Source organism: Streptomyces sp. NPDC003034, assembly GCF_053591375.1.
The window spans coordinates 1-57,162 of the sequence record NZ_JBSFTS010000012.1 but is presented as its reverse complement, the minus strand read 5'-3'; the positions used below and the strand labels follow the sequence as shown (position 1 = coordinate 57,162).

Annotated in this window: 49 protein-coding genes and 2 pseudogenes (1 of these 51 only partly in view); 24 read left to right on the top strand and 27 right to left on the bottom strand. The window is 71.7% G+C overall.

Annotation, left to right across the window (positions count from 1 at the left end; all coding sequences use genetic code 11):
• A protein-coding gene (locus ACWDX7_RS14950) for an LLM class F420-dependent oxidoreductase (RefSeq protein ID WP_451489816.1) crosses the window boundary here: on the bottom strand, window positions 1-350 show its 5' end (the start). 574 nt of this gene lie to the left of the window's left edge; 350 of the gene's 924 nt are visible here — the first part of the coding sequence; its start codon is at window positions 348-350; its stop codon lies beyond the left edge, outside the window.
• A gap of 202 nt (window positions 351-552) precedes the next feature.
• Between ACWDX7_RS14950 and ACWDX7_RS14945 the strand changes: the two are divergent.
• Window positions 553-747: pseudogene (locus ACWDX7_RS14945) on the top strand (hypothetical protein); the annotation flags it as partial.
• A 175-nt stretch (window positions 748-922) separates the two neighbouring features.
• Here ACWDX7_RS14945 and ACWDX7_RS14940 read toward each other — a convergent pair.
• The 4 genes and pseudogenes from ACWDX7_RS14940 to ACWDX7_RS14925 form a co-directional block, all read right to left on the bottom strand.
• Window positions 923-1,408, bottom strand: a complete 486-nt coding sequence (locus tag ACWDX7_RS14940; protein WP_451489817.1) for a DUF6099 family protein — start codon at window positions 1,406-1,408, stop codon at window positions 923-925.
• A gap of 121 nt (window positions 1,409-1,529) precedes the next feature.
• A pseudogene (locus tag ACWDX7_RS14935) lies at window positions 1,530-1,873 on the bottom strand (nucleotide pyrophosphohydrolase).
• A 152-nt stretch (window positions 1,874-2,025) separates the two neighbouring features.
• On the bottom strand, window positions 2,026-3,393 hold the full coding sequence (locus tag ACWDX7_RS14930; RefSeq protein ID WP_451489818.1) for an ATP-binding protein: 1,368 nt from the start codon (window positions 3,391-3,393) through the stop codon (window positions 2,026-2,028).
• Window positions 3,394-3,460: 67 nt separating this feature from the next.
• Window positions 3,461-3,856 (bottom strand): cell division protein SepF, encoded by a 396-nt coding sequence (locus tag ACWDX7_RS14925; protein ID WP_189739116.1) that lies wholly within the window; start codon window positions 3,854-3,856, stop codon window positions 3,461-3,463.
• 170 nt (window positions 3,857-4,026) lie between these two features.
• Here ACWDX7_RS14925 and ACWDX7_RS14920 point away from each other — a divergent pair, with 170 nt between their 5' ends.
• From ACWDX7_RS14920 to meaB, 4 genes are all read left to right on the top strand, one after another.
• Window positions 4,027-4,764 (top strand): DUF2470 domain-containing protein, encoded by a 738-nt coding sequence (locus tag ACWDX7_RS14920; RefSeq protein ID WP_451489819.1) that lies wholly within the window; start codon window positions 4,027-4,029, stop codon window positions 4,762-4,764.
• 134 nt (window positions 4,765-4,898) lie between these two features.
• Entirely contained in the window at window positions 4,899-6,758 is a 1,860-nt protein-coding gene (locus ACWDX7_RS14915; protein ID WP_451489820.1) for a methylmalonyl-CoA mutase family protein, read from the top strand.
• Complete coding sequence (gene scpA, locus ACWDX7_RS14910) at window positions 6,755-8,965, top strand: methylmalonyl-CoA mutase (RefSeq protein ID WP_451489821.1); 2,211 nt, start codon at window positions 6,755-6,757, stop codon at window positions 8,963-8,965. Before ACWDX7_RS14915 ends, scpA begins: the two co-directional genes overlap by 4 nt.
• Window positions 8,966-8,980: 15 nt before the next feature.
• Window positions 8,981-9,964, top strand: coding sequence for a methylmalonyl Co-A mutase-associated GTPase MeaB (gene meaB / locus ACWDX7_RS14905; RefSeq protein WP_451489822.1), 984 nt, complete (start codon window positions 8,981-8,983; stop codon window positions 9,962-9,964).
• A 106-nt stretch (window positions 9,965-10,070) separates the two neighbouring features.
• Here meaB and ACWDX7_RS14900 read toward each other — a convergent pair whose 3' ends face one another.
• Entirely contained in the window at window positions 10,071-11,072 is a 1,002-nt protein-coding gene (locus ACWDX7_RS14900) for an asparaginase (protein WP_451489823.1), read from the bottom strand.
• A 133-nt stretch (window positions 11,073-11,205) separates the two neighbouring features.
• Between ACWDX7_RS14900 and ACWDX7_RS14895 the strand changes: the two genes are divergently transcribed.
• Window positions 11,206-11,661, top strand: coding sequence for an Lrp/AsnC family transcriptional regulator (locus ACWDX7_RS14895; protein ID WP_451489824.1), 456 nt, complete (start codon window positions 11,206-11,208; stop codon window positions 11,659-11,661).
• A gap of 179 nt (window positions 11,662-11,840) precedes the next feature.
• Here the strand turns inward: ACWDX7_RS14895 and ACWDX7_RS14890 are convergent, their stop codons facing one another.
• Window positions 11,841-12,035 (bottom strand): DUF2795 domain-containing protein, encoded by a 195-nt coding sequence (locus ACWDX7_RS14890; RefSeq protein WP_451489825.1) that lies wholly within the window; start codon window positions 12,033-12,035, stop codon window positions 11,841-11,843.
• Window positions 12,036-12,263: 228 nt separating this feature from the next.
• Here ACWDX7_RS14890 and ACWDX7_RS14885 point away from each other — a divergent pair, with 228 nt between their 5' ends.
• Both ACWDX7_RS14885 and ACWDX7_RS14880 read left to right on the top strand, forming a co-directional pair.
• The gene (locus tag ACWDX7_RS14885; RefSeq protein WP_451489826.1) at window positions 12,264-12,560 is read left to right on the top strand and encodes a DUF1490 family protein; all 297 of its coding nucleotides are present in this window, start codon (window positions 12,264-12,266) and stop codon (window positions 12,558-12,560) included.
• A 2-nt stretch (window positions 12,561-12,562) separates the two neighbouring features.
• Window positions 12,563-14,746, top strand: a complete 2,184-nt coding sequence (locus ACWDX7_RS14880; RefSeq protein ID WP_451489827.1) for a heavy metal translocating P-type ATPase — start codon at window positions 12,563-12,565, stop codon at window positions 14,744-14,746.
• Between the two features lie 155 nt (window positions 14,747-14,901).
• On the opposite strand, the gene ctaC is transcribed toward ACWDX7_RS14880, so the two are convergent.
• The 4 genes from ctaC to ACWDX7_RS14860 all read right to left on the bottom strand — a co-directional run bounded on the left by ctaC (window position 14,902) and on the right by ACWDX7_RS14860 (window position 19,077).
• Window positions 14,902-15,876, bottom strand: a complete 975-nt coding sequence (gene ctaC / locus ACWDX7_RS14875; RefSeq protein ID WP_451489828.1) for an aa3-type cytochrome oxidase subunit II — start codon at window positions 15,874-15,876, stop codon at window positions 14,902-14,904.
• A 357-nt stretch (window positions 15,877-16,233) separates the two neighbouring features.
• Complete coding sequence (locus tag ACWDX7_RS14870) at window positions 16,234-17,019, bottom strand: succinate dehydrogenase iron-sulfur subunit (RefSeq protein ID WP_451489829.1); 786 nt, start codon at window positions 17,017-17,019, stop codon at window positions 16,234-16,236.
• 241 nt (window positions 17,020-17,260) lie between these two features.
• Window positions 17,261-18,205 carry a glycosyltransferase family 2 protein gene (locus ACWDX7_RS14865; RefSeq protein WP_451489830.1) on the bottom strand — a complete coding sequence of 315 codons (945 nt, stop codon included), beginning with the start codon at window positions 18,203-18,205 and terminating at the stop codon, window positions 17,261-17,263.
• Window positions 18,202-19,077, bottom strand: a complete 876-nt coding sequence (locus ACWDX7_RS14860) for a glycosyltransferase family 2 protein (protein ID WP_451489831.1) — start codon at window positions 19,075-19,077, stop codon at window positions 18,202-18,204. Before ACWDX7_RS14860 ends, ACWDX7_RS14865 begins: the two co-directional genes overlap by 4 nt.
• A 312-nt stretch (window positions 19,078-19,389) precedes the next feature.
• Between ACWDX7_RS14860 and ACWDX7_RS14855 the strand changes: the two genes are divergently transcribed.
• The 4 genes from ACWDX7_RS14855 to ACWDX7_RS14840 all read left to right on the top strand — a co-directional run bounded on the left by ACWDX7_RS14855 (window position 19,390) and on the right by ACWDX7_RS14840 (window position 23,699).
• Window positions 19,390-21,888: a family 1 glycosylhydrolase gene (locus tag ACWDX7_RS14855; protein WP_451489832.1), complete on the top strand. Its 2,499-nt coding sequence runs from the start codon at window positions 19,390-19,392 to the stop codon at window positions 21,886-21,888.
• A complete protein-coding gene (locus tag ACWDX7_RS14850) occupies window positions 21,885-22,187 on the top strand; it encodes a hypothetical protein (RefSeq protein WP_451489833.1) in 303 nt (100 codons plus the stop codon). Before ACWDX7_RS14855 ends, ACWDX7_RS14850 begins: the two co-directional genes overlap by 4 nt.
• A gap of 67 nt (window positions 22,188-22,254) precedes the next feature.
• On the top strand, window positions 22,255-23,412 hold the full coding sequence (glf, locus tag ACWDX7_RS14845) for a UDP-galactopyranose mutase (RefSeq protein ID WP_451489834.1): 1,158 nt from the start codon (window positions 22,255-22,257) through the stop codon (window positions 23,410-23,412).
• 80 nt (window positions 23,413-23,492) lie between these two features.
• Window positions 23,493-23,699 carry a hypothetical protein gene (locus ACWDX7_RS14840; protein ID WP_451489835.1) on the top strand — a complete coding sequence of 69 codons (207 nt, stop codon included), beginning with the start codon at window positions 23,493-23,495 and terminating at the stop codon, window positions 23,697-23,699.
• A gap of 122 nt (window positions 23,700-23,821) precedes the next feature.
• Here the strand turns inward: ACWDX7_RS14840 and ACWDX7_RS14835 are convergent, their stop codons facing one another.
• The 5 genes from ACWDX7_RS14835 to ACWDX7_RS14815 form a co-directional block, all read right to left on the bottom strand.
• A complete protein-coding gene (locus tag ACWDX7_RS14835; protein WP_451489836.1) occupies window positions 23,822-24,157 on the bottom strand; it encodes a hypothetical protein in 336 nt (111 codons plus the stop codon).
• A gap of 12 nt (window positions 24,158-24,169) precedes the next feature.
• Entirely contained in the window at window positions 24,170-25,906 is a 1,737-nt protein-coding gene (ctaD, locus tag ACWDX7_RS14830; RefSeq protein ID WP_451489837.1) for an aa3-type cytochrome oxidase subunit I, read from the bottom strand.
• Between the two features lie 250 nt (window positions 25,907-26,156).
• Window positions 26,157-27,863, bottom strand: coding sequence for a RecQ family ATP-dependent DNA helicase (locus tag ACWDX7_RS14825; protein ID WP_451489838.1), 1,707 nt, complete (start codon window positions 27,861-27,863; stop codon window positions 26,157-26,159).
• A 184-nt stretch (window positions 27,864-28,047) separates the two neighbouring features.
• On the bottom strand, window positions 28,048-28,266 hold the full coding sequence (locus ACWDX7_RS14820; RefSeq protein ID WP_451489871.1) for a ferredoxin: 219 nt from the start codon (window positions 28,264-28,266) through the stop codon (window positions 28,048-28,050).
• 10 nt (window positions 28,267-28,276) lie between these two features.
• Window positions 28,277-29,497 carry a cytochrome P450 gene (locus ACWDX7_RS14815; protein ID WP_451489839.1) on the bottom strand — a complete coding sequence of 407 codons (1,221 nt, stop codon included), beginning with the start codon at window positions 29,495-29,497 and terminating at the stop codon, window positions 28,277-28,279.
• 768 nt (window positions 29,498-30,265) lie between these two features.
• Between ACWDX7_RS14815 and ACWDX7_RS14810 the strand changes: the two genes are divergently transcribed.
• Window positions 30,266-30,685 (top strand): effector-associated constant component EACC1, encoded by a 420-nt coding sequence (locus tag ACWDX7_RS14810; RefSeq protein WP_451489840.1) that lies wholly within the window; start codon window positions 30,266-30,268, stop codon window positions 30,683-30,685.
• Window positions 30,682-34,578, top strand: a complete 3,897-nt coding sequence (locus ACWDX7_RS14805) for a caspase, EACC1-associated type (protein ID WP_451489841.1) — start codon at window positions 30,682-30,684, stop codon at window positions 34,576-34,578. Before ACWDX7_RS14810 ends, ACWDX7_RS14805 begins: the two co-directional genes overlap by 4 nt.
• A 36-nt stretch (window positions 34,579-34,614) precedes the next feature.
• Here the strand turns inward: ACWDX7_RS14805 and ACWDX7_RS14800 are convergent, their stop codons facing one another.
• From ACWDX7_RS14800 to ACWDX7_RS14780, 5 genes are all read right to left on the bottom strand, one after another.
• Complete coding sequence (locus ACWDX7_RS14800) at window positions 34,615-35,115, bottom strand: beta family protein (RefSeq protein WP_451750642.1); 501 nt, start codon at window positions 35,113-35,115, stop codon at window positions 34,615-34,617.
• A gap of 570 nt (window positions 35,116-35,685) precedes the next feature.
• Window positions 35,686-37,239: an ABC transporter ATP-binding protein gene (locus ACWDX7_RS14795; RefSeq protein ID WP_451489843.1), complete on the bottom strand. Its 1,554-nt coding sequence runs from the start codon at window positions 37,237-37,239 to the stop codon at window positions 35,686-35,688.
• Window positions 37,236-38,090 (bottom strand): ABC transporter permease, encoded by an 855-nt coding sequence (locus ACWDX7_RS14790; protein ID WP_451489844.1) that lies wholly within the window; start codon window positions 38,088-38,090, stop codon window positions 37,236-37,238. Before ACWDX7_RS14790 ends, ACWDX7_RS14795 begins: the two co-directional genes overlap by 4 nt.
• Entirely contained in the window at window positions 38,087-39,007 is a 921-nt protein-coding gene (locus ACWDX7_RS14785; protein ID WP_451489872.1) for an ABC transporter permease, read from the bottom strand. The genes ACWDX7_RS14790 and ACWDX7_RS14785 overlap by 4 nt, the downstream gene beginning before the upstream one ends.
• Window positions 39,008-39,096: 89 nt before the next feature.
• A complete protein-coding gene (locus tag ACWDX7_RS14780) occupies window positions 39,097-40,644 on the bottom strand; it encodes an ABC transporter substrate-binding protein (protein WP_451489845.1) in 1,548 nt (515 codons plus the stop codon).
• Window positions 40,645-40,961: 317 nt separating this feature from the next.
• Between ACWDX7_RS14780 and ACWDX7_RS14775 the strand changes: the two genes are divergently transcribed.
• The 5 genes from ACWDX7_RS14775 to ACWDX7_RS14755 are packed head-to-tail and all read left to right on the top strand — an operon-like array spanning window position 40,962 to window position 46,893.
• A complete protein-coding gene (locus tag ACWDX7_RS14775; RefSeq protein ID WP_451489846.1) occupies window positions 40,962-41,957 on the top strand; it encodes a TauD/TfdA family dioxygenase in 996 nt (331 codons plus the stop codon).
• Between the two features lie 31 nt (window positions 41,958-41,988).
• Entirely contained in the window at window positions 41,989-43,014 is a 1,026-nt protein-coding gene (locus ACWDX7_RS14770) for an ornithine cyclodeaminase family protein (protein WP_451489847.1), read from the top strand.
• On the top strand, window positions 43,005-44,399 hold the full coding sequence (locus ACWDX7_RS14765; RefSeq protein ID WP_451489848.1) for a Y4yA family PLP-dependent enzyme: 1,395 nt from the start codon (window positions 43,005-43,007) through the stop codon (window positions 44,397-44,399). The genes ACWDX7_RS14770 and ACWDX7_RS14765 overlap by 10 nt, the downstream gene beginning before the upstream one ends.
• Window positions 44,400-44,443: 44 nt before the next feature.
• Window positions 44,444-45,472 carry a cysteine synthase family protein gene (locus ACWDX7_RS14760; RefSeq protein ID WP_451489849.1) on the top strand — a complete coding sequence of 343 codons (1,029 nt, stop codon included), beginning with the start codon at window positions 44,444-44,446 and terminating at the stop codon, window positions 45,470-45,472.
• Window positions 45,473-45,477: 5 nt separating this feature from the next.
• Window positions 45,478-46,893 (top strand): MATE family efflux transporter, encoded by a 1,416-nt coding sequence (locus ACWDX7_RS14755; RefSeq protein ID WP_451489850.1) that lies wholly within the window; start codon window positions 45,478-45,480, stop codon window positions 46,891-46,893.
• A 164-nt stretch (window positions 46,894-47,057) separates the two neighbouring features.
• On the opposite strand, the gene ACWDX7_RS14750 is transcribed toward ACWDX7_RS14755, so the two are convergent.
• The gene (locus tag ACWDX7_RS14750) at window positions 47,058-47,303 is read right to left on the bottom strand and encodes a hypothetical protein (RefSeq protein ID WP_451489851.1); all 246 of its coding nucleotides are present in this window, start codon (window positions 47,301-47,303) and stop codon (window positions 47,058-47,060) included.
• Between the two features lie 128 nt (window positions 47,304-47,431).
• On the opposite strand from ACWDX7_RS14750, the gene ACWDX7_RS14745 reads away from it, so the two are divergent.
• Complete coding sequence (locus tag ACWDX7_RS14745) at window positions 47,432-47,962, top strand: DUF6584 family protein (RefSeq protein ID WP_451489852.1); 531 nt, start codon at window positions 47,432-47,434, stop codon at window positions 47,960-47,962.
• Between the two features lie 162 nt (window positions 47,963-48,124).
• Here ACWDX7_RS14745 and ACWDX7_RS14740 read toward each other — a convergent pair whose 3' ends face one another.
• Together ACWDX7_RS14740 and ACWDX7_RS14735 are read right to left on the bottom strand one after the other, a co-directional pair.
• Window positions 48,125-49,234: an aryl-sulfate sulfotransferase gene (locus tag ACWDX7_RS14740; RefSeq protein WP_451489853.1), complete on the bottom strand. Its 1,110-nt coding sequence runs from the start codon at window positions 49,232-49,234 to the stop codon at window positions 48,125-48,127.
• A 25-nt stretch (window positions 49,235-49,259) separates the two neighbouring features.
• Complete coding sequence (locus ACWDX7_RS14735; protein ID WP_451489854.1) at window positions 49,260-49,454, bottom strand: hypothetical protein; 195 nt, start codon at window positions 49,452-49,454, stop codon at window positions 49,260-49,262.
• Between the two features lie 706 nt (window positions 49,455-50,160).
• Here ACWDX7_RS14735 and ACWDX7_RS14730 point away from each other — a divergent pair.
• On the top strand, window positions 50,161-50,730 hold the full coding sequence (locus ACWDX7_RS14730; protein WP_451489855.1) for a helix-turn-helix domain-containing protein: 570 nt from the start codon (window positions 50,161-50,163) through the stop codon (window positions 50,728-50,730).
• Window positions 50,731-50,841: 111 nt separating this feature from the next.
• Window positions 50,842-51,417 (top strand): rhodanese-like domain-containing protein, encoded by a 576-nt coding sequence (locus tag ACWDX7_RS14725; protein WP_451489856.1) that lies wholly within the window; start codon window positions 50,842-50,844, stop codon window positions 51,415-51,417.
• A 136-nt stretch (window positions 51,418-51,553) separates the two neighbouring features.
• Here the strand turns inward: ACWDX7_RS14725 and ACWDX7_RS14720 are convergent, their stop codons facing one another.
• The 3 genes from ACWDX7_RS14720 to ACWDX7_RS14710 form a co-directional block, all read right to left on the bottom strand.
• Window positions 51,554-51,796 (bottom strand): helix-turn-helix domain-containing protein, encoded by a 243-nt coding sequence (locus ACWDX7_RS14720; RefSeq protein ID WP_451489857.1) that lies wholly within the window; start codon window positions 51,794-51,796, stop codon window positions 51,554-51,556.
• 122 nt (window positions 51,797-51,918) lie between these two features.
• Window positions 51,919-53,250 carry a class I SAM-dependent RNA methyltransferase gene (locus tag ACWDX7_RS14715; protein WP_451489858.1) on the bottom strand — a complete coding sequence of 444 codons (1,332 nt, stop codon included), beginning with the start codon at window positions 53,248-53,250 and terminating at the stop codon, window positions 51,919-51,921.
• A 149-nt stretch (window positions 53,251-53,399) separates the two neighbouring features.
• Entirely contained in the window at window positions 53,400-55,454 is a 2,055-nt protein-coding gene (locus ACWDX7_RS14710) for an APC family permease (RefSeq protein ID WP_451489859.1), read from the bottom strand.
• A 208-nt stretch (window positions 55,455-55,662) separates the two neighbouring features.
• On the opposite strand from ACWDX7_RS14710, the gene ACWDX7_RS14705 reads away from it, so the two are divergent.
• Together ACWDX7_RS14705 and ACWDX7_RS14700 are read left to right on the top strand one after the other, a co-directional pair.
• Window positions 55,663-56,331, top strand: a complete 669-nt coding sequence (locus tag ACWDX7_RS14705; RefSeq protein WP_451489873.1) for a potassium channel family protein — start codon at window positions 55,663-55,665, stop codon at window positions 56,329-56,331.
• Window positions 56,328-56,990, top strand: a complete 663-nt coding sequence (locus ACWDX7_RS14700; protein WP_451489860.1) for a potassium channel family protein — start codon at window positions 56,328-56,330, stop codon at window positions 56,988-56,990. The genes ACWDX7_RS14705 and ACWDX7_RS14700 overlap by 4 nt, the downstream gene beginning before the upstream one ends.
• Window positions 56,991-57,162 lie beyond the last annotated feature (172 nt).

Below are 57,162 nucleotides of genomic sequence, written 5' to 3'. Positions count from 1 at the left end.
CCGCAGGCCTTGTGCTCCTCCTCGAACCAGCCTGCTCCCAGGCCCAGTTCCACGCGGCCGCCGGACATCTGGTCGACCTGCGCCACCTGGATGGCGAGCACGCCGGGCAGCCGGAAGGTACCGGCCGTCATGAGCGTGCCCAGCCGGATCCGCCGGGTCTCGCGGGCCAGGCCCGCGAGAGTGATCCAGGCGTCGGTGGGTCCGGGCAGGCCGTCGGCGGAGCCCATGGGCAGGTAGTGGTCGGAGCGGAAGAAGGCGTCGAAGCCCAGGTCCTCGGTGGCCTTGGCGACGGTCAGGAGGGTGTCGTAGCTCGCGCCCTGCTGGGGCTCGGTGAAGATGCGGAGGTCCATGGACCCATCCTGCCCTTCCTTCCCCGGCAGGGTGAATCTGTGTCAGCCGGGCGGCCCACCCGCGGGCCCGCCAGTGACCGGCACGGACGGGGATCGTTGGCTCGGACGGAGCCGGACCGCCCGGCCCGCGCGCCGGCGGCCTGACGCCGGTGCGTCCACCGCACCCTTCCGCACGGGAAGGGCCAGGGCCGAGGAGGCCGCCATGTCCCACGAGTCCGTGCCAGAACATCCCGGACAGGACGGACAGGCAGCACACGACCGTGCCCGCCCGCAGTCCGCGGCGCCCGCCCCGGGCGGCGCACCGAAGGGCCTGCTACAGCAGATGGAAGAACTGATGGCGGCGCTGAACGCCGACCTCTCCCAGCTCGACGCCGACCTCCAGTCCTCCGCGGACCGCACGCCCTCCGCGCCTGGTACCGCCGGTACCGCCGGCGCCCTCGGCGCCCCGGCCGCCCCCGGCCCGTCCGTGACGTCGGGCAGCGGCGCGCTGGAGAGCGAGCGCCCCTCCTCCCGGTCGCTCTGACCGTGCGGGTCCCGTCGCGCGCGACGGGACCCCGCCTGCGCACACCCGCTCAGGCGACTCCCGAGGCGGATCCCCGCTCCCGGACCGTCAGACGGCGCAGGATCGCCCGTACCCGGTCGCTCGACTCGTCAGCCGCGTCGATGGACTCTATGCACTGCCAGTACAGGCCTTCCTCGTCCGTCCCGCAGGCGACCCCGACGAGCGCTATCCCCACCTCACCCAGCAGCGCCTGGAGCCCGAGGAGCGCCTGTCTGACATCTGCCACCCCGGTCAACTGCGCCGCCCGCGGCGGCTGGTCGGGCGTGATGCCCTCTCCGTGCAGGGCCGCCCGGTCGAGCACCCCGCAGCCTCTGCCCCCCGCTTCCCCCAGTCCCCGTGCCTCCGCTCTCAGCTCCGGCGGCCCGGTGACCGCCAGCCAGCTCCCTATGCCCTGGGCGAGCGCCTGGACCTGCCAGGCCTCGCCCACGATCTCCCACGCCTCCCCGCTCTGTGCCAGCGCGTGCCGGCCGGCCGCGATGAGCCTTACCGCATCCATATGCCGTCCCCCGTCCGCACGACATCCCGCCGTTCTCCACTACCCAGAGTGAGGGCAACGGGCCGGTAAAGCCAGGGGTATGCGGAAATCTATGGACACAACAGGGTTGCGGACGACGCTATCACTCCGAAGAGTGACGATTCGGAGTCGAACCACCCGGCACCGGGAAGCGGAGCTCATTCCTCTCGATCTTCGCAGCGAGCGCGTCCAGCACATCCACCCCGAGGACCTCGCAGAATTGCAGCAGGTACGCCAGCACGTCGGCCACCTCATCGGCCACCCGGTGCGCGGTCCCCGGATCCTCCATCACCCTGGCGGACTGTTCCGGCGTCAGCCACTGGAAGATCTCCACGAGTTCGGCCGCCTCCACGCTCAGCGCCACCGCGCCAGGTTCTTGGGCGTGTGGTACGGCTCCCACCCGCGGGCCGCGGCGAAGTCGGCGAGGCGGCGCTGCAACCGGTCCAGCCGCTCGTCGGGACGCCCCTCGCCGTGCGGCTCGCCCGTACGCGCTGGGCCCGCGACGCCGCTCGCTTCGCCCGGGCCCTTCGGATCGTGCGGGTCGTGCGTGCCGTTCCGATCGTGCGGGTCATTCGTGCTGTTCATGCCGCTCCTGCCGCTCATGCCGACAGGTCTACCACCGTGACGCCGGGGAGCCCACGGGCGGCGGCCCCGCATTCCTCTCCGACCGCCGCCACCAGCCGGACGTGTCCGCGACCGCAGGACAGCAGGGCCAGGCGCAGCAGTTCGGCGATCTGGCGCCGGTCCAGGCCGCGGTCGAAGCCGTCGGCGAGCACGGTCAGCGCCTGCTGCGCGGAGAGCAGTTCGGCGGCCGGGTCCATGGCCAGGACGCCGGGCCCGGTCAGCAGTACCAGGGCCAGGGCGAGAAAGCGGAGTTCACCCGCGCCGAGCCGCCCGAGTTCGGTGGCGGGCCGCGCGGGTCCCCGGTCCAGCAGCGCGGTGACGCAGCCGTCCGCGCGACCCCGTACGTCCAGCGCCGCGACTGGGCCCGCGCAGCCGGTACGGGCCGCCTGGGTCAGCAGCGCGTGGCGGGTGCCGCATTCGTGGCGGGTCCGGCGCAGTACGTCCGCCAGGTTGGCGCAGTCGCCCAGCAGCCGACCCTCCCCCGGCGGGACGGGCGCCCGCATCCGCCCGGGGCGGGGGTCGCAGGGGAACACCGCCCGCAGGGCGACCACCATCTGCTCGGCGGCGGCCAGGACCTTCCGCTGGCCGGCCGTGGCGCCCGCCACGCGGAGGGGGAGCAGGGCGGTACCGAGCCGGTCGTCGGGCAGCGGGGCCTTGGTGACGCCGACGGCGCCGCCGGTCAGCCAGGCCGCCTGCACGGAGCGCCGGCCGGGGTCGCGCAGGGCGGTGCTGAGCAGGATCTGCCCGCCGTGCGAGAGCCGTTCGCCGACGATCCGCAGCGCGGGTTCGGCCTGCACGGCGAGGTCGAGCCGGACCGGCCCGGCGGGGCCGTCGACCGTGCAGCCGATCCGGAATCCGCGCCGGCGCTGGGCGTCGGGGACCGCCAGGTCCGGGATGCGGGAGCCCGGGTCCGGGAAGGCCTCGTCGAGGGTGGCGCCGGAGGCCAGGGCCGCCAGGGCCGCGTAGGCGGCCAGGGCTTGGGACTTGCCGCTGCCGCTCGGCCCGGCGAAGAGGGTGACGGGCCCGAGCGGGAAGGCCGCGGCGCGGTGCGGGCCGAAGGCGGAGAGCAGCAGTTCGGTGATCGCGGGCCGGGGGTGCGCGGCCCCGGCGGGCCCGGCGACGAGCGGCTGGGCAGCGAGCGGCTGGGCGACGAGCGGCTGGGCGACGAGCGGCTGGGCCGCGGGTGGCTCAGCGCCGACGGGCCTGACCTGGGCGGGTACGACGGCGGCATCGGCTAACGCGACGGCGGCGGCGGAGACTGCGTGGAGTGCGGGCAGGGCGGGGAGTGCGGCGGCGGGAGCGGCGGCAGCGGGGCGGCCCGTCGTGTCCTGGGAGGCGTCCATCCGCCGGACGGTACGGGCCGCCGGGCCCCGCACAGGCCCGCCGAACCGTTCCGCCGCCGCGACCTTCCTACGATCGGGGGACGGCCGCCGCCGCGATGCCCTCGACCTCGGTGCCGACGGGCGCGAGCAGGAAGACGTTCCGGTCGACGCGGTGCATCCCGCTGCCCAGCCCGAAGACCACGCCACTGCTGAAGTCCAGGATGCGCTTGGCCACTTCGCTGTCCGCGCCGGTGAGGTCGAGCAGCACCGGGATCTGCGCGATCAGGTATTCGGCCACCTCCCGCGCGTCCGCGAAGATCTGAACCCGTATCACCACGAAGCGCCGCTGTTCCGCCGCGGACGCTCCGGGCGCCTTGGGGATGGTGCGGTGGTCCACCCGGGAGGGCCATTCATTGCGACTGCGCAGGGGTACCACCTGCGCGAGCCCCTCCCACTGTTCGTCGGTGACGTCGTACCTGCTCACCGGGCCGCCTCGGCCGCTCGCTTCATGTACATCCACCCATCCTCTCGCGTTTCACCCGTTCAGCCCAACACCGACACGGGGCCACCCGTGCTCCCCCAGAGACGAATGGGTTAGGTTAGGCTTACCTAAGTGACAACCTGAATACCCCGGATGATGGAGAAGAGATCCGCATGCGCATGTCCGGTGCCCCCGACGTACCCGCCGACCGCCCCACCGACGCCGAGCGGGTCCGGTCCATCCTCGCCGCCGCCCACTCGATGACCGTGATCGCCGACGGAGTGCGCACCGAGGTCCGCCACCTCGACGGCACGGACGTCCTGAACCGCCTGCACTTGCATCCCGCCGCGCCCGCCGCCGGGAACCAGGCCCCGTCCGACGACCGGCCCGCGATCCGGCTGGAGTTCACCGATGTCGCGCCCACGCCCGTACGCGACCGGGTGCGCGCCCGCGTCACCGTCCTCGGCCGCCTGCTCAGCCCGTACGTGGACGGGGCGGACGGGAGCGAGGACTCGGCCGACACCACCTGCGTGGAGTTCGGGCAGGCCTTCCTGGAGACCGGCGACGGCCTCTCGTCCCTCGGCCTCGAAGAACTGGACGCGGCCCGCCCCGATCCGCTCGCCCCGTACGAGGCGGGCATGCTCACCCATCTCCTCGACGACCACCCCGACCTCGTCACCCTGCTGCTGCGCCTGGTCGATCCGCAGCCCGCGGCCGCCGTCCTGCGCGCGCTCCCGGTCGCCATGGACCGGTACGGGATCACCCTGCGGCTGGAGGAGCGGCGCGGCCACCGTGACGTACGCCTGCCGTTCCCCTCGCCGCTGGACGACGTCGAGCAATCCGGGGCGCAGATCCAGGCGCTCTTCAGCGCGGCCCGGCGCCGCTCGCACCGCAACACCCTGCCGGCCTGAGCCCCTCGGAAGAGTGACCCCGTCCGCCACGAGAGTGCCCCGCTCTTTCGTGACCCCTCCCGTCTCACATGAGAGGGCGAGATCACATCCGGTGGTTATGGTCGTTCCCCAGGCACCGCCCTAGCATTCGAGCCATGACGGTCCTGCCTGATGACGGGCTCTCCTTGGCCGCCGAGTTCCCTGACGCGACGCATGAGCAGTGGCAGCGCCTGGTAGAGGGCGTGCTGCGCAAGTCGGGCAAGGAAGCATCCGGCGAGGCAGCGGAAGACGCGTTGTCCACCACGCTTCAGGACGGGCTCACCACCCGTCCGCTGTACACCGCGCCCGAGACGGCCGCCGACACCGGCTTCCCGGGGTTCGCTCCCTTCGTCCGGGGAGGCAGGGCGCAAGGGAGCGCCGCGAACGGCTGGGACGTGCGCCAGCGGCACCCGGGCGCCGATCCCGTACGGGTCAACGAGGGCGTGCTCGCCGACCTGGAGAACGGGGTGACCTCGGTCTGGCTCACCCTCGGCTCCGGCGGGATCCCCGTCGATGGGCTGGCCCGGGCCCTGGACGGGGTGTACCTCGACCTCGCGCCGGTCTGCCTGGACACGGGCGCCGAATACGCCGACGCCGGCCGCGCCCTGCTGCGCCTGTACGCCGAGCGCGGTGTGGCCCCTGAGGCCGCCCGCGCCTGTCTCGGCGCCGACCCGCTGGGCCACGAGGCCCGTACGGGCGAGGCGCTGGAGCTCGACGCGGCCGCCGCACTCGCCCGCGAGAGCGCCGATGCCTGGCCGGGGGTGCGCGCGCTGGCGGTGGACGCGCTGGTCTACCACGAGGCCGGCGGGTCGGCCGCCGAGGAGCTGGGCCTGTCGCTGGCCACCGGGGTCGCGTACCTGCGCGCCCTCACCGCCGCCGGGCTGAGCACCGAAGCGGCGCTGGGCCAGCTGGAGTTCCGCTACGCGGCGACCGCCGACCAGTTCCTGACCATCTGCAAGCTGCGCGCCGCCCGCCGCCTGTGGTCCCGTGTCGCCGAGGCCTGCGGGGCCACGGAGGCGGGCGCCCAGCGGCAGCACGTGGTGACCTCGCCGGTGATGATGACCCGTCGCGACCCGTGGGTGAACATGCTGCGCACCACCGTGGCCTGCATGGCCGCGGGCGTGGGCGGCGCGGACTCCGTCACCGTGCTGCCCTTCGACCACGAGCTGGGGCTGCCGGACGCCTTCGCGCGCCGGATCGCCCGCAACACCTCCACCATCCTGCTGGAGGAGTCGCACCTCGCCCGTGTGATCGACCCGGCCGGCGGCTCGTACTACGTCGAGCGGCTGACGGACGACCTGGCGCACGCCGCCTGGGAGTTCTTCCGGACCATCGAGAAGGCGGGCGGCCAGGCCGCCGCCCTGCGTTCCGGGCTGGTCGCCGACCGGCTCGCCGCCACCTGGGCCGAGCGGTCCGCGAAGCTGGCCCGGCGACGCGAACCGATCACCGGGGTCAGTGAGTTCCCGCTGCTGTCGGAGAAGCCGGTCGTACGCGAACCGGCGCCCGCCCCGGCAACCGGCGGACTGCCCCGCGTACGGCGTGACGAGGCCTACGAGGCCCTGCGCGCCCGCAGTGACGCGCACCTGGCGGCGACCGGAGCCCGGCCGAGGATCTTCCTCGCCGCGCTGGGCCCGGCGGCCGCGCACACCGCCCGCGCGACCTTCGCCTCGAACCTGTTCCAGGCGGGCGGCATCGAACCGGTCCACGATCCCGTCCGCGTGGACCCGGCGACGGCGGCCGCGGCCTACGCCGCGAGCGGCGCCGACGGCATGGCCGTGCTGTGCTCCAGCGACGCACTGTACGAGGAGCAGGCCGAGGCCGTCGCCGAGGCCCTGCGCGCGGCGGGCGCCACGACCGTGTTCCTCGCTGGCCGGCCCGGCACCGCCGAAGCGGCCGTGGACGCGTACGTCTTCGCCGGCTGCGACGCGGTCGCCGTGCTGTCCTCCGTACTCGACCGGATGGGAGTCGCGTCTTGAGCGGCACCGGAATCCCCGATTTCTCCGAACTGCCGCTGGGCGCCGCGGGCGCCCCGGCCGGCTCCGAGGACCAGTGGCGCGCCGCGGTGAAGGAGTCCACCGGGACTGCGCCGGGCGACCTGCTGTGGGAGACCCCCGAGGGCATCGGCGTGCAGCCGCTGTACACCGGGCGGGATCTGGAGGGCCTGGACTTCCTGGCGACGTACCCGGGCGTGGCCCCGTACCTGCGCGGCCCGTACCCGACGATGTACGTCAACCAGCCGTGGACGATCCGCCAGTACGCGGGCTTCTCGACGGCGGAGGAGTCGAACGCCTTCTACCGGCGCAATCTTGCCTCCGGCCAGAAGGGGCTGTCGGTCGCCTTCGACCTGCCCACGCACCGCGGCTACGACAGCGACCACCCGCGCGTCACCGGCGACGTCGGCATGGCGGGCGTGGCGATCGACTCGATCTACGACATGCGGCAGCTCTTCGACGGGATCCCGTTGGACAAGATGTCGGTGTCGATGACGATGAACGGCGCGGTCCTGCCCATCCTCGCGCTGTACATCGTGGCGGCCGAGGAGCAGGGCGTCTCCCCCGACAAGCTCGCCGGGACCATCCAGAACGACATCCTCAAAGAGTTCATGGTCCGCAACACCTACATCTATCCGCCGAAGCCCTCGATGCGGATCATCTCCGACATCTTCTCCTTCACCTCGCAGAAGATGCCGCGGTACAACTCGATCTCGATCTCGGGCTACCACATCCAGGAGGCCGGGGCGACGGCCGACCTGGAGCTGGCGTACACCCTCGCGGACGGCGTGGAGTACCTGCGGGCCGGGCAGGCCGTCGGGCTGGACGTGGACGCCTTCGCACCGCGGCTGTCGTTCTTCTGGGCGATCGGCATGAACTTCTTCATGGAGGTCGCGAAGCTGCGTGCCGCCCGCCTGCTGTGGGCGCGCCTGGTCAAACAGTTCGACCCGAAGAACGCCAAGTCGCTGTCGCTGCGCACCCATTCGCAGACCTCGGGCTGGTCGCTGACGGCCCAGGACGTCTTCAACAACGTCACGCGGACCTGCATCGAGGCGATGGCGGCGACCCAGGGCCACACCCAGTCCCTCCACACCAACGCCCTCGACGAAGCCCTGGCGCTGCCGACGGACTTCTCGGCGCGGATCGCCCGCAACACCCAGCTGCTGCTGCAACAGGAGTCGGGGACCTGCCGGTCGATCGACCCGTGGGGCGGCAGCGCGTACGTGGAGAAGCTGACGTACGACCTCGCGCGGCGGGCCTGGCAGCACATCCAGGAGGTCGAGGCGGCCGGCGGTATGGCGCAGGCCATCGACGCGGGCATCCCGAAGCTGCGCGTGGAGGAGGCCGCGGCCCGTACCCAGGCGCGGATCGACTCGGGGCGGCAGCCGGTGATCGGCGTCAACAAGTACCGCGTGGAGACCGACGAGCAGATCGACGTGCTCAAGGTCGACAACTCCTCCGTGCGTGCGCAGCAGATCGCCAAGCTGCGGCGGCTGCGCGAGGAGCGCGACGAGGCGCTCACGCAGGACGCGCTGCGGGCGCTGACGAACGCCGCCGAGCGCGGCGCCGGGCAGGGCATGGAGGGCAATCTGCTCGCCCTGGCGGTGGACGCGGCGCGGGCCATGGCCACGGTCGGTGAGATCTCGGACGCACTGGAGAAGGTGTACGGGCGGCACGCGAGCCAGATCCGTACGATCTCGGGTGTGTACCGCACCGAAGCAGGCGAGTCCCCGTCCGTGGAGCGCACGCGCGCGCTCGTCGACCGGTTCGAGGAGGCGGAGGGCCGCCGTCCGCGCATCCTGGTCGCCAAGATGGGCCAGGACGGGCACGACCGCGGGCAGAAGGTCATCGCCACCGCCTTCGCCGACCTGGGCTTCGACGTGGACGTCGGCCCGCTGTTCCAGACGCCCGCGGAGGTGGCCCGGCAGGCCGTCGAGGCGGACGTGCACGTGGTGGGCGTCTCGTCGCTGGCGGCCGGCCACCTGACCCTCGTACCGGCGCTGCGGGAGCAGCTCGCGGAGGAGGGCCGCGAGGACATCATGATCGTGGTGGGCGGGGTGATCCCGCCCACCGATGTCCCGACGCTGCTGGAGATGGGCGCGACGGCCGTCTTCCCGCCCGGCACGGTCATCCCGGAGGCGGCCCACGACCTGGTGACGCGGCTGGCCGCGGACCTGGGTCACGAGCTGTAGGGCGGGCCGGGGGACATGCCGCCGAAGATCGATGTCGATGTGTACGTGAAGGGCGTACTCGACGGGAAGCGGGCGCACGTCGCCCGCGCGATCACCCTGGTCGAGTCCACCCGGGCGGACCACCGGGCCCTGGCCCAACGGCTGTTGACGGAGCTGCTGCCGCATGCGGGCCACGCGCGCCGGATCGGCGTCAGCGGGGTGCCGGGCGTCGGGAAGTCCACCTTCATCGACGCGTTCGGCACGATGCTGACGGGCCTGGGCCACCGGGTCGCCGTCCTGGCGGTGGATCCGTCCTCCACCCGCACCGGCGGGTCCATCCTCGGCGACAAGACGCGGATGGAGCGGCTCGCCGTCGACCCGGCGGCCTTCGTCCGCCCCTCGCCTTCGGCGGGGACGCTGGGCGGGGTCGCCAAGGCCACCCGTGAGTCGATGATCGTGATGGAGGCTGCGGGCTACGACGTGGTCCTGGTCGAGACGGTCGGCGTCGGCCAGTCGGAGACCACGGTGGCGGGGATGGTCGACTCCTTCCTCCTGCTCTCCCTGGCCCGTACCGGCGATCAGTTGCAGGGCATCAAGAAGGGCGTCCTGGAGCTGGCCGACGTCCTGGCGGTGAACAAGGCGGACGGCCCGCACGAGCGCGACGCGAAGGCCGCCGCCCGCGAACTGTCGGGCGCGCTGCGGCTGATGCAGCCCGCCGACGCGGCGTGGACTCCGCCCGTGCTGACGTGCAGCGCACGCGAGTCGGCCGGGCTGGACGAGGTGTGGAACCGGCTGGAGCAGCACCGGACCCTGCTGGAGGCGGGCGGCCGGCTGGCGGCGAAGCGGGCGGCGCAGCAGGTGGAGTGGACGTGGTCGATGGTCCGCGACGAGCTGCTGGAACGCCTGCGCTCGGATCCGGCGGTACGGGAGCTCGCGCCGGAGCTGGAGTCCGCGGTGCGGGCGGGCGCGGTGACGCCCACATCGGCGGCGGACCGCATCCTGTCGGCCTTCGGCTCCTGACCCCGCAACGGCCCGGCGCGGCTACAGGGGGGCTCCGCCGCCGGGTCCTCCCGCTCCCGCGACGGCGCCGGGGCCGACCCGGTCCGCCGACGTGCCCCGGACGGGCCTACGCCTCGACCAGCACGGGCCCGGCCGCGCCCACCGCTTCGCGCAGGACGCGGGTCCGCTCCGTGCCCTCGCCGGAGGCCAGCAGGGCCGCGAGCACGGCGATGCGGGCCTGGCCGGCCCGCAGGGTGCCGGTCGGGACGGCGCCCGCGGCGACCAGGTCCACGGCGCCGCCGTGCGTGTAGATCTCGGTGACCGGCCCGGCCATGACCCGCGTGGTCAGGGCGACGAGCACCCCGCGCGCGACGGCGGCCTCGACGGCGGCCACGATCTCCGGGGTCGCGTTGCCCGCGCCCGTGCCGATGAGGACGATGCCCCGCGCCCCGGCGTCGACCGCGGCGTTCAGCAGGACGGGGTCGCCGTCCGCGTGGTGCATCACCATGTCCACGCGCGGCGGGACCTGCGGCATGGCCGGCAGCGCCAGCGGCACGGGCCGCCGCGGCTCGCGCAGTACGGTGATCTTGCCGAAGCCGACCTTCCCGAGCAGCTCCTCCGAGGGGTCGGCGAAGGCGTCCAGAGCCACGGCCTGGGTCTTCACGGTGCCCCGGGCGGCGTGCACCCGGCCGGCGAAGGCGATCAGCACGCCGAGCCCGCGCGTGGTCGCGGCGGTGAGCAGCGCGTCGTACAGGTTCCCCGGACCGTCCCCGTCCGCGCTGCCCATCGGCAGCTGGGAGCCGGTGAACACGACGGAGCGGGAGTCGTGGTGGTGCAGGTCGACGAGGAAGGCCGACTCTTCGAGGGTGTCGGTCCCGTGGGTGACGACGATGCCGTCCACGCCCGGGTCGGCGAGCACCTCGTGCACGGTGCGCAGCAAGGTCAGCTGGTGGGCGGTGGTCAGACGGGGGCTGTTCACGCTGAACAGGTCCACCAGCTCGACGGTGATGCCCTCGGGCAGCGGCGCGGTGGCCATGACCTCACGCCCGTCGGCGTCCGCGGCGAAGCCGGAGCCCTGCCAGCGGCTGGCTATGGTCCCGCCGGTGCTGATGACGACGATCCGTCCCATGGCCGTGGCCCGCCCTCTCCTCGTACACGCCTCGTACACGTGTGCTGAAAGCAGCAATGATAGAGAGATCTGGGCGCAATGGGATTGCTTCTTCGACCCCATCGGTCGCTAGGCCATGCGTGATAATTGCGCCATGGACGCCATTGATCGTGAAATCTTGCGCGAGCTCCAGGCCGACGGCCGCCTCAGCAACCAGGAGCTGGCCCAGCGCGTGGGCCTGACCCCCTCCCCCTGCATGCGCCGGGTGCGCCAGCTGGAACAGGACGGGGTGATCCAGGGCTACCGCGCCGTGATCTCCCCCGAGGCGGTGGGCCGGGGTTTCGAGGTACTGGTCTCGGTCGAGGTACGCCGCGACCGGGAGGCGGTGGAGGCCTTCGAGGCCGCCCTGCAGGACATCCCCGACGTGGTCGAGGCCTACCGGCTGTTCGGCAGCCCCGGCTGCCTGCTGCGGATCGCCGTCGCGGACCTGCGTGCGTACGAGCGCCTGTGGATCGAGAAGCTGACCGCGCTCTCCGGGGTCACGGAGGTCAACTCACAGATCATCATGAAGCGGGTCAAAGAGCCGACCGGCCTGCCCGTGGAGCGCTGAGGCCCGGCGCCGCCCGGCACGGTCGGGGACCGGCCGGGCCGCAGACCGACGACCGGCACGCGTACGTCCCGTACGGGCCGGTCGCGTACGTGCCGGCCGGACCCTGCGCAGGCGGTACGGGGGCGGTCACGCGGGCCTACGGGAGCAGCCCACCGAGTCAACCGAGGGGTCCACCGAGGTCATTCGTCCCCGAAGACGGCCTTCTGCACCTCGTTGGGACCGTCGAACTTCTTGCTGCCCGAGCGGGACAGCTTCTCCACGATCTGCTCGTCCGCCCCGTTGTTCTTGGCGAGGGAGACGAGGTCCTCGCGGCTCGCGGGATAGTCCGCGCCCTTGAGTGCCTTCTGGACGTCGATCGGGCTGATGCTCGCCATGGTGCTCTCCTCAACTCTTCGCTGGTGCTTTCCTGCCCTCCCCGCCCAGCGGCTGCCCGGGCGCCCCCCACCCAAACCCCACCCGAACCCCGCCGGGAAGGACGCCGTCCGCCCCGCGCCGGGGTGCGCATCGGCGCGGCCCGGCATCGTTCGCTCCCCCGGCAGCCCGGGTTCACACTGGAAGGGAGGCCCGCCGCCCCTGTCCGGTGCGGACGGAAGGAGCTGCTCATGCACCCGCTGACCATCGCCGGTGCCACTGTCGGCAAGCTGACCCATTACGCGGTATCCGGTGTGGTGGGCGGCCTGATCATCAGAAGCCTCCCGGCCGCCAAGCCCGCCGTACGCAAGGCGCTCGTCGGTGGTCTCGCGAGCGGCATCGTCGCGAGCCGATGGGTGGCCACGGCCACGGAGGAAGCCCGGCTCAAGGCCGGAGACATCCTCGCGGAGGCCCGCACCTCGCTCGGCGAGGAGGTACCGCCGCCCTCCGCGGTCACCGTGGAGCACGATCACGGACACGAGCACTGATCATGCCGACCGTCGCCGTGTGCTCGGTGGCCTCGGGACGCGCTCGGCTGACCGTGCCCTGGCTGCGGGCACGCCCCGGTTGCGCCGGACTCGTCGACGACCGGCTGACCGGCATCAGCGGCTTCCGCGCCCTGCGGATCTTCCCGCGCACCGGCAGCGTGGTGATCTGGATGGCGCCGGACCGGTTGGACGTCGAGGAGCTCGTCGCCGCCCTCGAAGAGGCCCCGCCCGCGGCCGCTCCGGCCAAAGCCACGCGCTCCATGCCCGATTCCTCCACCGGCGAGGTCGCCCGCCTGGTCGTCGGCGGAGCCGTCCTGGCCTGCGTGGCGCTGCGCCGCCTGCTGGGCAGGCCGCGCCTGACCGTCGGCCCCTCCGGGTTCCTCGGCGTGGTCACCGTCTTCACCGGCCTGCCCTTCTTCCGGGGCGCGCTGCGCTCCTTGCGCGGCCGCAGCACTCCCGGTACGGACACCCTGGTCACGGCGGCCACCGTCATCTCACTGGTGCTCCGGGAGAACGTCGTCGCGCTCACCGTGCTGTGGCTCCTGAACATCGGTGAGTTCCTCCAGACCCTGACGCTGCGCCGCACCCGCCGCGCCATCGAGGAACTGCTCACCATCGGCGACGAGCGCGTCTGGCTCGTGCGCGAAGGCGTCGAGGTGGAAGTGGCGCTGGAGGAGGTGGAGCCCGGTGACGTGGTCGCCGTGTACGAGCACCACCGCATCCCGGTGGACGGACACGTGACCTCCGGCGACGCGCTGGTGGACCAGGCGGCCGTCACCGGCGAGGCGCTGCCCGTCTACGCGCGCGACGGCTCGTACGTGTACGCGGGCACCATCGTCACCTCCGGCTCGCTCACGGTCCGCGCGGATTCGGTCGGCCGGGACACCACGGTGGGCAGGATCATCAGCCGGGTCGAGGAAGCGCAGGGGGACCGGGCGCCGATCCAGACGGTCGCCACCCGCTTCACCCAGCGTTTCGTCCCCGTCTCCTTCGCCCTGGCCGTGCTGACGTACGGGGTCACCCGGGACGCTCGGCGCGCGATGACGATGCTGCTGATCGCCTGCCCCTGCGCGGCGGGCCTGGCCACGCCGACCGCCATCAGCGCCGCCATCGGCAACGGGGCGCGGCGCGGCACCCTCATCAAGGGCGGCACCCACCTGGAAGGCGTCGGCCGGGTCACCGCGGTCGTCTTCGACAAGACGGGCACCCTGACCTTCGGCAAGCCGCTGGTCACCAGCGTCGTCACCCTCAGCGACCGCTTCACCGCCGACGAGGTCCTGAGCCTCGCCGCGTCCGGTGAGCTGCACGCCCGCCACCCGCTGGCCCAGGCCATCGTGGCGCGCAGCGAGGAGCAGCACCTCCAGGTCCCGATCCACCAAGCCTGCGAGGTCGTCCTCGGCATGGGCATGCGCGCCGAACTGGACGGCACCCGCCTGCTCGTCGGCAGCCCCGCCCTGCTCCGCCAGAACGGCGTCGATCTGACCGACAACGCGGAGCGCTGGACGGAACGCCTGCGGGGCGGCGGCGAGACGGTCATCTGCCTGGCCCACGACGAGGACCTGATCGGCATGCTGGGGGTGTCCGACGCCGTACGAGCCGGGGCCGAGACCGTCATCCAGCAGCTGCGCGCCCTCGGAGTGGCCCGCCTGATCCTGCTCACCGGCGACGCGCCGGAAACCGCTCAGGTCGTCGCGGACGCCCTGGGCATCACCGAAGTCCACGCGCACGCCCTGCCGGAGGCCAAACTCCAGCTCATCCGCGACCTCCAGGCCCAGGGCCACACGGTCGCGATGGTCGGTGACGGCACCAACGACGCGCCCGCCCTCGCGCTGGCCGACGTGGGCATCACCATGGGCGAGCACTCCTCGCACGTGGCCCTGGAAACCGCCGACATCGCCCTCGCCGGCAACGACCTGCGCCAGGTCGCCGCCGTCGTGGAACTCAGCCGCCACACCCTGCGCGTCGTGCGGCAGAACTACGGCCTCGCCATCGGCGTCAACCTGCTCGGCCTGGCCGCCGGCGCGGGCGGCACCATGAATCCGGTCCTCGCCGCCCTCCTGCACAACACCAGCAGCATCGCGGTCGTCGGGAACTCGGCCCGGCTGGTCAACCACACCCCGCACCTGCCCCGCACCGGCGACGAGAGGCTCCGGCGGGCGCCGCTGGAGGAACGGCGCGTGCGCTGAGCGCCGTTCAGTCCACCGTCGTCGCGGGCCCGCGTCCGAAGTGGCGGGCCGTGGGCACCAGGGCGACGGCCGCCGGTACGGGGAACAGCCCGCGGGGTACCCGCACCGGCGGGCGCCGGCAGCGTCGCGGCGGGTCGTGCTCGTGCACGCGGTCCTCAGAGTTTGCGCGGCTCGGAGTTCCTGGCCGGGTCACTCACCGAGATGCCCGAGGGGAGGTAGCCGCGCTGGCCCTTGTCGGCCAGTTCCCTCAGGTGCTGCTGGTAGCGCTCCGGGGAAACGACCTTGACGTTGAAGAGCATCCGGGAGTGGTCGACGCCGCAGAGCTCGGCGCACTTGCCCCTGAAGGTGCCCTCGCGGGTGGGGGTCACCTCGAAGACGTTGACGTTGTGGCCGGGGAAGACATCCTGCTTCATCAGGAACGGCAGGACCCAGAAGGAGTGGATGACGTCGATGGACGTGAGGACGAACCGGACCTTCTCGCCCCTCGGCAGCCACAGCGTCGGGCCGGGGTTCCCGTTCTGCGGATTGCGGCTGCCAGGGACGCCGGCGTCGTAGACGCCCTCGGCGCCGGCGGGGAAGGCCCTGCTGTACCGGTCCGGAACGACTTGCAGCTTCCGGTCCGCCCTCGCGTCGCCCGTGTCGGCCCTGCCGTCCACGTTCTCGATGTAGTTGAAAGCCCAGCTCCACTGGAAGCCCACCACGCCGATGGTATGGGCGGGCTTTTCGGACAGTTCGAGGAGCTCGGCCTCGTCACGGGCGGTGAAGTAGAAGAGGACCGAGACGATGAGCAGCGGGACGACGGTGTACAGCGCCTCGATGGGCATGTTGTACCGCGTCTGCGGGGGGACTTGGACCTTGGACTTGGTGCGCCGGTGGAAGATGACGGCCCAGAGCATCAGCCCCCACACCAGCACGCCGACGACGAGCGCGGCCGCCCACGAGCCCTGCCACAGGGAGAGGATCCGCGGCGCCTCTTCGGTGACCGGGGTCGGCATGCCGAGACGGGGGTAGTTCTCCCATGTGTAGGTGCAACCGGAAGCGGTCGCCAGGACCAGGCCCGCGGTCAGTACCCGCAGAAGCCTTCGCCGCTTCGGATGCCGCGGGGAGCTGTCACAGCCGTTGGGACTCACGTAGCGCCTTCCCGAGAGTCCTGTCCGCAGGCCGGAGCCGGCGGCGGCCGTGTCACTGGTCGGTCGGCGACTCGACGCGGACAGGACGTGCAGATCTTTATGCCGACAAAACATTACTGGGCCGGTACGCCAGGAAGGTGCCCATCGCGCCCCGACGCGCCGTTGAAGAAGGCCGAAAACCCAACGCGCGCCCACATCGAAAAGCAGTGAGAGGAGGAGGACGCGTTTGCGCGTGTTCCGGCCCCGCCCCGGCCCGATGGCGATCCGGGGCGGGACGGCGCGCCGACGGTACGGGGCGTCGCACGACCGTCCGACGAGCCGTAAGAATCCCTGATACAGCAGGGATCAGACGGTCCGTCAGATGCGCCGGGTGATGAGCGCCCGCTTGACTTCCTGGATCGCCTTGGTGATCTGGATGCCACGCGGGCACGCGTCGGTGCAGTTGAAGATGGTGCGGCAGCGCCAGACGCCGTCCTGGCCGTTGAGGATCTCCAGCCGCTGCTCGCCGGCCTCGTCGCGCGAGTCGAAGATGAAGCGGTGCGCGTTGACGATCGCCGCCGGCCCGAAGTACTGGCCGTCGTTCCAGAACACCGGGCAGGACGACGTGCACGCGGCGCACAGGATGCACTTGGTGGTGTCGTCGAAGCGCTCGCGGTCCTCGGCCGACTGCAGACGCTCGCGCGTCGGCTCGTTGCCCGTGGTGATCAGGAAGGGCATCACGTCCCGGTAGGCCTGGAAGAAGGGCTCCATGTCGACGATGAGGTCCTTGAGGACCGTCAGGGCCTTGAGGGGCTCGATCGTGATGGGCTCGTCCGGGTTGATGTCCTTGATCAGGGTCTTGCAGGCGAGCCTGTTCTTGCCGTTGATCCGCATCGCGTCGGAGCCGCAGATGCCGTGGGCGCACGAGCGGCGGAAGGTCAGCGTGCCGTCAAGGTGCCACTTGATCTTGTGGAGGGCGTCGAGCACGCGCTCCTTCGGGTCGATCTCGATCCGGAAGTCCTGCCATGTCGCCTCGTCCGAGATCTCCGGATCGAAGCGGCGGATTCGGAAGACCGGCGTGATGACCTCGGGCGCGGTCTGGGCCCGCACCTGCGCCTGGGCCGGGCCGGAACCGGTAGGACGGCGGGCCGCTGCGGTGGTCATGTTCTCTCCATCCCCGGCGTGCTTCAAGGAGGACCGTGACGCGCCGCCCCGGCCGCTCCCGCCCTGCTCGACCGGCCGGCCGGCCGGGCCATGGCGTGCGGGCGCGCGGCACGTCCTTGACTCCAGTCTGCACCGGCGCCGCGTACGTCGTGCGAGACGGCGGGCGTCTCCCCCTGCGCGGCCCGTCTTCACCTGCGCGGGCGCTCCTCGCCGGCGCCCGCGGTGGCCGCCGCCGCTGCTCTCAGCCGACGTAGCGGCGGGCCGTGGAGCGCCGCTGGGCCTCCGTCAGCGCGCTCAGCCGCTCCTCCACCTCGGGCGGCACCACCCGCCGTTCCCGCAGTACCCACGGCAGTCCCGCCAGGGCCAGGCCGAAGGCCCGCAGCGACGCCGCGTCGCGGGGCACCGTACGGGCCAGGAAGAGCGTCCTGCGCAGCGCGACACCCGCCGGCCGGCGCAGCCAGCAGAACCAGAGGGTGTTGCGCAGCCCGTGGACGCGCCGCAGAGTGGCGTCCCGGAGCACGGACGGCGCGTGGTGGACGGTCACGTCGCAGGCGTACACCAGCCACCACCCGCGCGCCGCCATGTCCGTCGCGAGCAGTTCCTCCTCGCCGCCCAGCCACAGCCGCTCGCTGAAGCCGCCGGCCTCCCGGAAGGCGTCGGTCCGCAGTACGGTCGCCGCCGCCAGGAACGAGCCGAGCGCGGGTCCCGGCAGCCAGGCGGGCCCTTCGATCGGCGACTCGCGCAGCTCGGCCACGATGGGATCCTCCCGGCCGCCCGGTTCGACGAGGATGCACCCCGTGACGGAGGCGAGCCGCTCGTGCCGGTCGAGCAGATCGGCGGCGCGGGCCAGGGAGCCGGGCTCCCACCAGGAGTCGTCGTCGCAGAAGGCGATGTACGGCGTACGGACCTGGCGTACGGCGAGATTGCGGCCCACGGCGCCGAGGTTCCGGCCCGGCGTCAGCAGCGTGACCTGGGGGTGGAGGCGGGCGACGGCCTCGGCGGTGCCGTCTGTGGAGGCGTTGTCGGTGACGATCACCGGCGGGCGCTCCGGGAGCCGCGCCAGCTTCTCCAGGGTGCGCAGCAGCTCCTCGCGGCGGTTGTGGGTGATGACGACGACGGTGGTGCGGGGGTCGGCGGGGGAACCGGCATGGGGGTCGGCGCGGGGGTCGGCGCGGGGGTCGCTCACACCAGTGCTCCTTCCGAGTCGAGGCGGCGGGCGGCGGCCTCCACGGCGGCCGGGAGCGGCCGGCGCTCCCGCAGGGCGGCCGGGAGCCGCATGAGCATCTGGCGCAGTGCCGTACGGGCCTCCGGGTCCCGCCGGGCGTCCGCGGCGAGCTCGCGGCTGTGCCGCAGCGCGACCGGCAGCGGCCGGCGCAGCCACGCCGTCAGCGCGGCGTTGCGGCGCTGGACGGCGGGCCGCCCCGGCCGGACCCCGCCCGTCGGGCAGTGCACGGCCACCACCTCGGGGCAGTGGCAGACGCCCCAGCCGCGCGCGGCCAGGTCGTAGGCCAGCAGCGTCTCCTCCCCGCCCAGGAACAGGATCGGGTGGTATCCGCCGGCCGCCAGGAACGCCTCCCGCCGCGCCACGGCGGCGCACGCCAGGAACCCGAGCACCTGGGGCCCCGGCAGATCGTCGGCGTGGCCGAGCGGGGAGGTGGCGAGCATGCCGTTCAGCGGGTCCGGCTCCCGCCCGGGACCCACGTGGACGTCCGCCGCGATCAGCCCGAGCCGCTCGTACCGGTCCATCAGGTCCGCCGCACGGCCGAGGGAGCCCGGCTCCCACCAGGAGTCGTCGTCGCTGAACGCCACGTACGGCGTGGTGGCACGGCGTACGCCCAACGTGCGGCCCGGCGCTCCGAGGTTGCGGCCGGCCTCCAGCACGGTGGCTCGCGGATGACGCTCGGCCACGGCTCGCGGCGTCCCGTCGGTCGACGCGTTGTCCACGACGATCACCGGCGGTTCCTCGGGGAGCGCGGCCAGCCGGTCGAGCGTGTGCAGCAGCTGATCGCGGCGGTTGTAAGTGATCAGGACAACGGTGGTGCGGGCGTCAGGACTCACAGCCGGGGACCTCCGGGTCGTCGGACAGCATCACGTCGCCCCCGCACGCACCGCAGCACCCACCATGCATGCGGGGCATCGCGACAGCACAGGCAGATCGTACGCATATGGGGCTTTCAGTGGCAGATGTGTTGGTCTGTCGGAGCCATGGCGCCCAGGGTGCGGCCCTTGCCGCCCCGGCATCCGCCACTGGGCCGAGCAGCCGAAGGCTGAGGAGCGGAGAGCAACCGATGCCGTTACGTTCTGTCCAGGGTTGAGCACACATCGCTGCCTTCCCTGCCGTCCGAAGATTCCGCCGCTGTGGGAGGCGCCGTGCACGGGCATCGTCAGCACGACATCCGGCCTCTGCCGCAGGCGGGCCGTAGTTTCCTGGCCGGCTTCGAAAGCACCTACCTGCCCCTGTGGCACGTGGATGAGCTGGACACCACCGGCCATGCCGCCCACTCGCGGCGCGACATCGACGATGTGCTGTCCGCCGGCGTACGCCATCTGCGGTACCCGCTGCGCTGGCAGCGGATCAACCCCCTGCCCGGCAGGTTCGACTGGCACGAGACCGACCGGGCGCTGGCGCACCTGCGCGAGCGCGGAGCGGTGCCGATCGTGGACCTCGTCCACCACACCAGCTACCCCGACTGGCTGACGGACGGCTTCCGGGACCGGCGCTTCTCGGACGCCTACGTCGCCTACGCGGTGGCCGTCGCGGACCGCTACCCGTGGCTGCCGGCGTACACCCTGTTCAACGAGCCGTTCGCCACCCTGTTCCTGGCCGGACACGAGGCGCTGTGGCCGCCGTACGACCGCGGCGTCGAAGGGTTCGCCAGACTTCTGCGCTCGGTGCTGCCGGCCGTCGCGGAGGTGGCCCGGCACTGGGCTCGCGCGCTGCCCGAGGCGCGGCACGTATGGGTGGACACGGGCGAGCACCACAGTGGGACGGGGCCCGGCCGGGCTCATGCCCTGATGGCCAACGACCGCCGCCATGTGGTCCTGGACCTGATGCTCGGCCATGACCTGGATCGGGGGCGGCCGTTCCTGTCCCAGCTGCTGGCGGCCGGAGGGGAGCCCCTGCTGGACCTCCCGGCCGTCCGCGTGGACGTCCTCGGGCTGGACTACTACTGCCACTCGGAGTGGTTCTACGACCACGTCGGTGCACGTGCCCCCTCGCCGCGACCGGTCGGGCTGGCGGAGGTGGCCCGGCAGTACGGCGAGCGGTACGGCCTGCCCATGATGCTGACCGAGACCAATATCCGCGGTCTGCCCTCCGACAGGGCGTCGTGGCTGCGGTACACGCTCGAACAGTACGAGCTGGCGCTCTCGCGCGGGGTCCCCCTGCACGGCTACTGCTGGTTCCCCCAAGTCGACTCGTGTGACTGGGACTCGCTGCTGGCCCGCCCCGCCGGCCGCAGCGACCCCGTCGGCGTGGTCGGCCATGACCGCGGCGGGGCCCGTCAGCAGTCGGCCTTCACCCGCGTGTGGCGGGCCGCCGCGGCCGGAGCACCGGTGGACGAGCTGCCCGCCTACCGGTTCCAGGCTCCCTGCGACGAGCAACTGGCCGGGTACCTGCCCGCCATGGCGCACTGGCCGTGGTGTGAACCGGCCCCCCAGGACCGCGTGCCACCCGTGCACGTGTCGATCGAGACGAAGGAGAGCGTAGTGAAGGACGCGTCCGCGGATTCCGACCTCGTCGTGCTGTCACACCTGCGCTGGGTGTGGGTGTGGCAGCGCCCCCAACAGCTCGTCTCCCGGCTGGCCTGGGCCCGCGCGGACCGCGGGGCGAAGACGTGGTTCGTCGAAGAGCCGGTCTCCGGAGACGTGCGGTCGCCGCAGCTGCGGCGCGAGGACCACGGCGATGTCGTGCGGGTCTGGCTGGTCGTGCCCAGGGCGGAGGGGCGCCCCGAGTTCCTGTGCTTCAACGATCCCGCCGCGAGCGACTACGGCCGTCTCCTGGCCGAGATGCTCGCCGGGGAAGGCCGCCCCACGGCTCCGGACGTCTGGCTGTACACCCCCATGGCCCTGGACGTGGCCCGGACCTTGTGCCCCGGCCGGTTGGTCTACGACGTGATGGACGACCTGAGCTCCTTCCTCGGCGCGTCGCCGCACATGCGGCGCCAGCAGGACGAGCTGCTGGGCACCGCCGACATCGTCTTCACGGGCGGACGTTCCCTGCACCGCTCGGTCGCCGATCGCCGCACCGAGGACATCCACTGCTTTCCGAGCGGCGTCGACACCGCGCACTTCACCCGGGCGCGGGCCCTGCGGCGGCCGCACGACCGCCCGGTGGCCGGTTACGTCGGCGTCCTCGACGAGCGGCTGGACCTCTCGCTCCTGGCAGCACTCAGCCGAGAGCTGCCGGACTGGACGCTCCGGATGATCGGCCCCGTGACCAAGATCGGGGAGGACGCCGTTCCACGGGCGGACAACCTCCAGTACGCCGGTCTGACTCCGTACGAGGACCTGCCCGCGGAAATGGCCGGCCTGGACGTGGCGTTGATGCCCTTCGCCCTGAACGAGGCCACCCGCTCCATCAGCCCGACGAAGACACTCGAATACCTCGTCGCGGGTCTGCCCGTGGTGTCCACCCGCGTTCCCGACGTGGTGGCCGACTACGGCGATTTCGTGCACTTCGCCGACACGGCCGGGGAGTTCGCCGACGCCTGCCGCCAGGTGCTCCAGCACTCCCCGGCGGACCGGGACCGCAATCTGCGCCAGGTCCAGCACCGCCACGAATGGGACGTGATCGCCTCCTCCATGGCAGCCCTTCTAGAGAAGATCGCACCCGTCGACCGCACGGCCGCCCCCAAGGCCGGCGGATGACGGACCCGGGCGCGCCCTCGATGTGCCTGGCCCATGACTTCGAGCAGGCTCACCACAACGGCGTCGCGGCCGCCGGGGCCGGACTGCGCGACGCGGCCCTCGGCGCGGCCCGGCTCGCCGGAACGGCCGTGCCCCTCCTGGCCGAGGCCGCCGTCTGCTCGGCCACGCCGTTCCTGCGCGCGCCGCTGCTCGCCAGGATTTCGGCAGCGCTGCTCCTCCACACCCCCGACGCGGACGGCCGGTGCCCCGCGTGCGGCGTGCCGGCGCCGTGTCCGACCGACCGCGCCTTGCGCACCTGACCGGACCGGCCGGGCACCCGACCCCGACTGAACCCCGACTGAACCCCGACTGACGGAAAGGCCGCTCATGTCCTTCGACTCCTTCGACCTGGTCGTGGTCGGCTCCGGCTTCTACGGCCTCACCGTGGCCGAGCAGGCCGCCGGGCGCCTCGGCGCGCGCGTACTCGTGCTGGAACGGCGCGGACATCTGGGTGGCAACGCGTACTCCGAGCTGGAGCCGACCACCGGTATCGAGGTCCACGCCTACGGCGCGCACCTGTTCCACACCTCCAACACCCGCGTGTGGGAGTACGCCAACCGGTTCACCTCCTTCACCTCCTACCAGCACCGGGTGCACACGGTCGTGGGCGGCCAGGTGTTCCCCATGCCCATCAACCTCGGCACCATCTGTGCCTTCTTCGGCCGGCACATGAGCCCGTCCGAAGCGCGCGATCTCGTGGCGGAGCAGGCACGGGAGGGAGGCGGGGCGGCGGCTGCCAACCTGGAGCAAAAAGCGATCTCCCTCATCGGCCGCCCGCTGTACGAGGCCTTCGTACGCGGCTACACGCACAAGCAGTGGCAGACCGACCCCACCGAGCTGGCAGCAGAGATCATCACGCGGCTGCCGGTCCGGTACACGTTCGACGACCGCTACTTCAACGACACCTACGAAGGGCTGCCCACCGACGGTTACACCACCTGGCTGCGGCGCATGTCGGACCATCCGCTGATCAATGTGCGCCTGAACACGGACTACTTCGACCTTCGCTCCTCCCTGGCCGATGGCACGCCGGTGGTCTACACGGGCCCGATCGACCGCTATTTCGACTACTGCGAGGGCGAGCTCGGCTGGCGCACGCTCGATTTCGAACAGGAGGTCCTGCCGGTCGGTGACTTCCAGGGCGCGCCCGTGATCAACTACGCGGACATGGACGTGCCGTGGACCCGGATCCACGAGTTCCGCCATTTCCACCCCGAACGGGACTACCCGCCGGACCGCACGGTGATCATGCGGGAGTACTCGCGGGCCGCCGGGCGCCGGGACGAGCCCTACTACCCCGTCAACACACCGGGGGACCGGCTCGTCCTCGAACGCTACCGGAAGCGGGCCGCGCAGGAACCGGACGTCTACTTCGGCGGCCGCCTCGGCACCTACCAGTACCTCGACATGCACATGGCCATCGCATCGGCCCTCACCCTGTTCGACAACCACCTGGAACCCCGGCTCCGCGAACGGCGCGCCTGAGCGGTAGGACGTACATGCTGCCGAACGCGGCCGTGCGTGTCAGTGTGGTAGGCGAAACCTCTGAGCGCGAGGAGCACCTCATGGGCGGCATCCAGGACAAGGGACCACGCTCCGCTAACGGCTCCGACGAGATGCGGCCGGAGCTGGAGGTACCCGCGGGGCAGGATCCGGTGCATCCCCGCGAACCCGGCCGCTCCTCTCCCGGCAAGGACAAGGAAGCCCTGCGGCGCCGGGAAGAGGACATGCTGGGCGAGGAAGACAATCTGGGCGGCTACGACGAGCTGTAGAGGGCCCGGCCGTACGGGGCGTAGGGGGCCCGGCCGTACGGGCGCCCGCCGCCCGGGTCCTGACCGGCAGGACCCGGCACACGGCGGGCGTCACCGCCCCCGCCGACAGCCCGCTCCGGGTGTCAGCGGGGCAGGTTGATCCATGCCGACGCCGCGGCCGCCAGGGCGATCGCGGTGAGAGCCGAGGCCACGGTGCGGCGGCGCAGCTGGGCGTACCGCTGGCTGTACTCCCCGCGCAGCTCGTGGGCGCGTTCGACGACAGCACGCAGTATCTGCCGTCGCAGGGCGAGGTGCTCGTCGGCGAAGCGTCGGGCGATCTCGTCCTGCTCCTGGGGCCCGAGCCAGGACAGGTGGCGGGCGAAGTCCTCGCCCGCCGTTCGTGCCTCGTGCCGGGCGGCCTGGCTCATGAGATAGCCCTCCAGGCGGGCCAGCCCGGCGGCGGTGTCTTCCCGGTCCATGGTCGTGTCGGCCTAGCGGATTGCCGGACCCTGGCCGGCGTCCGGACCCTGGTGCGTTGCGGCAGCCGGATCGTCGAACACGTCGCGCTTGTGTTCCTTGCCCCAGTCGAGGGCCGCGATCTCGGGGTAGTGCAGGTCGAAGGCCGGTGACTCCGAGCGCACCCGGGGCAGGGTGACGAAATTGTGCCGCGGCGGCGGGCAGGAGGTCGCCCACTCCAGGGAGCGGCCGAAGCCCCACGGGTCGTCCACCTCCACCCGCGGGGCGAACTTCGCGGTCTTCCACACGTTGTAGAAGAACGGCAGCGTCGAGGCCCCCAGCAGGAACGCCCCGATCGAGGAAAGGGTGTTCAGCAGGGTGAAACCGTCCGCGTGCAGGTAGTCGGCGTAGCGGCGCGGCATGCCCTCCGCGCCCAGCCAGTGCTGGACGAGGAAGGTCAGGTGGAAGCCGATGAACAGCGTCCAGAAATGGATCTTCCCCAGCCGTTCGTCCAGCAGGGTCCCGGTCATCTTCGGCCACCAGAAGTAGAACCCGGCGAACATGGCGAAGACGACCGTCCCGAAGACGACGTAGTGGAAGTGGGCCACCACGAAGTACGAGTCGGTGACGTGGAAGTCCATCGGCGGGGAGGCCAGGATGATGCCGGTCAGCCCGCCGAAGAGGAAGGTGACCAGGAAGCCGATCGACCACAGCATCGGTGTCTCGAAGGACAGCGACCCCTTCCACATGGTGCCGATCCAGTTGAAGAACTTCACCCCCGTCGGCACCGCGATCAGGAAGGTCATGAAGGAGAAGAACGGCAGCAGCACGGCCTGCGTGGCGAACATGTGGTGCGCCCACACCGTCAGCGAAAGACCCGCGATGGCCAGCGTGGCGCCGACCAGGCCGAGGTATCCGAAGATCGGCTTGCGCGAGAACACCGGGATGATCTCCGTGATGATCCCGAAGAACGGCAGCGCGATGATGTAGACCTCGGGATGCCCGAAGAACCAGAACAGGTGCTGCCACAGCATCGACCCGCCGTTGGAGGGCGAGAAGACCTGCGAGCCGAAGCGCCGGTCCGACTCCAGCACCAGCAGCGCCGCCGCGAGCACCGGGAACGCGAAGAGGACCAGCACCGAGGTGAGCAGGATGTTCCAGGTGAAGATCGGCATCCGGAACATCGTCATACCGGGCGAGCGCATGCAGATGATCGTGGTGACGAAGTTGACCGATCCCAGGATGGTGCCGAAACCACCCAGCGCCAGCCCCATGATCCACATGTCCGAGCCGACGCTCGGACTGCGCTCCACACTGCTGAGCGGGGTGTAGGCCGTCCAGCCGAAGTCGGCGGTGCCCTGGGTCGTGAACAGACCGGCGACCACGATCAGGCCGCCGAAGAGGAACAGCCAGTACGACAGCATGTTGAGCCGGGGGAAGGCCACATCCGGCGCGCCGATCTGCAACGGCATGATCGCGTTGGCGAAACCGGCGAAGGTGGGCGTCGCGAACAGCAGCAGCATCACCGTGCCGTGCAGCGTGAACGCCTGGTTGTACTGCTCGTTGGAGAGCATCTGAAGTCCGGGACGGGCCAGCTCCGCCCGGATCGCCAGCGCCAGTACCCCGCCGAGCATGAAGAACACGAAGGAGGTGATGAGATACAGATGACCGATCTTCTTGTGGTCGGTCGTAGTCAGCCAGGTGACCGCTACTCGGCCCAACGAGCGCCCGGGCGTGGGAACGGGAGCCACGGGCTCGGTCGACGTCGCCATGGACAGTCCTTTTGTTTGCAGGCGGGCGGACGGGGCGCCGGTACCCGCTCATGCCGGTCCTCACGCTCCCTCACCTGTCTACTCCCGTCTTTGGCGCAAACCTCACCGCTGGGCCTTCGCGTACGGGTGATCCGCGCGAACACCAGACTGACGGCCATCCGGCACCTGAGCCTGGTCCCGCACAGGGGCCTGGGCATGCGCCGGGGCGCAGACCCGGGCCCGGGCAGTAGCTTCCCCGGCCGTGTCCGGATCACCCCCGGCCGTCGGGGAGGCGGGCCAGGAGGTCCTGCTCGCTCACCGCGGCCAGGGAGAGCGTGCGGTAGCCCATCGAGTCGAACAGCACGGTGATCCTGTCGCCCTCCTCGCTGAGCACCATGCCGTCCCCCCACTCACGGTGGCGTACGCGCGTCCCGGCAGGGAATTCGGCCGCCGCCGGGTGCTCGCTGGGCCCGGCGTCCGTCCCCGACGCCCCTGCCGTCGGATCCGCGGCAGGGGCATCGGATCCGGCCGACTGGCAGACGTCGCAGCTCCCGCAAGGGGCCTCGTACGCCTCGCCGAAGTATCCGAGGAGGAGCCGGCGCCGGCAGCCGGTGGTCTCGGCGTACGCCCGCATCATCTCGACGCGGGACCGTTCGAGCCGGCGCCGGGCCGCCGCGGCCTCGGAGGCGCGCTCGGCGGCCTCCTCGGGCGTCATGTCCGGCGCGGCGGCGATCGCGCCCTCCTCGTCCGTGGTCGCCGCCCCGGCCTGCTCCAGGAGGTTGGCCGCGGCGGTGGCGCGGTGACGCGACAGGCCGGTCTCCTCGCGGAGGTCGTCCAGCGCGAGGGGCTCCTCATGCTCGTGCAGCTGGACCGCCACCTCGGCGAGCGTGTCCTGGCCGGGTCCCCGGGCGGCGAAGAAGTTCTGCATGCCGGTGTCCTGGGGCCGGTAGTGGAGTACGGCCACGGCCGGTTCACCGTCCCGCCCGGCCCGGCCGATCTCCTGGTAGTAGGCATCGATCGAGCCGGGCAGCGCCGCGTGCAGGACGAAGCGGACGTCCTCCTTGTCGATGCCCATGCCGAAGGCCGAGGTCGCGACGACCACGTCCAACCGCGAGGAGAGGAAGTCGTCGTGCACCCGCGAGCGCTCCCCGGCGCGCAGGCCCGCGTGATAGGGGGCGGCCACCAGGCCCAGGCCGGCGAGTTCCGCCGCGTACTGCTCGGTGTCCTTGCGGGTCGCCGCGTAGACGATGCCCGGCTTGGGCTCAGCGGCCGCCCTCTCCACGACCGCACGGCGCCTTTCCTGCTCTTCCGTGAAGCGGCGGACCTCCAGCGAGATGTTCGGCCGGTCGAACCCGGCGACGACGACCGCCGGATCTCGCATGCCCAGCCGCTCGACGATCTCCTCGCGTACCGGTGGCGCCGCCGTCGCCGTGAGGGCGAGGACCGTGGGGCGCCCCACCCTCTGGAGGGCCTGGGAGAGCCGCAGGTACGCCGGACGGAAGTCGTGCCCCCACGTCGACACGCACTGCGCCTCGTCCACGACGAACAGCGCGGGCCGCGCCGCGGCCAGGCGCTCGACCACCTCGTCGTTGGCGAGCTGCTCGGGCGAGAGGAACAGGTACTCGGCTTCACCGCTGCGGACCGCCTCCCAGGCGGCGTTCGTCTGCTCCGCGGCCTGATCGGAGTTGACGGCGACCCCGCCCGGCGCACCGTGCCGCAGCAGACCGGCGATCTGGTCGCGTTGCAGGGCCAGGAGCGGCGAGACCACCACGGTCGGCCCGGCGAGGCAGAGGGCGGCCACCTGGTAGACGGCGGACTTGCCGGCCCCGGTCGGCATCACCACGAGCGTGTCCCGCCCGGCCAGTACCGCTTCCATCGCCGCCCGCTGCCCGGGCCTGAAGTTTTCCCAGCCGAACACCTCGGCCGCGGTCCGCTCCAGCCGGGCCGCGGCGCCGTCCCCTTCCCCGGTTCGGGCCATGCGCCTCTCCTCCTCCTCGCCTCGTGGCCGCGTCGCCTTGTGGCCGCGGGCCGGTCGCGGTGACGCCGGTCGCCGGGCCTGTCGCGCGGGCCGGCGGTCCTGCGGTCCCGAGCATGGCCCGCCCGTACCCGCCCTCGTCGGCGCCACGCGAGGAGGACCGGCGAGGGATCGACGAGGGGCTCCGTTACGCGGAACCGGCTCCTGCTCCCCGCTCGGCGAGGGTGATGGCCGAGGCGGGACAGATCCCGGCGGCCATCCGGGCTGCCGCGTGCTGCCGGTGCTGCGGGCGGGCGTCCAGCAGGAGGACGAGGCCGCTCTCGGCGTCCTGATCGAACACCTCGGGGGCGGTCAGCGCACACATTCCGGCGCCGAGGCAGCGCTCGCGGTCGACGCTGAGCTCCAGGTCCACGAGGCTAGTCCTTTTCCCAGGTGACGGGGAGCCGGTGCACACCGTAGATGTTCATGGCGGTCCGCAGGGGCACTTCCTCGGGCGCCACCGCCAGCCGCAGCGTCGGGAACCGGGTGAACAGGGCCGGGAGGGCGACGGTCATTTCGACACGGGCGAGCTGCTGGCCCAGGCACTGGTGGATGCCGTGGCCGAAGCCGAGGTGGCCGGTGGCCTTGCGGCGCAGGTCGAGGACGTCGGGGTCCGGGAACCTCGCCGGGTCGCGGTTGGCGGCGTCCATGGACAGCACGACGCTCTCCCCCGCCCGGACGACCTGGCCGTCGATCTCGACGTCCTCCAGCGCCGACCGCATGTTGGTGTGCGCGACGGTCAGGTAGCGCATGAGTTCCTCCACGGCCTGGCCGGCGAGGTCCGGTTCGGCCCGCAGGATGTCGGCCTGTGCCGGGTGGGCCAGCAGGGCGAACGTGCCGTGGGCCAGCATGTTGGCGGTGGTGTCGAGGCCGGCGGCGAGCAGGAAGCCGCCGAGGCCGGTGAGTTCCTCATCCGTGAGGTCGGTGTCCCGGACCAGGTCGCCGAGCAGGTCGTCGGACGGCGCGGCGCGCTTGGCCCGTACCAGCCGCTCCATGTACCCCTGCAGCCCGCCCATCGCGGCGTACTGCTCCTCGGGCGTCGCGTCCGTGGTCATGAGCGTGACCGCGTGCCGCTGGAAGGAATCGCGTTCGGCGTAGGGCACGCCCAGGAGCTGGCAGATCATCAGGGCGGGGATCGGCTGGGCGAAGGCCTGCACGAGGTCCACGCCGGGGCCCTGGCGTTCCATCGCGTCCAGGTGCTCGGCGGTGATCTGCTCGGTGCGCTCGGTGAGCTGGCGCATCCGGCGCACGGTGAACTTGCCCATCAGCATGCGCCGGTAGCGGGTGTGCCCGGGAGCGTCCATCCCGGTCATGTCGCCGACCGGGGCGGGCGGCAGTCCTTCCTCGGGGCCGCCGGGGAAGGGGTAGTGCATCAGTTCGTAGCGGGAGCTGAAGCGGGGGTCGCCGAGTATCGCCCGCACCACGGAGTAGCCGGTGGCCAGCCAGCCCACGTGCCCGTCGGGAAAGGCCAGCCTGGTCAGCGGGCGCTCCTCGCGCAACGGAGCCAGCCGCGCGGGCGGATCGAAGGGGCAGTCCGCCCGACGCTCGGTGGGCACAGCCGGTAAGGCGTTCTGAATGCCTGTCAGATTGTCCTGCATGGTGGTTTCCTCCAGTGCTGCCGCGCGGGTGGCCGCGCGGTAGTGATGACGGATGAGTGGTGGCGCGCGACAGCGCCTTCGCGCACCGCTCGACGGCCCACCCCAAGGCGGACCGGCCCCCAGACGCACCGCACTGACGCGCGGCCAGGCGGCCGGGATCCAGCCCCGAGCGCCGCGGGCTGAGGCCCGTAACGCCATCATGGCACCACTCTGGCGCCACCACAAGCCACGAGGTCACCGACTGACGCCAACCTGGCGCCACATAGGCACCCATCCCCAGTCGGCATCCCTCGCGACTTGGTAATTGGCCGACGAGAGACCCTGCCGCCGGGCGACCCGTTCCCGGCCTGGGACACCTACGGCATCGATGACGCCTGCGAGCACGAGCACCTGGAGCCCGCGTCGCAGGCCTGAAGACCCGCCTCCTGGTCGTTCCGGCCTCGGCGGCCGCCCTCTTCCTGACCGCGACGAGCGCGGGACGAACCGGGGCTGACCTGACCGACGGCCGGCCCCTCGTGCCGCTCTCGCGGCACGACCGAGGCCGTGCTCGACCCGTTCGCCCGACCAAGCATGCCCCGCTCCGCAGTCCCCCCGTCCGCGCGCAGCCGCCCTTCGGGATACGCCGCGAGACCACACGGCAGACCTGGGTATTTCAGGCCAATGACCAGGCACTTTCCGGAAAGTAGCGGGTTCGTTGGCAGGCCTCTTCGGTAGGCTCGCGCGTCCGTGTGTCCGCCGCACGGGGAAAGACGTAGGGGGATCAAGAACGTGAGTACCACCACCGGCCCGGCCGCCGCCGGCCACCGCATCGCCATCCTCGACGAGGATCCGCTGCGCGCCCGACGCGAAGCGCGCGAGCTGCTCGCCGCCCTCGCCGAGGCGGATCCGCAGGCCGCGCTCGACCTCCCGCGCCCCCGGACCCAGGGCGAGACCCTCAAGGGCGGCTCCGTCACCGACCTGATCGGGCTGGTCCTCAGTGGGGGCTCGCTCGTCGCCGCCTGCGTCCAGGTCTGGCTGGCCCGCGTACCCCAGCGCACCATCGTCATCACCCGGGCGGACGGGGCGACGCTCCGCGTCTCCGGCAAGCAGGCCCGGGCCGACAGTGAGCTGATCGACCGGTTCCTCGCCGGCGGTGCGGCCGAGGCCCGGGACGAGGAAGGCGACGAGGCGGGGCCGGACACGCAGTGAGCGACAACGACCGGTACGCCATGCTCATCGGCGTATCCACGTACGACAGCGACCGCTACCACGATCTGCCGCCCGTCCGGGCCGACCTGCACTACATGCAGGCGGTGCTGGAGAGCACCGAGATCGGCATGTACAACCACTGCGCGATGGTCGCCGAGCCGACCCGAGCGGAAATGCTCTACGCCGTCGAGCAGTTCCTGGAGGAGCGGCAGCCCAGCGAGACGGCGCTGCTCTACTTCAGCGGGCACGGCCAGCTCTGCGAGGCCGACGGGCAGCTGTACTTCCTGACCCGGGACGCCGACCCGGACGACCTGCCCGGCACGGCGGTCCCGGCCGAGTTCCTGGAGCGGATGCTCCAGTCCTGCCGGGCCGCGTCCAAGCTGGTGCTGCTGGACTGCTGCTCCAGCGGGTCCGTCGTCCAGGGGTGGACCTCCAAGGGCAGTGCGGATTCCGGCGACCGACCGGCGCCCAGCACGCTCCTGCACCCGACCGGCGTGTACTTCATCACCGCCTCCGACGCCCTCCAGGCCGCGTCCGCCATGGCACCGCAGGGGTCCTCCCTCGGTACCTCCCGCTTCACCGGTGAGATCGTGGAAGGACTGCGGAGCGGGCGGATCAAGGAAGGCGGCTGGATCACCCCGGACGACCTCTTCGAGTACCTGACCGCCCAAATGGTGATCAAGGGCATCCCCGAGGAACAGCGGCCGACCAAGTCCACGATCCGGGCCACCCGTTCACTGCCCTTCGCCCGCTCGGTCGCCCGTCCGGTCCGGCTTCCCGACGCGCCGCGCGACGCGGCCGGGACCGCCGCCCGGTCCGGCGTCTCACCAGCCCTGCTGAAGGCACGCCAACTGGTCGCCCAGGACGCCGGGGAGGGCATCGACCCGCAACGGCTGCTGCGGTACTACGCGCACTGCCTCGGCGCCCAGGCGGCGTCCGGCATGCTGCCCGATCGCGACGGCGGCCGGGGGTCGGCGTACTTCCTGCTGGGCCAGGGGCCGGAGGCGATCCAGTCCGGGGTCGGGCACTCCTTCCCCGCTCCCGGGCAGTTGCCCAAACGGAAGAGCACGGGCGCACAGGCCGACGGGACCGGGCTCCAGGAGTACTGGTACGGATATCCCGCGATCACCCTTCCCGAACGCGCGGACGGCCGTCGGCGGGCGCCCGTGCGGATCGCGCCCTTGCTGGTCCAGCCGATGGAACTCACCCCGGACGAGAGCGGCCGCGACCTGCTGCGCCCGAGCGGTGTTCCTTCCCTGCACACCGGCGTGGTCACCGAGCTGCTCTCCGACGACGAGGCCGCCGAGCTGCTGGCCCGCTGGCAGCCGAGCTGGCAGGAGGGCAACGGCTCCCAGATGGTCAAGGCGGTACGGGAGCTCCTGACCGAGCTCGGCGTTCCGGAGCTGGAGCCCCTGGACCTGTCCTCGCTCAGCGAGCGGTCCGTGATGGACTCGCTGCGGCCCGGCGCCCACAACGCCGCCGTACTGCTCGCGCCTTCCGGTATGGAACGGGTCGCGACCGAGGGCCTGGTCGACAATCTGCTCCAGATGTCCAGCCGCACCGGCCAGCTCGCGGGGACCGCGCTGGAGGCACTCCTGACCGGCGGAGACGGCGAGGACGGGCCGGATCGTGCTGCGGAAGCCGTGACCGTCGTTTCCCCCGGCCCGTGCAACGAGAGCCAGGAGCGGGTGATCTCCTCGGCGATGACCCGCCGCCTCACCGTCGCGACCGGCCCGCCCGGTACCGGCAAGAGCGAGGTGGTGACGGCGGTGGTGACGACCGCCGTCGCCGCCGGGCAGTCCGTATTGGTGGCATCCACGAACAACGAGGCCGTCAACGTGGTGGCCGAGCGGTGCGACGAGATCTCGCCCGGGCTGCTGATGCGTACGGGGAACAAGGACGCCCGGGAGCGGGAGGCCCAGAAGCTGGCCGAGCTGCTGGCCGGACCGGTCGCGTCCCCCGCCCGGGGCGCCGCGACCGTGGCCGGTGAGCTGCGCAACCGCCACGCGCGTACGGCGGCGCTCCGGGCGGAGGCGGCAGGACGGATCAGCGAGGAGGAGCGCCTGCTGGAGCTGGTCCGTGAGCGGGCCCGGCGGGCGGACGGGCTCGCCCTGCCCCTTCGGCTGTTGGAGGGCGCCTGGGCAGGGGAGGATCCGGCTGTGCTCGCCCGCTGGGAGGAACGCGCCCGGAGGGCCGCCGGGGCTGGATGGCCGACCTTCGGCGGGTGGCGCCGCAGGCTGGCTCTCGCAGCCTTCGTCGGCTCTGCCTTCGTGGGCTCTGCCGACGGTGACTCCGAGCCTTCGTGGCCGTCCTGGGCCGCGGCGCGCCCTGCCCCGCCCCAGCTGCTGCTCGACCTCGCCGAGACCGTGGCGGTGGAGCGGGCCCTGCGAGAGCTCGTACCGGCACATCTGGCCTGGGACGAGGACGCGTTGAAGCAGGCTCGACTGGAGAGCGCCACCGCCTTCGCCACCGTGTCGGGGGAGCTGGCGCATGCCGTGGCCGCCGAGGCCGTGGTGCGGGGCCGGTCGCTGATGAACCAGCGGCTCCAGGCACTGCGCAGGCGCTCGGGTTTCCAGAAGAGCCAGCGCAACCTGATGGCACACGTGAAGGCGTGGGCCATCAGTACGCACTCGGTTCGCCAGCTCGAACTCGCCCCGAAGCTCTTCGACCTCGTGGTGATCGACGAGGCGAGCCAGTGCTCGATCCCGTCGGTACTGCCGCTGCTGTTCCGGGCCAAGCGGGCTCTCATCATCGGCGACCCGATGCAGCTCGGGCACATTCCCGGGATCAGCCCGGAACAGGAGCGCCAAGCCCGGGTGCGGGCGGGCCTGACGGCCGCACAGCTGGAGGACCACCGGCTGGCCTATCACGTGTACGCCTCGTACCACGCGGCGGCGCAGCACGGTGAGGCGGCGCTGCTGCTCGACGAGCACTACCGGTGCCATCCGCAGATCGCGGACGTGGTCAACGGCTACTGCTATGCGGGCCAGTTGCAGGTCCTCACCGACGTCCGCAGGCAGGTACCGCCGGTCGATCCGGCGGGCGCCGCCGATACGGCTCCGGTGCTGGGCTGGGTGGACGTCCCGTACGGCGAGTCCGCGGCCGGCAGCGGCGGCCGGTCCTGGCGCAACCAGGCCGAGGCGGACCAGGTGCGGCGGACGGTGGACGAACTGCTGGCACGGCTGCCCGAGGACGCCACGGTCGGGGTGGTGACGCCCTTCCGCGCGCAGAAGGAGGCGCTGGCCCGGGTGTGGTCCGGTGACGACCGGGTCCGGGTCGGTACGGTGCACGCCTTCCAGGGCGGCCAGCGTGACGTCATGGTCCTGAGTCCGGTGGCCACGGACAATACCCCGCCGAAGACGACGCACTGGGTGGCGAGTCAGGTCAACCTCTGGAACGTCGCGGTCACCCGGGCGAAGTCGCAGCTGATCACGGTGGGGAGCCATCGCTTCTGGCAGGGCCAGGCGGGACTGCCGGCCCTGCTCGCGGAGCGCTCGACGGTGCTGCGCGCGGGGGCCTGCGCCGAGCAGGACACGGTTTCCGGTCCGCCGGCGGCGCCCGGATTCCGCGAGGAGCTCGCCGACCGGCTCCAGGAGTATCTCAGTACCCGTGGCATCACCGACCTGGAGCGCGCGACGGTGGTCGGCGGGCACTCGGTGGACCTGCTGTTCACCGTGGACGGGGAGAACACGGCGGTGCTCATCGACACGGGCCCCCGGCCCGGGCTGGATCCGGCCCGCCATCTGCGGCTCACCCACGCACGCGGTGACCTGCTGATCGGGCTGCCGTCCGGCGGCCGGGGCGCGAAGCCCGGGCCGGTGGTGAGAGCGGTGCGGATGCCGGCCTGGCGGGTACCGGCCGGGGAGGCGATGCTGGATCCGCTTTTCACCTGACCGCTCCCCCACGGGTCGAGGGCCTGTGGGCTCGCGTCAGGTGCGCAGGCTCCGGACGACGTACGACATGTGCTGGACGTTCCCCACCCGGAGCCAGACCATCGCGTTGCCGGTCCCCGACGGCCCCCGCCCGTGCGCGCGGTCCCGCAGCCACCCCTCCCCCGCACCGGCCCCCGCACCCCGGAACCCCGGCAGCTCGGTGAGCTGCCGGGCTGCGGCCCGGTTGACCGTGTCGCGGTTCTCACCGCGCGCGAGGACCTTGGCAAGGACGAACGACTCCTCGGTGGTGTAGCGGAGTGTTCCCCAGGACGGACCGCCGCGGCGGGCGGTCGCCTCGCGGGCGAGGGCCCGGACGGGCTGGATCCCGTAGTCGCCATGGGCGAGCCACCGTACGTAGCCGCGGCCACTGTCCGACAGTTCGCGCCAGGTGCGCCAGTCCATCCGGGGTTCGGCACGGAGGACGTCCGGGGAAGGCCCGGTCGCGGAGGCAGGTTCCAAAGTGGGACGACCGCCGACTGTACGGCGGGGTCCAGGCACTGGTAGGCGGCCAGGGCATGCGGCTTGGCCGGCAGGACGGGAACGTACAGCGGTCCGGACATGGCGGCTCCCCTCGGCTCTGCCCGTGCCCTCTTCCCTCACCGCCAGGTTCTCCTCTTTTCGGACTCCCCGGAACAGAGCGTTTCCAGCCGGTTGACCGAAATGCCGTCGGGCTACTGGTCGTCACCGTCGTGCACGCCGCCGTCGACCGCCCCAGGCGCAATGCCTACCGGCTCGCCTACCCGGCGGCCCACGTCCACCTCGCCCGACCGCACTACGCCGGCATGCTGCGCCGCGCGGGCCTGCGCGTCCATCACAGCCACCCGAACCTCGATGCGTGCCCGCGCCCTGGGCGACTCCGGCGTCTTCCTGTACGGCACGGGCGAGGGCATCGCCGCACGACTGGCCGAATACGGTCGGGCGGGGTGGAGGAAGTTGCCGTCAACGTCGCGGGCGTGCATTGCCGAACTCGCGGCCTGCCGGGAGCGCCCTACCTGCGGTTCCCTTCCACGCTGGCCCGCTGCCAGGCGTCTCGGCCCGCGTGGCGCGCGTGCCGAGGCGCAGCCCGGGTCAGGGGGCGGGCATGAGCGATGTGGTGGGGCCGTGCCCGGTCAGGCGGCCGGACTCCAGGATGTGCACGGTGTCGGTGTAGGCGCCGATCAGGTGGAGTTCGTGGGAGACCATGGCGATGGTCAGGGAGTGCTCGGCCCGAAGGCGCGTGAGCAGTTCCATGACGGCGGTGGCCGTGTCGGGGTCGAGGGCGGAGGTGATCTCGTCGCACAGCAGGACCTCGGGGCCGGCGGCGAGGGCGCGCGCTATGGAGACGCGCTGGCGCTGGCCGCCCGAGAGCTCGGCGGGGTAGCGGTCGGTGAAGTCGGCCGGGAGATCTACTTGCCGGAGGAGTTCGGCGACGCGGCCGGGTATGGCGGTCCTGGCGAGGTCGCCGTGCAGGTGCAGGGGCCGGGCCAGTGCGGCGCCGACGGTGCGTGTGGGGTTGAGTGCGGCCAGTGGGTTCTGCGGGACGAGCTGGATGCGGCGCTGGTCTTCCCGCGTGCGCTTTCGCGCCAGGGACGCCAGGGGGCGGCCGTCGAGTTCGAGGCGGCCGGTGTAGGCGGGGTGCAGCCCGGCCAGCACGCGCAGGAGGGTGGTCTTCCCGGAGCCGGAGGGGCCGACGATGCCGGTGGCGGATCCGGGGGGTGCGGTGAAGTCGACCGAGTCGAGGGCCTGGTGGCGCCGGCCGCGGTGCCGGAAGGTGACGCTGACGGCCTGAGCGGTGAGCCCCTCGCCCCGACCCTCGCCCCGACCCTGGCCCCGCGCCGGGACCACGCCGGAACGTACGCGGGACGCAGGTGCCGGGGCCCGGGGTGCGGGGATGGTCCGGGGGCGCACCGGCGTCAGGCGGACCGTGTGGTCGGCGCAGGAGCCGACGAGTTCGGGGTCGTGGGTGGCCATGACGATGGCCAGCCCCCGGCTGGCGGCGAGGTCGCGCAGCAGTTCGGCGATCTCGTCGCGCAGGGCCGGGTCGAGTCCTGCGGTGGGCTCGTCCAGGAGCAGGATGTCGGGGGTCCGGGCCAGGGCGCGGGCGAGGGCGACTCGCCGTTGCTGGCCGCCGGAGACGGCGGTGGGCCGTCGGTCGGGGAGGCCGTCGTCGACGGGGAGCCGGCATTCGCGCAGGAGGCCGAGGATGGTGGCGTCGCTGCGGTCGGGGGCCATTTCGGCGACGAGCCGGCGGATCTTCATCCGCGGGTTGAGGGCTGAGCCGGGGTCCTGTCCGACGTAGGCGATGCGGGAGCGGCGCAGCTGACGCAGCCGCACGGGGTCGAGCGTGGGCGGGTGGTGGCCCAGGACGTCCAGCGTGCCGGCGGTGACGGCGGCGCCGGGCGGGAGGTGGCCGATGAGGGCGCGGAGCAGGGTGGTCTTGCCGGAGCCGGAGGTGCCGGTGAGGGCGGTGACCTGGCCGGCGCGGATGCGTACGGAGGTCGGCTTCAGCAGGACGGCGCCGTCCGGGATCCCGATTTCGAGATCGGTGACCGTGACCAGGGCCGGCGAGGCTTCCGCCTCGGTCTCGGGGGGCGAGACGTCGGGGACGGCTCGGGTTTCTGCCTGGCGTGCCGTGTCGCTCACGAGGTGGTCACCGCCTTGCGTACGGAGTGGGGGGCCAGCGAGTTGGAGGCGAGGTTGACGCTGATGGCGAGCAGGGCGATGGCCAGGCTGGGGGCGAGGACGGCCCAGGGGTTGAGGAGGATGCCGGGCGCGTTCTCACGGACCATCAGCGCCCAGTCGGCCGTGGGTGGCTGCGGGCCGATCTGGAGGAAGCCGGCCATGGAGATCACGTAGATGCCCTCGACGAACCGCAGGCCGAAGAGGGCGAGAACGGTGGCTCTGAGGTTGGGCAGCAGCTCGCGCAGGGCGATGTACGGGAGTTGCTCGCCGCGGATGATGGCTGCTTCGACGTAGCCGGAGTGGGCCAGGGGCGCCGCGGCGCTGGCGACGATGCGTACCGCGTACGGGGTGCCGAGGGCGATGGCGGCGATGACGACGGGCCCGCGGCCGCCCCCGGGCCAGGCCAGGGCGATGAGCATGATGCCGAGGACGGACGGGAGCAGGATGGACACGTCCGCGGTGCGTTCGAGGACGCGGCCGAGGGCCGGGCGCAGTACGGCGATGCAGCCCAGCAGGGTGGCCAGCAGGGTGACGACGGCGGCCACGAGCAGGGCGCTGGCGATGAGTGCGGTGCCGCCGTGCAGCAGCCGGCTCAGGACGTCTCGGCCGAGCTGGTCTCCGCCGAGGAGTGCGCCTTCGCCGGGCGGTGCGTAAGGGGCGGTGACGGGGGTGCCGATGGTGTGCGGGGCGAGGAAGGGCCCGCACAGGGCAAGGAGGACGAGGAGCACCGCGGGTGCGGTGCGGCGCACGTTCCTGGCCCGGCCGGGTATGGACGGCGGCCCTTTGGTGACGGTGGTGGTGGCGGCGCTCATGCGCGGGCTCCCAGGACGCGGGCGCGGAGCAGGTCCGCGGCCAGCAGGACGAGGCTGACGACTGCGCCGGCGCATATGACGACCCCGGCGATGAGGGGGGTGTCGCGTGCGGCGACGGCGCCGGCCAGGACGGTGCCGATCCCCGGGTAGTTGAAGAGGGTCTCCACGACCACGGCTCCGCCCAGGAGCATGCCGGTGGAGGTGGCGATGCCCGTGGCGATGGCCGGGATCGCGCCGGGCAGGGCGTGGCGCAGCAGTACGTGGCGTGTCGGCAGCCCGTCGAGGAAGGCGGCTTCGACGTGGGGGGTGGCGGACTGGTCGGCGAGGGCGCCGCGCACGATGCGGGTGTTCCAGCCGGTCTGGGGGATGACCAGGGCGATGACCGGCATGATCAGCATGGTCCAGGTGGCGGGAGCTCCGTCGGCGCCGGTGACGGTGACGGCGGGCAGCCATCCCGTCCAGAGCGACAGGAGCAGCAGGAGCAGTACGGAGACGACGAACTCGGGCACGGCGAAGGATGCGGTCGCCGTGTGGCCGATGATCCGGTCGGTGAGTCGGCCCGGGCGGGCAGCGGCCCAGCAGCCGAGGGCGAGCGACAGGACGACGGTGAGGACGAAGGCACTCGCGCCCAGCAGCAGGGTGTTGGGGAGGGGGTCGGCCAGCAACTCGGTGACGGGCCGGCCGTGCGCCGAAGTGCCCAGGTCGCCGGTGGGCAGGGCGGTCATCCAGTCCCAGAACCGTTCCCACAGCGGCTGGTCGAGACCGAGCAGGTGCCGGCGGGCCGCCAGGTCGGCGGCGCTTTCGCCGCGCTCGGAGGCCGCGGTGGCCGCGTCGCCGGGCAGTGCTTCCACGGCGGCGAACATCACGGCCAGCAGCACGACCAGCAGCAGTGCCCGCCGGGCCGCCGCACCGGCCACGTGGGCGGCCAGTGCGGCGGTACGACGCGACGCGGTGACCGCCCCGGAGCGGGCGGGGGCGGCCACCGCGTCGTTCTTGGCGGGGTGGTTCAACGCAGCCACACGTTCTCCAGCTGGACCCGGCCGTAACCGGCGAGCTGGGGCAGACCCTGGACCTTGGCCGCGGCCAGGTCGATGCCGTCGGCCATGCCCCACAGCAGGTAGCCGGACTTGTCGAACTCGATCTGCTGGAGCTCCTTCAGGGCGGCGGCGCGCGCCGTCTCCTCGGCCGTGCCGATGACCTTGAGGTAGGCGGCGTCGAACTCCTGGTCGGCCCAGCCCGCCTCGTTCGTGGCGGCCTCGCTGACCATGGTCTTGGAGGCGAAGAAGACCACGGAGTCGTTGGTGCCCCAGTAGGTGGTGTAGAAGTCGCCGCTCTTCCAGGTCTTGTCCCAGAACGCGCCGGACTCCTGCTTGACGACCTGGACCTTGATGCCGGCTTCCCGGGCCTGGTTCGCGAACAGGGTGGCGGATTCGGCGAGTCCGGGGATGTCCTCGGTGGTGACCAGGTCGTAGGTCTTCGAAAGGTCGAAGCCCGCCTCGGCGAGCAGCCTCTTGGCCTTGTCCACGTCCCGCTTGCGCTGCGGGATGTCCTTGGCGAAGTTCGGGTCGCCGGTGCCGAGGATGTCGTTGGCGACGGTGCCGTAGCCGGAGAGGACCTGCTTGACCATGGCGTCGCGGTCGACGACCAGGCGCATGGCCTCGCGCACGCGCGGGTCGGCGAAGGGACTCCCCGCGGCGGTCCGCATGACGATCGGCATGGCCATGTCGTCGGGGCGGCGCAGGACCTGGATGTCCTTGCGTGCCTCGGCGGTCCGGGCGGCGACCGCGCCGGCGTTGGAGGCGACGTCGATCTGCCCGGCGAGGAGGGCGTTGGCCATCGCCTGGGGAGTCTCGAACATGGTGACCTCGATGGCGTCGAGGTGCACGGCGCCGCCGTACCACTGGTCGTTCTTCACCAGGCGGGCGTTGCCACCGCGGTACCAGTCCAGCTTGAACGGGCCGGTGCCGGGCGCCTTCTCCAGCGCGTTGTCGGCGGTGTCCTTCTTCATGACGAAGGTCGTCAAGCGGGTCAGGAGCGGCAGTTCGGCGTTGGCGTAGTCCGAGACGAGAACAACGGTGTCGGTGCCCTCAGCCGTGATGTTCTCCGGCTTGATGCCGGGCAGGCGCGAGGCGCCGGAGGGGGTGTTGCGCAGGCGCTTCAGCGACCAGGCGACGTCGTCAGCGGTCACCGGGGAGCCGTCGTGGAAGGCGGCACCCTTGGCTATCTTGAACTTCCAGGTCCTCAGATCGGCCGACGGCTCCCACGAAGCCGCCAGGCGGGGCGCCGTATTGGGCTTGGCGCCGGGGATCGTCAGGGTGTCGTAGACCAGGGCGATGACGAGGTAGTCGCTCTCGTTCGCCTGGGAGCCGTGCGGGTCGCGGGTGATGGCACCGGGGCGGCCGAGGGCGCCGATGCGCAGCGTGCCGCCGCTCTTGGGCTTGTCGTCGCCGGCGGCGGGCTTGGTGGTGGTGTCGCCGTTGCCCGAGGAGCAGGCGGCGAGCAGAGCCGCCGTGCCGATCGCTCCGCCGGCCCACAGCACTTGACGCCTGTTCATGTTCACGTGCTTCCTCGATCCACTGAGCAACTGGAGTGTGCTTAGGGTTGCCTATCCTAATGACAACCATGTTCGCAAGCTGCTGACCACGATGGGACACATGTCCGGATCGGAGCGTCATCTGACCGGTCAGTAAGGTTTGCCTTACCTAAAACTCCTGCTAGCGTTCGAATCGTTCGCCGGTTCCGCAGGTTCACGGCTGGCGCCAACAAGCCGTTGGGCTCCGCCAGTTACGAGGTCTCGCCCGACTATCGAGAGACGAACCGCGCCAGAGCACCGGGTTCCCCTGTCATCCGACCGAAACGGATTACTTCGCCATGAGCACGGCAGCCGCGCCAGTCCGCCAGCTCGACGCCCACACCGTGGGCGAACTCCGCGTGGCCGCGGAGAAATTACTGGCCGCGTTCGGTACGTCCGCCACGAGCCCCGAGCTCCTCGCCCGGGTCCAGCAGGTCGCCGACGGCTTCAGCGAAACCCTGCGCCACCAGTGCCGCCCCGTCGACACCGCTGACGGTCTGTTCGTCCTGCGGGGCCTCGACGTCGACGATCAGGACATCGGTCCGACGCCCACCAGCTGGGCCACCGCGGGTGACAGCGGCGCGGTCCACGACATCACGCTGCTCCTGCTCGCCACCGTGATGGGCAACCCCATCGCCTGGGAGGGCCAGCAGGACGGTCGCTTCGTCCACAACATCGTCCCGTCCCCCGGACACGAGACCGAGCAGACGGGCGCCTCCAGCACCGTGCTCCTCAGCCCGCACACCGAGGACGCCTTCCACCCGGGCCGCGCCCACCTGCTGATGCTCGGCTGCATGCGCAACCACGACGACATCGCCACCACCGCCGCGAGCATCCGCAAGGCCCGCCTCGCGGACACCGACATCGAGCTGCTGAGCCGGCCGGTGCTGCCGATCCTCCCCGATGACGCCTACGAGGCGGCCCAGGGTTACGCCGACGAGGCCCCGCCCGCCGTGCCGGCGCTCTTCGCCACCGCGGACGGGCTGACCCTGCGCTTCGACCCCGCGTACACCCCGCTCGACGATGCGGACGAGGAGTACCGGGCCGCGTACGACCGCCTGTCGGACGAACTGGCCCGCGTCTCCGTCGCCGTCAGCCTGAGCCCCGGCGAGGTCCTCGTCGTGGACAACGACCTGGTGGTCCACGGCCGCGTGCCCTTCCAGGCCCGCTACGACGGCACCGACCGCTGGCTCAAGCGCGCCTCGGTCCGCGTCCCCGGACGCCGTACCCGCCCCGCTGCCGAAACGGGCGAGCACGGGTACGGCCAGGCCGCCCTCGAAGCGCACGCGAGCTGAACACCCGCCCCGTACCGGAGGAATCACGACCATGACGGACACCTCTGCCGCCGCCATCGGCACCCCGATATCCGGCGACGACAAGCACCTGCGCATCCTGTCGACCACCGACCTCGCCGGGATCGACATATCCCTGGCCGACGTGGTCGCCACCGTGGAGGGCGCCTACCGCACCCTCCACGCCGGCCAGTCCGACAACCCCCGGAAACTGACCGTCAAGCCGCAGGACGGACACTCCGTCTCCTACGCCATGCTGGGCCGCGACGGCTCCCGCAACGTCGTCGCGATCAAGACCTCGTACAAGCACGGTCTGGACAAGGGCCGCGAGGAGCAGCACTACTACACCGCGCTGACGATCTACGACGACGTCACCGGGCTGCCGGTGGCGATGATGGACTGCTCCCGCATCGGCTCCCTGCGCACCCCGGCCGTCTCCGCGCTGCTGGCCCGCGCGTGCGCGGCCCCCGGCGCCCGGTCCGCGCTCGTCATCGGCACCGGCACCCAGGGCCGCCTCGCGCTCCCGTTCCTGCTGACCACGCTGCCGGACCTGGACCGGCTGATGGTGTCCGGCACCCACCCCGAGGGCATCGAGGCAGTCCGCGAGCAGCTGCGCGCCCACTTCCCCGACCGCGACGTGGAGATCGTCACCGACCTGCGGGCGGCCGCCGCCGACGCGGACGTCATCGTCGCGACCGCCGGCGCCCACACCCCGGCCGCGATCGAGGCCGACTGGCTGAGGCCCGGCGCGCTGTCGATCCTCGTCGGACACGGGCTGGCGCCCTCGACCCTGCACCGGGCCGACCGGGTCATCGCCACCAGCGAGGCGCAGATGAACGTCACCGGCACCGACATGGCCGACGCCGACGGCAAACTCCCCTCGGTCGACGCCGAGTTCCCGCCGGTGCTGGCCGGCGCCGCCGCTGGCCGCCAGAGCGACTCCGAGCGGATCTTCGCCTACAACAGCGGTCTCGTCGTCACCGACATCGCCCTGGGACACCGCTTCGCCCAGCTGGCCATCGCCCAGGGCCTGGGCACCGAGGTGCCGCTGTGGCAGTGAGCGCCGGCACCGGCCACTGGCCCGCCCTCCCTTCCCTGCCTGACGCGGCGACGGACGCGGTGCTGGCCAGCGGGCTCCTGCCCGAACTCGCCTACGCCTTCGGCGGCCCGTTCCACTTCCTGCTGCCCGACGCCTTCGACGCCAACCTGCGGGCCATGCGGGACGCCCTCACCTCGGCCGGTGTGGACGGCTTCGTGTACTTCGCGAAGAAGGCCAACAAGGCCGCCGTATACGTCGAACGGGCGGCGGCGGGCGGCGCCGGAGTGGACGTCGCCTCCGTCGGCGAACTGCGTGAGGCTCTCGGCCACGGCGTACGCGGGGAACACCTCGTCGTCACCGGACCGGCCAAGGACACGGCCCTGCTCCGCCTGGCGGTCCAGCAGGGCGCACTGATCGCGGTCGACGCCCTGGACGAACTGGACGCCCTCGTCACCATCGCCCTGACCGGCCAGGTGCGTCCCGCCCGGGTACTGCTGCGCTGCCTTCCCCCGGCGCAGCCGCACAGCCGCTTCGGGATGACCGGGACCGAACTGGCCACCGCCATGGACCGCTGCGTCCAGGCCGGCGACGTGGTCCGGATGGAGGGCTTCAGCTTCCATCTGTCCGGCTACGCGCTCCAGCCGCGCGCCGACCTCGCCGGTCACCTGGTCGACCTGTGCCTCAAGGCACGCGTCCAGGGCCTTGAGGCCAGCCGGATCAGCATCGGCGGCGGCCTGCCCATCAGCTACACCGACGCGGACAGCTGGAACACCTTCCTCACCGAGCACCACAGCCGCTACTACCACGCGGGCAAGGCGTTCCAGACCGGTGACTTCTACCCGTACCACTCGCCGAACGCGGGAGCCCACGCGCTGGCCGCGCTGCTGGAGACCCGGCCGGAAGGCCACAGCCGGCCGCTGGCCGAACTCCTGAAGGACGCCGGCGTCGTACTGCTCCTGGAACCGGGCCGAGCCCTCCTCCACCAGGCGGGAGCCACCGTCTTTCGGATCCAGGGCGTCAAGGACCGCGACGGGTATCAGCTCCTGACCGTCGACGGCACCAGCCTGAGCCTGTCCGAGCAGTGGTTCAACAGCGAATACCTGCCCGATCCCCACCTCGTGTCCCAGGACACGCCCGTCTCCCAGGACACCACCACGCCCGCCGGCGTGTATCCGGCGAGCATCGGGGCGGCCACCTGCCTGGAATCCGACATGCTCACCTGGCGCAAGATCGGTTTCAACCGCCGCCCCCGCACCGGCGATCTGCTCGTCTACCCCAACACCGCCGGGTACCAGATGGACTCCAACGAGTCGCCCTTCCACGACCTGGGCCTGCCCCCCAAGGTCGTCATCGACCACACCGACCGTCCCCGCCCGCGCTGGCGCCTGGACCGTCACTTCACCTGAGCCAGACCCACCCGGTCTGACCGACCCCCTCACAGGAGCTTTCGATGCCCGGAGCACTTCAGCGCCCCGCCGTGGTCTCCCGCGTATCCGACCTCATCGGCTACACCCCGCTGCTGGAACTCGCCACCACCGAGACCGGCAGCCGCCTGCTGCTCAAGCTGGAGATGTTCAACCCCACCGGTACGGCGAAGATCCGCATGGCCCGCGCCATGGTCGACGCCGCCGAAGCGGCCGGCGAACTGCGCCCCGGCGGCCGGATCATCGAATCGACCTCCGGCAACACCGGGCTCGGACTCTCCGTCATCGCCGCCGAACGCGGCTACACCTTCACCGCCGTCGTGGACAACCACGCCTGCGTGGACAAGCTCCGCGGCATGAAGGCCCTGGGCACCGAACTCGTCTACGTCGTCGACGACGGAACCGAGGAGCTCGCCACCGCCGCCCGCGAGGAGCTCGCCGAGGACATGGCCCGCGGCCAGGACAACACCATCTTCACCGAGCAGCACAACAACCCCGCCAACGGAGTCGGCTACTTCCCCGTGGCCCACGAACTGCACGAAGCCCTCGACGGCCGGCTCGACGTCCTCATCGGCGCCGTCGGCACCGGCGGCGCCCTCTGCGGCACCAGCCGGGAGCTGCACAAGCTGATGTCCGGCTTCACCGTCATAGGTGTCGAGCCCAAGGGCTCGATCGCTTTCGGCGGCCCCGCCCACGACTACTACCAGTCCGGCACCGGCACCCCCGAAGGCGCCGAGATCGGCGCGCTCGTCGACTTCGACCTCATCGACGAAGGCGTCAAGGTCGGCGACGTCGAGGCGTTCGCGACCTGCCGCGCCGTCGCCCGTACCGGCCTGCTCATCGGCGGCTCCGCCGGCGGCGTGGTGTACGAAGCCCTGACCCGCCTGTCCTCGCTGCCCCCGGGCACGACTATGGTCGCCCTCGTCAACGACGGCGGGGAGAAGTACATGGACACCGTCTTCAACGACGAGTGGATGCAGGAACGCGAACTCCTCGACGGCGAGGCGGAGCGCGAGATCGACGAACTCCTCACCAAACTCCGCAGGAACCGGTAAACCCCATGCTGACCACCCTCCTCCGCGACAGCCGCGCCCTGGCGACCCTCGCCGTGCCGCTCGTCCTCACCCAGCTCGCGCAGGTCGCGCTGACGACCACCGACACGGTGATGATGGGTTTCCTCGGGACCGAGGAACTCGCCGCCGGCGGCCTGGCCATCGTCATCTTCAACCAGCTGCGCACCATGGGCGTCGGCCTGGTCACCTCCGTCGGCAACCAGATAGCCGCCGCGGCGGCAAGGGCCGAGCAGGCCGGCAAGGGCGGGGCGAGTGGAGGAGACCAGGCGAAGGAGGAGGTCCGGGGCATAGTCCGCGCGAGCCTGGCCGTCGCCACGCTCGCCGGCATGGCGGGCGCCGTCCTCATGATCCTCATAGGCCAGGCCCTGACCTGGCTGGGCCAGGACGCCGCGGTCGTCGAGCGTACGCAGACCATGCTCATCGCGCTGGCCCCCGGCCTGCTGCCGTGCCTGTGGTTCCAGGCCGTCCGCCAGTTCACCGTCGGAATGCGCCGCCCCCAGGCCCTGCTCCAGATCACCGTCGCGTCCGTGGCCGTCAACGCGGGCCTGAACTGGGTCCTCATCCACGGCACCTGGGGCCTGCCCCGCCTCGGCCTGACCGGCATCGGCGTCGCCACCTCCACCGTCTACCTCCTCTCCTTCCTCGCCCTGTACCTCTCCGCGAAGAAGGACAGCGAGCTGGCGCCGCTGCTCACCCTGAACGTCGCCAAGGCCGACCCCGCCACCGTCAAGCGCCTTGTCGCACTCGGCATCCCCATCGCCGCCACCTACGGCTCGGAAGCCGGCTTCTTCTCCATCACCGCGCTGATGGCAGGCTCCTTCGGCCCCGAGGCCCTCGCCGCGCACACGGCCGTCAACCAGCTCGTCTACATCGTCTTCCAGGTCGCCGTCGGCCTCTCCCACGCCGCCTCGATCAACGTCAGCCGCGAACTGGCGCTGGGCCGGATCGACGACGCCCGCCGCATCAAGAACACCGCGCTCGCGTGCGCCGCCGCCGTCATGGCCGTCGTCGGCGTCCTCTACCTGGCACTCCCCAACCTGGTCCTGGCCCCCTTCCTCGACTCCGCCTCCGGCTCCGGCTCCGGAGAGGCCCTGACCATCGCCACCCACCTCCTCATCGTCACCGCCTTCCTCCAGTTCTTCGACTGCGCCCAGAACATAGGCGTCGGACTCCTGCGCGGCCTCGACGACACCAAGAGCGGCTTCCGCATCACCCTCATCGGCTACTGGGCCATCGGACTCCCCGCCTCCTGGCTCCTCGCCTACGCGCTCGACCTCGACATCCTCGGCATCTGGCTCGGCCTGCTCACCGGACTGGCCACCACCGCCATCCTCCTGCTGCGCCGCTACTCGGCATCCCTCGCCCTCCGCAGCGCCACAGCGCCCCTGGGCGCCTCCGCGTAACCGCGCCACCCGGCCGGACGAGCCACCGCCCCCGATGAACCAGTGCGTCGGGGTCCGACCTCCTCGACCTGGCCGGGTGCAAGCAGCGCCCGGCGGAGACCCCCGCCGGACACGGCCTCATGGGCGTACGCCCCTACGACTCCGCCGTCGGCCGCCGTTACCACTCACTCCGGCGCCGGGACGGCGCCGCGCCGCCGAAGGTCCTGCACCGCCAAGGCCACGCCCCGGCCATCGCCCACCATCGCCCAGAGCCCCACCGGGACGGCAAGCCACCGCCACGCACTACGGAACTGCGTGATCACGGCGATGATGAAGACGACCTGGACCACGCAAAGCACCAGGTTCCCCAACAGACGCAGCATCGGATGCGGTCTCCTGCCGAACGCTGCTTCGAACCAGGTCTTCTCCACTGCCCCACCCCTCATGCGGACCGGGATCGATCACCCCGGACGACGACAGGCAAACAGTAGCGGCGTACTCAAACAGGCTGTCTTCAACCAGGTCGACATGGATCAGTGCGGTACCCGATCATGTGTTCATGCCCCTGAGAGAGACCCTTGCCCGAGTCGATGAAGACCTCGCCGCCGGCCGGGTTCCCGTCGCGCGCCAGCGTTTGCGCGGTCTCGTCTCGTCCTTCCCGCACGACCTGACGCTCCGCCGTCAACTGGCCGGGGTCTACCGGCTCTACGGCGACGCCGCCGAGGCCGGACGCTGGATGTACCTCGAAGAGGACCGCGACGCCGACGAGACCGCCGCCTTCGAGGCGCGGTACGGGTCTCCGGCGTGGCGGATGAAGGCCCTGGCCTGGCGCGGCCCCGAGGCGATGGCTGCCACCTCCTTCGCGAAGGGGCAACTGGTCGCCGTGCGGACCGCCTGCGCCGGGGAACTGGGGCGCCCCGTCGACTGGGACGACCCCGCCTCCTACCAGGACGGCCTGGAGGAGACCTACGAGGAGGCGCCCTCCGAGCCGTGGACGGTCGGCGGTGTGCTGGCGGGCGTCGGCTGCCTGGCCGGGGCCCTTGCGTTCCTCGCGGTCTGGGTCAACGGAGTCGTTGCCCTCTTCGACTGACCCCCCGGGCTCAGGCACGTACCGCCGCAGCACCAGTACGACTCCGGGCCGGCCCACGAGGGCGACGCCTGATCCCCCACGCGCACACGCCGTCGGCCGGCACCCCGCAGCGGGTGCGGCCGGCGGCATGCGGGGCAGGGAATTACGGGACCGGACTGCCGTTCACAGCCAGGGGAGCTGGTCGGCGGAGTACCGGTAGGCACGGAAGACGGCGTTCTGGGCGCCGGCCGAGGACTCCATGCCCACGCCCTCGCCGAAGGACCGGAACTGCGGGACCACGAACTCCCAGACCACGTCCCCGCCGGAGGTCACCTCGAAGAGCCGTCCGAAGGAACCCTCGGCGATGAAGGTGTTGCCGTTGGGAAGCCGCTGAGCGCTGGACATGTACGGGCTGTAGAAGTTCTGCGGCGGGTTGTCCTGGTAGGACCACACCTCCTCGCCGGTGCGCGGGTCGAGCTCCAGTACCCGCGAGTACGGCACGGAGGTCGTGTCGCGGTAGGTGCCGTTGTCGAAGACCAGGATGTTGCCGCCCGCCAGCTCGTGCGGATGGTGCTGCTGCGCCAGGACGTCGGGGCCGATGTGCCAGAGCACGGACCCGTCGGCGCGGTCGACGGCCACGGTGGAGGACGCGCTGCGGAAGCCGACGACGATCGAGCCGTCGGCGCGTTCGTTGACGGTGTTGGCCATGGGCCAGTGCTCGCGGGCGAAGTGCGGGTTCAGCGGGAACTCCTCGGGGTCGAGGTGTTCGATGGCGGCCCAGCGCCACACCCTCTCCCCCTCCCAGGTCAGTTCGTACACCACGTCCCCGTAGATCACTCCGCCCGGGGCTTCGGAGCCGGGGATGCCTCCCCTGATGCGGGCCGCGTCGGCCGGGTCCAGCGGTTCCACGACGGTGACGATGAGGTTGCCGTTGCGCAGGATCGAGGCGTCGTGGTGGTGGAAGGGGTTCCTGAGCTCGCGCAGGACCGTCGAGTCCGGGGCCAGCTCCTGGAAGATGCCGCCGTGGTAGACGTCCCAGATGGGGAAGAGGGTCGGGCTGGTGGTGTCCTTGGCCGCGTAGAAGAGGTTCCCGCCCGGGAGCAGCTGCGCCTGGCGGCCGGGCGGGTGCGGGGAGTTCCAGGTGTGGACGGTTCGGCCCTCGATATCGACGAGGTAGATCTGGCCCCCGCTGGTAATGGGCGCGTAGAGCGTGTAGCCGCCGTAACTGCGGGCGGGGTCATGGGCGATCAGGCCGACGCCGCGGCGGCGCAGGGTGTTCTGGTCGACGGTCATGAGGATCTCCTGTGTGGGGTGTGACTCAGCGGACGGTGACGGCGGCCGGGTCGACGGCCGTCAGGGGCGCGGGGTGCAGATGCCGCAGCAGCGCGGCGCTGTCGGCGGAGCCCGGCAGGCTCTGGGCGGCCTTCGCCCAGGCGGCCTGCTGCTCCAAATGGGCCAGCAGCTCGGGCGAGAGGGTCGCGCCGTAGCCGTAGCGGGGCTGGAAGGCGTCCACGTAGTCGGCCTGGAGTGCGCCCTTGGACTGGGCGAGTACGGCCTTTCGCGCGGCGGCAGGGTCGGCGGCGATCTCGCGAGCGGGCCGCCCGCAGGTGGGACACCGGCACCCGGCTGACCCCGTCGTGGACGTACAGCCAGACGGCGAGCAGCACGGCGTAAGCGATGAGAAGGCGCTTGGCGGTCTCCCCGATGCCGAACCAAGCCGTCGCGAGCGGCACCAGCGCGATGGCCGGGATCGGGCGCAGGAAGGAGACCACCGGGGTGACGGCGGCGGACAGCCTCGGCAGATAACCGGTGGCGAAGCCCAGCGCGCTGCCGGCGAGGGCGCCCAGCGCGAAACCGTGCCCGGCACGGGCCAGGCTGGCACCGAGATCAGCGGCCAGGATGCCGCTGCGGGCGCTGTCCGCGAGCGCGACCGAGGTCTCACCGGGCGTGGGCAGCAGACCCGGGGCCACCGCACCGGACCGGGCGAGCAGGTACCACAGCGCGAGCACGGCACCCGCCGCGCCCAGGGCCGGGCCGAGCCGGCTGAGGGCCCGGCCGGGCGGTGAGGGGATGGCGTGCACGGGGAAGCTCCTCGTTCGGTTCTCGGTCGTCGATAGCTGAGGTCAATAATTGACCAGGCTTATGACGGCGGTGTTGCGGCAGTGCGAAACCTCGCCGGCCCTCCGGCCCTTGATCGGTGATGAGGTACCTTCGCCTGCGTGTCTCGACCCGAACCCACTCCTGAGGCCATCGAGGTCGGACGGGTGATCCGGAGCTGCCGCAAACAGCACGGCGTCTCCATGGCCGTCCTCGCCACCCGCTCAGGCCTCTCCCAGCCCTTCCTCAGCCAGCTCGAACGCGGCCTCGCCACTCCCAGCCTCAGCTCGATCTACCGGATCGCGGAAGCGCTGGATGTCACCCCGGGCACCTTCCTGCGACCGCCCGCGCGACCGGGTGCGGTCAGTCACGAGAGCGACCCGCAGGTGATCCGCGTGAACGAGGCGGCGGGGCAGATCGCCCAGGTGCTCATCCCCGGCGGGCGCAGCTCGCTGATGGAGGCGTACGAGCACCACTTCGAGCCCGGGCAGGGCGAGCGCGGCTGGTTCGAGCACCCCGGCGAAGATTTCCTCTACGTCCTCGATGGCGAGATCGTCCTTGAGGTCGAGGGCGAGGAGCCGCTGACCCTGCGCGCCGGCCAGAGCGCCCACCACCGGGGCGAAGTCCCGCACCGCTGCCGTCTGACGGGCCCGTCCGCCGCCCGCACCCTGCTGGTCATCGCGAACGCCTGAGGGCTGTCGCCTTCCTCCGCCCGGGCCGCCCCTCCAACCGTTAGCGGCGCGCCTGGACGGGTACGTCGCCTACGTCTGCCTGCTCCCCCTCAGCCAAGGATCTGATCCCCCGTGAGTGATTCCGTCGCCGCACTGAGCGTCAGCGAGGCGCAGCCCCGCCTCCACGAGCTGACCGTCGTCGATGTCCGTACTCCCGCCGAGTTCGCGTCCGGCCATCTGCCGGACGCCGTCAACGTCCCGCTCGACCGCATCGGGCGTGCACTGCCGGAGCTCCGGCAGGCTGCCGGGCGCAATCCGCTTCTCCTGGTGTGCGCCTCGGGCGCCCGCTCGGACAACGCCGTCGGGACCCTGGCCTCCCACGGGATCCCCGCCGCGAGTCTGATCGGCGGCACCACGGCCTGGACTGCCGAGGGTCACGGGATTCAGTACCCCGACGGCCGGCCGCGGGCGGTCTGGGCCATGGAGCGCCAGGTCCGCTTCACCGCGGGCAGCATCGTGCTGCTGGGCCTGGGCCTGGCCCTCTTCGTCCATCCGGCGTTCCAGCTGCTGTCCGCCGGGATCGCAGCGGGCCTGGTGTTCTCCGCCCTCACCAACACCTGCGGCATGGCGGTCGCACTCGGCCAACTGCCGTTCAACCAGCGCGGGAAGGATCCCCTGGACACCGCGCTGGAAAGACTGCGGGGCTGACCTCGCGCGAGCACTACGGGCTGACGGGGCGGGCCGCCCTCCGCATCCGGACCCGCGTGACCGGGTAGGACGACCGCGAGCCCATCAGCGACGTCCCGCTCCACGAAGCCACGGCCGAGGCAGCAGCCCCCGGGACCTACCGGTGGTCGGGCACGTGCTTGTAGCCGACGCGGCGCACGGTGGAGATGCGGTCCCGGTAGGTGGGGCCGAGCTTGCGGCGCAGTCGCGCTACGTGGACATCGACGGTACGGCCGTCGCCGATGGGCCGTAACCCCGGATGCCCGAGATGAGGGCATCGCGCGTGTGAACGGTGGTGGGTCACGAGGTGGGCCAGAAGGTCGAACTCCCGCAGCAGGGTCCAACCTGATGCGAGAGGCACCCCTCCGCGCCTGACGGCTCGTCAGGCATCGCTGGCGGCGTGCGTCAAACGTCCATCACGAGCGTCGAGATATCGCCTGAACGCGCACAGCGCACACCACGCACGCCGACCTAAACCACAGGTCAGGCGCCCTTCGCGACCGGCTCCAGGATCGCGACGCACTCCACATGATGGGTCATCGGGAAGAGGTCGAAGACGCGCAGGGTGCGGGGCTTGTAGCCGTGGTCCTTGAAGTAGCCCAGGTCGCGGGCCAGGGCCGCCGGGTCGCAGGCCACGTACGCGATGCGGCGGGGGGAGAGGCCCGCGATGTGGCGGACCGTCTGCTTGCCGGCGCCGGCGCGGGGCGGGTCGAGGACGACGAGGTCGCACTCGGTGATCCCGGTCTTCGGCAGGATCTGCTCGACCTTGCCCTGCTCGATGCGCACGCGCGGCATGTCCGCCAGGTTGTGCCGGGCGTCCTCGACCGCGCGCTTCGTCGACTCGATGCCGAGCACCGCGCCCGAGTCGCCGAGCCGCTCCGCCAGTGCGCCCGCGAAGATGCCGACGCCGCAGTAGAGGTCGAGGGCCATCTCGCCCTTGCGCGGCATCAGGCCCTGCATGACCGCCTTGATCAGGGTGTCGGCGGCCTGCGGGTGGACCTGCCAGAAGCCGCCCATGCCGACGCGGTACGTACGGCCGTCCGCGCGCTCCCGTACGAAGGGGCGGCCGTGGACCCGGTGGACGCCGCCGTCCTTCTCCTCGACGCGCAGGACGGAGACGGGCTTGTCGAGCTCCACGAGCGGCAGGCGGCCGCCCGGGCGCGGGGTCAGGACGACCTGGCGGTCACCGGAACCGGAGGCGGCGATGGCCTCGACGGTCTCCATCTGCGGCCAGTCCTGCTTCTCGATGCCGAGCTCGGAGACGCCCTCGGCAGCGATCATGCAGTGGTCGATCGGCTCGATGTCGTGTGAGCGGTGCTTGCGCAGGCCGACGAGACCATCCTCGTCGATCGCGAACTGGACCCGGGTGCGCCACTGCGGCACCTGCCCGGCCGGCAGCTTGTCACCTTCGGCGGGCATGACGGTGCCGTCCCAGCCGGCCTCCTCCGGGGTGAGCCCGGCGAGCCGCTTCAGCTGCTCGGTGACGACCTCGCCCTTGAGCCGGCGCTGGGCGCCGGGCTTGGCGTGCTGCCAGTCGCAGCCGCCGCACTTGCCGGGGCCGGCGTACGGGCAGGGAGCCTCGATGCGGTCCTTGGAGGCCTCCAGCACGGTGATCGCGTCGGCGCGCAGGTACCGGGAGTCCATGTCGCCCTCGGTGACCTTGGCGACGACCTTCTCGCCGGGCAGGGTGTGGCGGACGAACAGGACCCGGCCGTCGGCGGTCCGGGCGATGCAGTGCCCGCCGTGCGCGACGGGGCCGACCTCGACCTCGTACTCCTCCCCGACCAGTGACTGCTTCTCGTTCTGCTCGGTCATGGTGGGGAGACTCCAAGGATCAAATGCTTCAAATGAAGAACGGCCGGACGACCGACCCACCAGTTTACGTCGGTCTCGTCCGGCCGTTCACCACCCCGCCTGAGCCTGCTGAGGCCCGCTCAGGCCGGCTCGGGCCTGCTCAGGCCTGCTCAAGCCTTCCCGGCGGGGTCCTTCGCGGCCCGGGGCCTGTCCACCAGGCCCCGGCGCACCGCGCCCGGGGCGTTCCACTCCTGCTGCTTCTTCGCCCGCCTCTTGGCGAGCTCCGAGGACTCCAGCTGGTAGGGCACCGAGGTGACCATCACACCGGGCGTGAAGAGCAGCCGGCCCTTGAGCCGTAGGGCGCTCTGGTTGTGCAGCAGGTGTTCCCACCAGCGTCCGACGACGTACTCCGGGATGTACACGCTGACGGCGTCGCGCGGGTTCTCGGTACGCAGGCCCTTGACGTACTCCACCACCGGGCGGGTGATCTCCCGGTAGGGCGAGTCGAGGATCTTGAGCGGGACGTTGATCCCGCGCCGCTCCCATTCCTCGCGCAGCGCCTTGGTCTCGGCCTGGTCGACGCTGATGCTGAGCGCCTCCAGGGTGTCCGAGCGGGTGAGCTTGGCGAAGGCGAGGGCGCGCAGCGTGGGCTTGTGGACCTTGGAGACCAGGACGATCGAGTGGACCCGGGAGGGGCGCACGCTGTCGTCGCTCGGGCCCTCGGCCGCGGCGATCTCCTCGGAGACGCGGTCGTAGTGCTTGCGGATCGCGCTCATCGTGCCGTAGAAGATCAGCATGCCGAGCAGGGCGACCCAGGCACCGTGCGTGAACTTGGTGGCGAGGACCACGACCAGCACCATGCCGGTGAAGAAGGCTCCGAAGGTGTTGATCGCCCGGGAGCGCTTCATCCGGCGGCGGGCGGCGGGTTCGCGCTCCGTGGTCAGGTGGCGGTTCCAGTGCCGGACCATGCCGATCTGGCTCAGCGTGAAGGAGACGAAGACCCCGACGATGTACAGCTGGATCAGCTTGGTCGAGTCCGCGTCGTAGACCCAGACGAGCAGTATGGCGGCGCCCGCGAGCAGCACGATGCCGTTGGAGAAGGCCAGCCGGTCGCCGCGCGTGTGCAGCTGGCGGGGCAGGTAGCGGTCCTGGGCGAGGATCGAGCCGAGCAGCGGGAAGCCGTTGTAGGCGGTGTTGGCGGCGAGGAACAGCACGAGTGCGGTGGCGGTCGCCAGCAGGATGAACAGGAAGCTGCCTTCGCCGAAGACGGCTTCGGCCACCTGGGAGATCACCGGGTGCTGGACGTACTCCGCGCCGACGGGGACGCCGTTGACCAGCAGGTCGGTCGCGGGGTTCTCGGCCATCCGCACGTTCGTGGCCATGGCCAGGCCGATGATCCCGCAGAACATGGTGACGGCCAGGCCGCCCATGAAGGCGAGCGTGGTGGCGGCGTTCTTGCTCTTGGGCTTGCGGAAGGCGGGGACGCCGTTGCTGATGGCCTCCACGCCGGTCAGGGCGGCGCAGCCCGAGGAGAAGGCCCTCAGCAGCAGGAAGACCAGTGCGAAGCCGGCCAGGCCCTGGTGCTCGGGCTTGATCTCAAGATCGGCGGTCGGCGCCTTCATGGGATCGTCCATGACGATGCCCCGCCAGGCACCCCAGGCGATCATGATGAAGACGGCGGCGACGAACACATAGGTCGGGATCGCGAAGAGCTTTCCGGACTCCTTCACGCCGCGCAGATTCATCAGCGTGAGCAGCAGAATCATGACGATCGCCGAGAGCACCTTGTGCTCGATGACGAAATCGACGGCTGATCCGAGGTTTTCCACGCCGGAGGAGATCGATACGGCGACCGTCAGTACGTAATCCACGAGCAGGGCGCTCGCGACGGTCAGTCCGGCCTTGGGTCCGAGATTGGTGTTGGCGACCTCGTAGTCACCGCCGCCACTCGGGTAGGCGTGGACGTTCTGCCGGTAGGAGGCGACCACGGTGAACATGAGCACGACGACCGCGGCGGCGATCCAAGGGCTGAACTGGTACGCCGACACGCCCGCGATCGACAGGACCAGCAGGACCTCGCCGGGGGCATATGCCACCGAGGAAAGCGGGTCGGACGCGAAAACGGGCAGGGCGATCCGCTTGGGCAGGAGGGTTTCTCCGAGGCGGTCGCTGCGCAGCGCCCGGCCGATCAGGATCCGTTTGGGCACGTCGGTCAGTTTGGACACGCACAGGATCGTAAGCGTTCGAACTGGGCCTGACGAACTTCCACCCCCGCTCACCGCGGTCCCATCGCAATTCATCCGCGATTCCGCTACGGGAGGTCACACTCCCGACCGGCCGTGTGTAGCTTGGGCGGTGGTCTGAGACCCTGTTAAGCCAGAGCATGCAATGAGGCTGGGAACCAGCGAGCCGCTGGCAGCCGGAAGGACGGCCGTGCACATCGTCATCATGGGCTGCGGAAGAGTGGGTTCCGCCCTCGCGCAGACCCTCGAACAGCAGGGTCATACGGTCGCGGTCGTCGACCAGGACCCCACCGCGTTCCGTCGGCTCGGAGCCGGATTCGGCGGCCGCCGCGTCACCGGGGTCGGCTTCGACCAGGACACGCTGCGGGAGGCGGGAATCGAGGACGCGGGTGCCTTCGCCGCCGTCAGCAGCGGTGACAATTCCAACATCATCGCCGCCCGCGTGGCCCGCGAGATGTTCGGCGTGGAGAACGTGGCCGCCCGCATCTACGACCCCAAGCGCGCCGAGGTCTACCAGCGCCTCGGCATCCCCACCGTCGCGACCGTACGGTGGACCGCCGACCAGATGCTGCGCCGACTGCTGCCGTCGGGCGCCGAGCCGCTGTGGCGCGACCCGAGCGGCGGTGTGCAGCTCGCGGAGGTGCACACCTCCGCCGCCTGGATCGGGCACAAGGTCAGCAAGCTGCAGGACGAGACCGGTGTCCGCGTGGCCTTCCTCACCCGCCTGGGCGAGGCCGTCCTGCCGACGTCGGCGACGGTCCTGCAGGAGGGCGACCTCGTCCACGTGATGATGCGCACGGACGAGATCGACAAGGTCGAGGCGGCCTTCGCCGAGGGGCCTGAGGAGGCACACGCATGAGGGTCGCTATCGCGGGGGCAGGGGCGGTGGGACGTTCCATCGCGGGCGAGCTGCTGGAGAACGGCCACGAGGTGCTCCTGGTCGACAAGGCGCCGACCGCCATCTCGGTGGAGCGGGTCCCGCAGGCCGAATGGCTGCTGGCGGACGCCTGCGAGATCACCTCGCTCGACGAGGCTGCGCTCCAGCGCTGCAATGTGGTGATCGCGGCGACGGGTGACGACAAGGTCAACCTCGTCGTCTCGCTGCTCGCCAAGACCGAGTACGGGGTGCCCCGGGTGGTGGCCCGGGTCAACAACCCGAAGAACGAGTGGCTCTTCAACGAGTCCTGGGGCGTCGACGTCGCCGTCTCCACCCCGCGGCTGATGTCGGCCCTGGTCGAGGAGGCCGTCAGCGTCGGCGACCTCGTACGACTGCTCCGCTTCAGCCACGGCGACGCCAACCTGGTCGAGCTGACCCTGCCGGCCGACTCCGCGGTCGCGGGCACCCAGATCAGCGAGATCACCTGGCCCGAGGACACCTCGCTGGTCACGATCATCCGGGGAAACCGGGTGCTCACCCCGCACGGCGAGGAGACCCTGGAGCCGGGCGACGAGCTCCTCTTCGTGGCCGCCCAGGCCCGCGAAGAGCAACTGGAGATCCTGCTCCAGGCCCGCGGCTAGCCCGGACCGGGCGGATTGCGGGACAGACCCGCGACGGCCCCGCACCCACCGCCACGCCGAAGGGGCGGGACGACCACCTTGGGTTCTAGGAGTCGTTGCAACATCCCAGTTCAGGGGATGCGATGGACTTCGAGATCCGTAGGGACCGGACGCCTCAGGGCCCTCGGAAGCT

What these genes read in the sequence shown, in the direction of transcription:
- ACWDX7_RS14940 (WP_451489817.1), bottom strand. Translation starts at nt 1,408, where the DNA reads ATGGATGCGGTAAGGCTCATCGCGGCCGGCCGGCACGCGCTGGCACAG.
- ACWDX7_RS14930 (WP_451489818.1), bottom strand. Translation starts at nt 3,393, where the DNA reads ATGGACGCCTCCCAGGACACGACGGGCCGCCCCGCTGCCGCCGCTCCC.
- ACWDX7_RS14920 (WP_451489819.1), top strand. Translation starts at nt 4,027, where the DNA reads ATGCGCATGTCCGGTGCCCCCGACGTACCCGCCGACCGCCCCACCGAC.
- ACWDX7_RS14915 (WP_451489820.1), top strand. Translation starts at nt 4,899, where the DNA reads ATGACGGTCCTGCCTGATGACGGGCTCTCCTTGGCCGCCGAGTTCCCT.
- meaB (WP_451489822.1), top strand. Translation starts at nt 8,981, where the DNA reads ATGCCGCCGAAGATCGATGTCGATGTGTACGTGAAGGGCGTACTCGAC.
- ACWDX7_RS14900 (WP_451489823.1), bottom strand. Translation starts at nt 11,072, where the DNA reads ATGGGACGGATCGTCGTCATCAGCACCGGCGGGACCATAGCCAGCCGC.
- ACWDX7_RS14895 (WP_451489824.1), top strand. Translation starts at nt 11,206, where the DNA reads ATGGACGCCATTGATCGTGAAATCTTGCGCGAGCTCCAGGCCGACGGC.
- ACWDX7_RS14890 (WP_451489825.1), bottom strand. Translation starts at nt 12,035, where the DNA reads ATGGCGAGCATCAGCCCGATCGACGTCCAGAAGGCACTCAAGGGCGCG.
- ACWDX7_RS14885 (WP_451489826.1), top strand. Translation starts at nt 12,264, where the DNA reads ATGCACCCGCTGACCATCGCCGGTGCCACTGTCGGCAAGCTGACCCAT.
- ACWDX7_RS14880 (WP_451489827.1), top strand. Translation starts at nt 12,563, where the DNA reads ATGCCGACCGTCGCCGTGTGCTCGGTGGCCTCGGGACGCGCTCGGCTG.
- ACWDX7_RS14870 (WP_451489829.1), bottom strand. Translation starts at nt 17,019, where the DNA reads ATGACCACCGCAGCGGCCCGCCGTCCTACCGGTTCCGGCCCGGCCCAG.
- ACWDX7_RS14850 (WP_451489833.1), top strand. Translation starts at nt 21,885, where the DNA reads ATGACGGACCCGGGCGCGCCCTCGATGTGCCTGGCCCATGACTTCGAG.
- glf (WP_451489834.1), top strand. Translation starts at nt 22,255, where the DNA reads ATGTCCTTCGACTCCTTCGACCTGGTCGTGGTCGGCTCCGGCTTCTAC.
- ACWDX7_RS14840 (WP_451489835.1), top strand. Translation starts at nt 23,493, where the DNA reads ATGGGCGGCATCCAGGACAAGGGACCACGCTCCGCTAACGGCTCCGAC.
- ACWDX7_RS14835 (WP_451489836.1), bottom strand. Translation starts at nt 24,157, where the DNA reads ATGGACCGGGAAGACACCGCCGCCGGGCTGGCCCGCCTGGAGGGCTAT.
- ctaD (WP_451489837.1), bottom strand. Translation starts at nt 25,906, where the DNA reads ATGGCGACGTCGACCGAGCCCGTGGCTCCCGTTCCCACGCCCGGGCGC.
- ACWDX7_RS14825 (WP_451489838.1), bottom strand. Translation starts at nt 27,863, where the DNA reads ATGGCCCGAACCGGGGAAGGGGACGGCGCCGCGGCCCGGCTGGAGCGG.
- ACWDX7_RS14815 (WP_451489839.1), bottom strand. Translation starts at nt 29,497, where the DNA reads ATGCAGGACAATCTGACAGGCATTCAGAACGCCTTACCGGCTGTGCCC.
- ACWDX7_RS14790 (WP_451489844.1), bottom strand. Translation starts at nt 38,090, where the DNA reads ATGAGCGCCGCCACCACCACCGTCACCAAAGGGCCGCCGTCCATACCC.
- ACWDX7_RS14780 (WP_451489845.1), bottom strand. Translation starts at nt 40,644, where the DNA reads ATGAACAGGCGTCAAGTGCTGTGGGCCGGCGGAGCGATCGGCACGGCG.
- ACWDX7_RS14775 (WP_451489846.1), top strand. Translation starts at nt 40,962, where the DNA reads ATGAGCACGGCAGCCGCGCCAGTCCGCCAGCTCGACGCCCACACCGTG.
- ACWDX7_RS14770 (WP_451489847.1), top strand. Translation starts at nt 41,989, where the DNA reads ATGACGGACACCTCTGCCGCCGCCATCGGCACCCCGATATCCGGCGAC.
- ACWDX7_RS14760 (WP_451489849.1), top strand. Translation starts at nt 44,444, where the DNA reads ATGCCCGGAGCACTTCAGCGCCCCGCCGTGGTCTCCCGCGTATCCGAC.
- ACWDX7_RS14755 (WP_451489850.1), top strand. Translation starts at nt 45,478, where the DNA reads ATGCTGACCACCCTCCTCCGCGACAGCCGCGCCCTGGCGACCCTCGCC.
- ACWDX7_RS14745 (WP_451489852.1), top strand. Translation starts at nt 47,432, where the DNA reads ATGCCCCTGAGAGAGACCCTTGCCCGAGTCGATGAAGACCTCGCCGCC.
- ACWDX7_RS14740 (WP_451489853.1), bottom strand. Translation starts at nt 49,234, where the DNA reads ATGACCGTCGACCAGAACACCCTGCGCCGCCGCGGCGTCGGCCTGATC.
- ACWDX7_RS14715 (WP_451489858.1), bottom strand. Translation starts at nt 53,250, where the DNA reads ATGACCGAGCAGAACGAGAAGCAGTCACTGGTCGGGGAGGAGTACGAG.
- ACWDX7_RS14700 (WP_451489860.1), top strand. Translation starts at nt 56,328, where the DNA reads ATGAGGGTCGCTATCGCGGGGGCAGGGGCGGTGGGACGTTCCATCGCG.